The 53,484-nt window shown below is 72.1% G+C and carries 59 protein-coding genes and 2 pseudogenes (1 of these 61 only partly in view); 21 read left to right on the top strand and 40 right to left on the bottom strand.

Annotated features, from left to right (window positions below; all coding sequences use genetic code 11):
• Positions 1-1,396, top strand: the 3' portion of a protein-coding gene (locus tag ACYQ0U_RS14090; protein ID WP_459973918.1) for an MXAN_6640 family putative metalloprotease. Its footprint begins 107 nt before the window's first position; only the last 1,396 of its 1,503 coding nucleotides appear in the window; the start codon falls outside the window, past its left edge; its stop codon occupies positions 1,394-1,396.
• Between the two features lie 25 nt (positions 1,397-1,421).
• On the opposite strand, the gene ACYQ0U_RS14085 is transcribed toward ACYQ0U_RS14090, so the two are convergent.
• The 4 genes from ACYQ0U_RS14085 to hflX form a co-directional block, all read right to left on the bottom strand.
• A complete protein-coding gene (locus tag ACYQ0U_RS14085) occupies positions 1,422-3,368 on the bottom strand; it encodes an ATP-dependent DNA helicase (protein ID WP_459973916.1) in 1,947 nt (648 codons plus the stop codon).
• 90 nt (positions 3,369-3,458) lie between these two features.
• Complete coding sequence (locus tag ACYQ0U_RS14080) at positions 3,459-4,310, bottom strand: sugar phosphate isomerase/epimerase family protein (protein ID WP_459973914.1); 852 nt, start codon at positions 4,308-4,310, stop codon at positions 3,459-3,461.
• Between the two features lie 52 nt (positions 4,311-4,362).
• The gene (locus tag ACYQ0U_RS14075; RefSeq protein WP_459973913.1) at positions 4,363-5,079 is read right to left on the bottom strand and encodes an SGNH/GDSL hydrolase family protein; all 717 of its coding nucleotides are present in this window, start codon (positions 5,077-5,079) and stop codon (positions 4,363-4,365) included.
• A 203-nt stretch (positions 5,080-5,282) separates the two neighbouring features.
• On the bottom strand, positions 5,283-6,782 hold the full coding sequence (gene hflX, locus ACYQ0U_RS14070) for a GTPase HflX (RefSeq protein ID WP_459973911.1): 1,500 nt from the start codon (positions 6,780-6,782) through the stop codon (positions 5,283-5,285).
• A gap of 57 nt (positions 6,783-6,839) precedes the next feature.
• Here hflX and ACYQ0U_RS14065 point away from each other — a divergent pair, with 57 nt between their 5' ends.
• The gene (locus ACYQ0U_RS14065) at positions 6,840-7,466 is read left to right on the top strand and encodes a nucleoside/nucleotide kinase family protein (protein ID WP_459973910.1); all 627 of its coding nucleotides are present in this window, start codon (positions 6,840-6,842) and stop codon (positions 7,464-7,466) included.
• A gap of 9 nt (positions 7,467-7,475) precedes the next feature.
• On the opposite strand, the gene ACYQ0U_RS14060 is transcribed toward ACYQ0U_RS14065, so the two are convergent.
• From ACYQ0U_RS14060 to miaA, 6 genes are read right to left on the bottom strand one after another with little or no spacing between them, the layout of a single operon-like run.
• Positions 7,476-8,252 (bottom strand): SDR family NAD(P)-dependent oxidoreductase, encoded by a 777-nt coding sequence (locus ACYQ0U_RS14060; protein ID WP_459973908.1) that lies wholly within the window; start codon positions 8,250-8,252, stop codon positions 7,476-7,478.
• Positions 8,253-8,286: 34 nt separating this feature from the next.
• Positions 8,287-9,081, bottom strand: a complete 795-nt coding sequence (gene dapF / locus ACYQ0U_RS14055) for a diaminopimelate epimerase (protein WP_459973906.1) — start codon at positions 9,079-9,081, stop codon at positions 8,287-8,289.
• Complete coding sequence (locus ACYQ0U_RS14050; RefSeq protein ID WP_459973905.1) at positions 9,074-9,730, bottom strand: pyridoxamine 5'-phosphate oxidase family protein; 657 nt, start codon at positions 9,728-9,730, stop codon at positions 9,074-9,076. Before ACYQ0U_RS14050 ends, dapF begins: the two co-directional genes overlap by 8 nt.
• 4 nt (positions 9,731-9,734) lie before the next feature.
• Complete coding sequence (ggt, locus tag ACYQ0U_RS14045; RefSeq protein ID WP_459974026.1) at positions 9,735-11,489, bottom strand: gamma-glutamyltransferase; 1,755 nt, start codon at positions 11,487-11,489, stop codon at positions 9,735-9,737.
• 16 nt (positions 11,490-11,505) lie between these two features.
• A complete protein-coding gene (locus ACYQ0U_RS14040) occupies positions 11,506-12,042 on the bottom strand; it encodes a dihydrofolate reductase family protein (protein ID WP_459973902.1) in 537 nt (178 codons plus the stop codon).
• Positions 12,039-12,965, bottom strand: a complete 927-nt coding sequence (miaA, locus tag ACYQ0U_RS14035) for a tRNA (adenosine(37)-N6)-dimethylallyltransferase MiaA (RefSeq protein ID WP_459973900.1) — start codon at positions 12,963-12,965, stop codon at positions 12,039-12,041. The genes ACYQ0U_RS14040 and miaA overlap by 4 nt, the downstream gene beginning before the upstream one ends.
• 18 nt (positions 12,966-12,983) lie before the next feature.
• On the opposite strand from miaA, the gene ACYQ0U_RS14030 reads away from it, so the two are divergent.
• The 5 genes from ACYQ0U_RS14030 to ACYQ0U_RS14010 are packed head-to-tail and all read left to right on the top strand — an operon-like array spanning position 12,984 to position 14,369.
• On the top strand, positions 12,984-13,157 hold the full coding sequence (locus ACYQ0U_RS14030) for a hypothetical protein (RefSeq protein WP_459973897.1): 174 nt from the start codon (positions 12,984-12,986) through the stop codon (positions 13,155-13,157).
• The gene (locus tag ACYQ0U_RS14025; protein WP_459973895.1) at positions 13,157-13,342 is read left to right on the top strand and encodes a hypothetical protein; all 186 of its coding nucleotides are present in this window, start codon (positions 13,157-13,159) and stop codon (positions 13,340-13,342) included. The genes ACYQ0U_RS14030 and ACYQ0U_RS14025 overlap by 1 nt, the downstream gene beginning before the upstream one ends.
• Entirely contained in the window at positions 13,339-13,821 is a 483-nt protein-coding gene (locus ACYQ0U_RS14020) for an NUDIX domain-containing protein (RefSeq protein WP_459973893.1), read from the top strand. Before ACYQ0U_RS14025 ends, ACYQ0U_RS14020 begins: the two co-directional genes overlap by 4 nt.
• A complete protein-coding gene (locus ACYQ0U_RS14015) occupies positions 13,822-14,085 on the top strand; it encodes a hypothetical protein (protein ID WP_459973892.1) in 264 nt (87 codons plus the stop codon).
• Positions 14,082-14,369, top strand: a complete 288-nt coding sequence (locus ACYQ0U_RS14010) for a hypothetical protein (RefSeq protein WP_459973890.1) — start codon at positions 14,082-14,084, stop codon at positions 14,367-14,369. Before ACYQ0U_RS14015 ends, ACYQ0U_RS14010 begins: the two co-directional genes overlap by 4 nt.
• A gap of 2 nt (positions 14,370-14,371) precedes the next feature.
• On the opposite strand, the gene ACYQ0U_RS14005 is transcribed toward ACYQ0U_RS14010, so the two are convergent.
• On the bottom strand, positions 14,372-15,103 hold the full coding sequence (locus ACYQ0U_RS14005) for a Type 1 glutamine amidotransferase-like domain-containing protein (RefSeq protein ID WP_459973888.1): 732 nt from the start codon (positions 15,101-15,103) through the stop codon (positions 14,372-14,374).
• A 17-nt stretch (positions 15,104-15,120) separates the two neighbouring features.
• Positions 15,121-16,590 carry a tRNA (N6-isopentenyl adenosine(37)-C2)-methylthiotransferase MiaB gene (miaB, locus tag ACYQ0U_RS14000; protein ID WP_459973887.1) on the bottom strand — a complete coding sequence of 490 codons (1,470 nt, stop codon included), beginning with the start codon at positions 16,588-16,590 and terminating at the stop codon, positions 15,121-15,123.
• 298 nt (positions 16,591-16,888) lie between these two features.
• Here miaB and ACYQ0U_RS13995 point away from each other — a divergent pair, with 298 nt between their 5' ends.
• From ACYQ0U_RS13995 to ACYQ0U_RS13985, 3 genes are all read left to right on the top strand, one after another.
• Positions 16,889-17,596 carry a hypothetical protein gene (locus ACYQ0U_RS13995; RefSeq protein WP_459973886.1) on the top strand — a complete coding sequence of 236 codons (708 nt, stop codon included), beginning with the start codon at positions 16,889-16,891 and terminating at the stop codon, positions 17,594-17,596.
• A 165-nt stretch (positions 17,597-17,761) separates the two neighbouring features.
• Positions 17,762-18,481, top strand: coding sequence for a hypothetical protein (locus ACYQ0U_RS13990; protein WP_459973884.1), 720 nt, complete (start codon positions 17,762-17,764; stop codon positions 18,479-18,481).
• The gene (locus ACYQ0U_RS13985; protein ID WP_459973882.1) at positions 18,478-19,407 is read left to right on the top strand and encodes a signal peptidase I; all 930 of its coding nucleotides are present in this window, start codon (positions 18,478-18,480) and stop codon (positions 19,405-19,407) included. Before ACYQ0U_RS13990 ends, ACYQ0U_RS13985 begins: the two co-directional genes overlap by 4 nt.
• Positions 19,408-19,422: 15 nt before the next feature.
• On the opposite strand, the gene ACYQ0U_RS13980 is transcribed toward ACYQ0U_RS13985, so the two are convergent.
• Positions 19,423-19,881 carry a hotdog fold domain-containing protein gene (locus ACYQ0U_RS13980; RefSeq protein WP_459973880.1) on the bottom strand — a complete coding sequence of 153 codons (459 nt, stop codon included), beginning with the start codon at positions 19,879-19,881 and terminating at the stop codon, positions 19,423-19,425.
• Between the two features lie 88 nt (positions 19,882-19,969).
• Between ACYQ0U_RS13980 and ACYQ0U_RS13975 the strand changes: the two genes are divergently transcribed.
• Complete coding sequence (locus ACYQ0U_RS13975; protein ID WP_459973878.1) at positions 19,970-20,149, top strand: hypothetical protein; 180 nt, start codon at positions 19,970-19,972, stop codon at positions 20,147-20,149.
• Here ACYQ0U_RS13975 and ACYQ0U_RS13970 read toward each other — a convergent pair.
• Both ACYQ0U_RS13970 and ACYQ0U_RS13965 read right to left on the bottom strand, forming a co-directional pair.
• On the bottom strand, positions 20,136-20,528 hold the full coding sequence (locus ACYQ0U_RS13970) for a VOC family protein (RefSeq protein ID WP_459973876.1): 393 nt from the start codon (positions 20,526-20,528) through the stop codon (positions 20,136-20,138). The two genes, ACYQ0U_RS13975 and ACYQ0U_RS13970, sit on opposite strands and share 14 nt — an antisense overlap.
• The gene (locus tag ACYQ0U_RS13965) at positions 20,525-21,292 is read right to left on the bottom strand and encodes a trans-aconitate 2-methyltransferase (RefSeq protein WP_459973874.1); all 768 of its coding nucleotides are present in this window, start codon (positions 21,290-21,292) and stop codon (positions 20,525-20,527) included. Before ACYQ0U_RS13965 ends, ACYQ0U_RS13970 begins: the two co-directional genes overlap by 4 nt.
• A gap of 65 nt (positions 21,293-21,357) precedes the next feature.
• Here ACYQ0U_RS13965 and ACYQ0U_RS13960 point away from each other — a divergent pair, with 65 nt between their 5' ends.
• The gene (locus ACYQ0U_RS13960; RefSeq protein ID WP_459973872.1) at positions 21,358-21,846 is read left to right on the top strand and encodes a MarR family winged helix-turn-helix transcriptional regulator; all 489 of its coding nucleotides are present in this window, start codon (positions 21,358-21,360) and stop codon (positions 21,844-21,846) included.
• A 4-nt stretch (positions 21,847-21,850) separates the two neighbouring features.
• Here ACYQ0U_RS13960 and ACYQ0U_RS13955 read toward each other — a convergent pair whose 3' ends face one another.
• The 7 genes from ACYQ0U_RS13955 to rsmI form a co-directional block, all read right to left on the bottom strand.
• Positions 21,851-23,620 carry an ABC-F family ATP-binding cassette domain-containing protein gene (locus ACYQ0U_RS13955; RefSeq protein ID WP_459973870.1) on the bottom strand — a complete coding sequence of 590 codons (1,770 nt, stop codon included), beginning with the start codon at positions 23,618-23,620 and terminating at the stop codon, positions 21,851-21,853.
• Between the two features lie 14 nt (positions 23,621-23,634).
• On the bottom strand, positions 23,635-24,540 hold the full coding sequence (locus ACYQ0U_RS13950) for a 4-(cytidine 5'-diphospho)-2-C-methyl-D-erythritol kinase (RefSeq protein ID WP_459973867.1): 906 nt from the start codon (positions 24,538-24,540) through the stop codon (positions 23,635-23,637).
• On the bottom strand, positions 24,531-25,403 hold the full coding sequence (gene rsmA / locus ACYQ0U_RS13945; RefSeq protein WP_459973865.1) for a 16S rRNA (adenine(1518)-N(6)/adenine(1519)-N(6))-dimethyltransferase RsmA: 873 nt from the start codon (positions 25,401-25,403) through the stop codon (positions 24,531-24,533). The genes ACYQ0U_RS13950 and rsmA overlap by 10 nt, the downstream gene beginning before the upstream one ends.
• A 17-nt stretch (positions 25,404-25,420) precedes the next feature.
• Positions 25,421-26,524 carry a resuscitation-promoting factor gene (locus ACYQ0U_RS13940; protein ID WP_459973863.1) on the bottom strand — a complete coding sequence of 368 codons (1,104 nt, stop codon included), beginning with the start codon at positions 26,522-26,524 and terminating at the stop codon, positions 25,421-25,423.
• Positions 26,525-26,906: 382 nt separating this feature from the next.
• Positions 26,907-27,734: a TatD family hydrolase gene (locus tag ACYQ0U_RS13935; RefSeq protein ID WP_459973861.1), complete on the bottom strand. Its 828-nt coding sequence runs from the start codon at positions 27,732-27,734 to the stop codon at positions 26,907-26,909.
• Complete coding sequence (locus ACYQ0U_RS13930) at positions 27,731-28,567, bottom strand: alpha/beta fold hydrolase (RefSeq protein WP_459973859.1); 837 nt, start codon at positions 28,565-28,567, stop codon at positions 27,731-27,733. The genes ACYQ0U_RS13935 and ACYQ0U_RS13930 overlap by 4 nt, the downstream gene beginning before the upstream one ends.
• Positions 28,564-29,430 (bottom strand): 16S rRNA (cytidine(1402)-2'-O)-methyltransferase, encoded by an 867-nt coding sequence (rsmI, locus tag ACYQ0U_RS13925; protein WP_459973857.1) that lies wholly within the window; start codon positions 29,428-29,430, stop codon positions 28,564-28,566. The genes ACYQ0U_RS13930 and rsmI overlap by 4 nt, the downstream gene beginning before the upstream one ends.
• 1 nt (position 29,431) lies before the next feature.
• Between rsmI and ACYQ0U_RS13920 the strand changes: the two genes are divergently transcribed.
• Positions 29,432-31,111 carry a dolichyl-phosphate-mannose--protein mannosyltransferase gene (locus tag ACYQ0U_RS13920; protein WP_459973854.1) on the top strand — a complete coding sequence of 560 codons (1,680 nt, stop codon included), beginning with the start codon at positions 29,432-29,434 and terminating at the stop codon, positions 31,109-31,111.
• A 240-nt stretch (positions 31,112-31,351) separates the two neighbouring features.
• Here ACYQ0U_RS13920 and ACYQ0U_RS13915 read toward each other — a convergent pair.
• Positions 31,352-31,930 (bottom strand): annotated as a pseudogene (locus ACYQ0U_RS13915) (SDR family NAD(P)-dependent oxidoreductase); the annotation flags it as partial.
• Positions 31,931-32,096: 166 nt separating this feature from the next.
• Here ACYQ0U_RS13915 and ACYQ0U_RS13910 point away from each other — a divergent pair.
• The 6 genes and pseudogenes from ACYQ0U_RS13910 to ACYQ0U_RS13885 all read left to right on the top strand — a co-directional run bounded on the left by ACYQ0U_RS13910 (position 32,097) and on the right by ACYQ0U_RS13885 (position 36,023).
• A complete protein-coding gene (locus tag ACYQ0U_RS13910) occupies positions 32,097-32,504 on the top strand; it encodes a pyridoxamine 5'-phosphate oxidase family protein (protein WP_459973852.1) in 408 nt (135 codons plus the stop codon).
• Between the two features lie 11 nt (positions 32,505-32,515).
• Positions 32,516-32,767 (top strand): DUF3263 domain-containing protein, encoded by a 252-nt coding sequence (locus tag ACYQ0U_RS13905; protein ID WP_459973850.1) that lies wholly within the window; start codon positions 32,516-32,518, stop codon positions 32,765-32,767.
• Between the two features lie 66 nt (positions 32,768-32,833).
• Positions 32,834-33,534, top strand: a pseudogene (locus ACYQ0U_RS13900) (transporter substrate-binding domain-containing protein); the annotation flags it as partial.
• A gap of 156 nt (positions 33,535-33,690) precedes the next feature.
• Positions 33,691-34,311 (top strand): amino acid ABC transporter permease, encoded by a 621-nt coding sequence (locus ACYQ0U_RS13895; RefSeq protein WP_459974024.1) that lies wholly within the window; start codon positions 33,691-33,693, stop codon positions 34,309-34,311.
• The gene (locus tag ACYQ0U_RS13890) at positions 34,308-35,084 is read left to right on the top strand and encodes an amino acid ABC transporter ATP-binding protein (RefSeq protein ID WP_459973848.1); all 777 of its coding nucleotides are present in this window, start codon (positions 34,308-34,310) and stop codon (positions 35,082-35,084) included. The genes ACYQ0U_RS13895 and ACYQ0U_RS13890 overlap by 4 nt, the downstream gene beginning before the upstream one ends.
• A 156-nt stretch (positions 35,085-35,240) precedes the next feature.
• On the top strand, positions 35,241-36,023 hold the full coding sequence (locus ACYQ0U_RS13885) for a hypothetical protein (RefSeq protein ID WP_459973846.1): 783 nt from the start codon (positions 35,241-35,243) through the stop codon (positions 36,021-36,023).
• Positions 36,024-36,032: 9 nt separating this feature from the next.
• On the opposite strand, the gene ACYQ0U_RS13880 is transcribed toward ACYQ0U_RS13885, so the two are convergent.
• From ACYQ0U_RS13880 to ACYQ0U_RS13860, 5 genes are all read right to left on the bottom strand, one after another.
• Entirely contained in the window at positions 36,033-36,602 is a 570-nt protein-coding gene (locus tag ACYQ0U_RS13880) for a hypothetical protein (protein WP_459973844.1), read from the bottom strand.
• Between the two features lie 21 nt (positions 36,603-36,623).
• Positions 36,624-37,175 (bottom strand): zinc-binding dehydrogenase, encoded by a 552-nt coding sequence (locus ACYQ0U_RS13875; RefSeq protein ID WP_459974022.1) that lies wholly within the window; start codon positions 37,173-37,175, stop codon positions 36,624-36,626.
• Positions 37,175-37,627 (bottom strand): alcohol dehydrogenase catalytic domain-containing protein, encoded by a 453-nt coding sequence (locus tag ACYQ0U_RS13870; RefSeq protein ID WP_459973842.1) that lies wholly within the window; start codon positions 37,625-37,627, stop codon positions 37,175-37,177. The genes ACYQ0U_RS13875 and ACYQ0U_RS13870 overlap by 1 nt, the downstream gene beginning before the upstream one ends.
• Positions 37,627-37,761 carry a hypothetical protein gene (locus tag ACYQ0U_RS13865; RefSeq protein ID WP_459973840.1) on the bottom strand — a complete coding sequence of 45 codons (135 nt, stop codon included), beginning with the start codon at positions 37,759-37,761 and terminating at the stop codon, positions 37,627-37,629. Before ACYQ0U_RS13865 ends, ACYQ0U_RS13870 begins: the two co-directional genes overlap by 1 nt.
• Before the next feature lie 164 nt (positions 37,762-37,925).
• Positions 37,926-38,975 carry an AraC family transcriptional regulator gene (locus ACYQ0U_RS13860; protein WP_459973838.1) on the bottom strand — a complete coding sequence of 350 codons (1,050 nt, stop codon included), beginning with the start codon at positions 38,973-38,975 and terminating at the stop codon, positions 37,926-37,928.
• 365 nt (positions 38,976-39,340) lie between these two features.
• Here ACYQ0U_RS13860 and ACYQ0U_RS13855 point away from each other — a divergent pair, with 365 nt between their 5' ends.
• Positions 39,341-39,595 (top strand): histidine kinase dimerization/phospho-acceptor domain-containing protein, encoded by a 255-nt coding sequence (locus ACYQ0U_RS13855; protein WP_459973835.1) that lies wholly within the window; start codon positions 39,341-39,343, stop codon positions 39,593-39,595.
• 26 nt (positions 39,596-39,621) lie between these two features.
• Here the strand turns inward: ACYQ0U_RS13855 and ACYQ0U_RS13850 are convergent, their stop codons facing one another.
• The 11 genes from ACYQ0U_RS13850 to ACYQ0U_RS13800 form a co-directional block, all read right to left on the bottom strand.
• Entirely contained in the window at positions 39,622-40,530 is a 909-nt protein-coding gene (locus tag ACYQ0U_RS13850) for a DUF2267 domain-containing protein (protein ID WP_459973833.1), read from the bottom strand.
• Positions 40,469-42,139 carry an FAD-dependent oxidoreductase gene (locus ACYQ0U_RS13845; protein WP_459973831.1) on the bottom strand — a complete coding sequence of 557 codons (1,671 nt, stop codon included), beginning with the start codon at positions 42,137-42,139 and terminating at the stop codon, positions 40,469-40,471. The genes ACYQ0U_RS13850 and ACYQ0U_RS13845 overlap by 62 nt, the downstream gene beginning before the upstream one ends.
• Positions 42,139-42,318: a hypothetical protein gene (locus ACYQ0U_RS13840; protein WP_459973829.1), complete on the bottom strand. Its 180-nt coding sequence runs from the start codon at positions 42,316-42,318 to the stop codon at positions 42,139-42,141. The genes ACYQ0U_RS13845 and ACYQ0U_RS13840 overlap by 1 nt, the downstream gene beginning before the upstream one ends.
• On the bottom strand, positions 42,315-42,812 hold the full coding sequence (gene trxA, locus ACYQ0U_RS13835) for a thioredoxin (protein ID WP_459973827.1): 498 nt from the start codon (positions 42,810-42,812) through the stop codon (positions 42,315-42,317). The genes ACYQ0U_RS13840 and trxA overlap by 4 nt, the downstream gene beginning before the upstream one ends.
• Positions 42,809-45,445 carry an ATP-dependent chaperone ClpB gene (clpB, locus tag ACYQ0U_RS13830; protein WP_459973825.1) on the bottom strand — a complete coding sequence of 879 codons (2,637 nt, stop codon included), beginning with the start codon at positions 45,443-45,445 and terminating at the stop codon, positions 42,809-42,811. Before clpB ends, trxA begins: the two co-directional genes overlap by 4 nt.
• Complete coding sequence (locus ACYQ0U_RS13825) at positions 45,436-45,789, bottom strand: chaperone modulator CbpM (protein WP_459973823.1); 354 nt, start codon at positions 45,787-45,789, stop codon at positions 45,436-45,438. The genes clpB and ACYQ0U_RS13825 overlap by 10 nt, the downstream gene beginning before the upstream one ends.
• Positions 45,786-46,751, bottom strand: coding sequence for a DnaJ C-terminal domain-containing protein (locus ACYQ0U_RS13820; RefSeq protein WP_459973821.1), 966 nt, complete (start codon positions 46,749-46,751; stop codon positions 45,786-45,788). The genes ACYQ0U_RS13825 and ACYQ0U_RS13820 overlap by 4 nt, the downstream gene beginning before the upstream one ends.
• Positions 46,751-47,254, bottom strand: a complete 504-nt coding sequence (locus ACYQ0U_RS13815) for a nucleotide exchange factor GrpE (protein WP_459973819.1) — start codon at positions 47,252-47,254, stop codon at positions 46,751-46,753. Before ACYQ0U_RS13815 ends, ACYQ0U_RS13820 begins: the two co-directional genes overlap by 1 nt.
• An 11-nt stretch (positions 47,255-47,265) precedes the next feature.
• Positions 47,266-49,161: a molecular chaperone DnaK gene (gene dnaK, locus ACYQ0U_RS13810; protein WP_459973817.1), complete on the bottom strand. Its 1,896-nt coding sequence runs from the start codon at positions 49,159-49,161 to the stop codon at positions 47,266-47,268.
• Positions 49,162-49,498: 337 nt separating this feature from the next.
• A complete protein-coding gene (locus tag ACYQ0U_RS13805; protein ID WP_459973815.1) occupies positions 49,499-49,657 on the bottom strand; it encodes a hypothetical protein in 159 nt (52 codons plus the stop codon).
• A gap of 1 nt (position 49,658) precedes the next feature.
• Entirely contained in the window at positions 49,659-50,807 is a 1,149-nt protein-coding gene (locus ACYQ0U_RS13800; protein ID WP_459973813.1) for a glutathione-independent formaldehyde dehydrogenase, read from the bottom strand.
• A gap of 220 nt (positions 50,808-51,027) precedes the next feature.
• Here ACYQ0U_RS13800 and ACYQ0U_RS13795 point away from each other — a divergent pair, with 220 nt between their 5' ends.
• A complete protein-coding gene (locus tag ACYQ0U_RS13795) occupies positions 51,028-52,059 on the top strand; it encodes a helix-turn-helix transcriptional regulator (protein ID WP_459973811.1) in 1,032 nt (343 codons plus the stop codon).
• Positions 52,060-52,713: 654 nt separating this feature from the next.
• Here the strand turns inward: ACYQ0U_RS13795 and ACYQ0U_RS13790 are convergent.
• Positions 52,714-53,484, bottom strand: a 771-nt coding sequence (locus tag ACYQ0U_RS13790) for a lipoyl protein ligase domain-containing protein (RefSeq protein ID WP_459973808.1), incomplete at its 5' end; no start/stop codon positions are given.

Below are 53,484 nucleotides of genomic sequence, written 5' to 3'. Positions count from 1 at the left end.
CCGCCCCTCCTCCACCGCCGCCCGTGCCGCCCTGGCCGACGCGCAGGCGCTGTTCTCCGGGGAGGGCGGGTCGCGGGACGCGTCGATGACGCTGCTGGAGCTCTGGCGGCAGCAGGACGGGCTGTCCGCGGCCGACCAGAAGGTCGCCGCGGAGCTGCTCGCGCGACCCGCCGCGGACGCCAGCGTGTGCACGGCCAGCAACTGCTACCACTGGGCGACCACCGGTGAGCACGCCGTGGTCGACACCGACCGCGACGGCAACGACATCCCCGACTACGTCGACACGGTCATCGAGACCGTCGACGGGGTCCGGCAGGTCTATCTCACCGCGGGCTACCGCATGCCGAAGCCCGACGGCGTCGCCGGCGGCAACGCGAAGACCGACATCTACCTCGAGGACACCGGGGCGGAGAACCTCTACGGCTACTGCACGAGCGATCAGCCGACCACGTCGACGTCGTACGACCTCTGGGCGTACTGCGTGCTCGACAACGACTACACGAGGTCCCAGTTCCCGACCAACACCCCGGTCGAGAACCTCCAGGTGACGGCGGCGCACGAGTACTTCCACGCTATCCAGTACGCCTACGACGCCTTCGAGGACAGCTGGTTCCTGGAGGCGACCGCGACCTGGGCCGAGGACGAGCTGTACGACGACGTCGACGACAACGTCCAGTACCTCCACAACAGCCCGCTGACCCGGCCGGGCCGGCCGCTCGACAGCTACAGCGCCGAGGGCGAGCAGTACGGCGAGTGGATCTTCTTCCGCTTCCTCACCGAGGAGCTCGACGAGGCCGAGGGCGGCATGCCCGTGCTGGTGCGGGAGATGTGGGAGCGCGCCGACGCTGCCGGGGAGGCGGACGACGACTACTCGATGCAGGCCATCGAGCGGGTACTCGCCGATCGTGGTGTCTCGTTCCCGACGGCGTTCGGCTACTTCGCGTCGGCGAACCGGGTGCCCCGCCTGTCCTACGACGAGGGTGCCGGCAACGGCTACCCGAGCGTCGGCCCGGCCGGCACCTACAAGCTGACCTCGTCGAAGAGGGACAGCGGCTGGAAGTCCTGGACGCTCGAGCACCTCTCCGCCGCCACCGTCCGCTTCGTCCCCGGCAGCGGGCTGACCTCGGGGAAGCTCAAGCTCACGGTCGGCCTGCCGTCGGCCGCGTCGGTCGCGGTGGCGCTCGTGGTGCTCAAGTCCGGCCGGGTCCAGGTCGCGCAGGTTCCGACCCGTGGGACGACGGTGGCGTTCGGGTCGTCGAAGGTGAGGTACGTCGAGGTGACGCTCGCCAACGCCGGTACCAGCTACGACTGCTGGACCAGCGGGCCGTACTCCTGCCAGGGGTCCTCGCTCGACGACGGCCGCCAGCTCCGGGTGCGGGCGAGCGCGCTGCGGTGACGGTCAGGTGACGTTCAGGTGACGTTCAGGGCGTAGCGGTCGCGGCCAGGCGCTTGAGCGCCTGGCGCACCACCGCGGGGTCGGTGGTGGACCACATCGGCGGCAGGCTGGCGCGCAGGAACCCGCCGTACCTCGCCGTCGCGAGGCGCGGGTCGAGGACCGCGACCACACCGCGGTCGGTGTGGGTGCGGACCAGGCGACCCGCGCCCTGCGCGAGCAGCAGCGCGGCGTGGGTCGCGGCGACCTGCATGAAGCCGTTGCCGCCCGCCTCGTCGGCGGCCTTCTGGCGCGCGCTCAGCAGCGGGTCGTCGGGGCGCGGGAACGGGATCCGGTCGATGAGCACCAGCTGGCAGGTGTCGCCGGGCACGTCGAGGCCCTGCCAGAGGCTGAGCGTGCCGAAGAGGATCGTGTGCGGGTCGCCGACGAACTGCGCGGCGAGCTCGGGGAGCTGGGCGTCGCCCTGCGCGAGCGTGGTGAGGTGCGGCAGCCGCTCGCGCACGACCTCGGCCGCGGCCTCGGCGGCGCGACGGCTGGAGAAGAGCCCGAGCGTGCGGCCCTCGGCGGCGTCGACCAGCTCGACGATCTCGTCGAGCTGCGCCTTCACCAGGCCGTCGCGGCCCGGCGCCGGCAGGTGCTTGGCGACGTAGAGGATCGCCTGCTTGCCGTAGTCGAACGGGCTGCCGACGTCGAGGCCCTCCCACGGCATCTCGGTGTCCTCGGGCTTGAGGCCGACGCTGGTCGCGACCGTGCGGAAGTCGCCGCCGAGCTTGAGCGTCGCGGACGTGAACACCACGGTCTTGTCGGTGAGCAGCTTGTCGCGCATCGGGCCCCACACCTGGAGCGGCGCGACGCACAGTCGCGGCGGCATCCGCTCGGTGCCCTCGCTCATCCACAGCACGTCGGAGGTCAGGTCGGCCGCCATCCGGTCGGCGGTCGCGAACACCTCCTGCACGGCGCCCTTGGACTGCTGCATCGCGGCGTCCGAGTCTTCGGTGGACTTGGGGTACGCCGAGAGGCACGCCCGCGCCGCGTCCCGGACCAGCACCAGGGCGTCGGCGAGGTCCGCGGGGATCCGGTCGAACCGACCCGGCCGCGCGTCGGCGATCGCGGCGCGCAGCGCGTCGGCGGCGTCGGCGAGGTCGTCGGCCTCGGACCCGTCGACGTGGCGCTGGCTGCGCCTGGCCGCGCGCTCGACCTCGGCCGCCCACAGCTCGTCGGTGGCCGCCTGGGTCACCCGCGTGGTGAGCTCGTGGGCCTCGTCGATCACCACGACGTCGTACTCGGGGATCATCGGGACGCCCTCGATGGCGTCGATCGCGAGCAGCGAGTGGTTGGTGACGATCAGGTGGGAGCGGTGCGCCTTCTCCTTGGCGCGCTCGGCGAAGCACTCCTGGCCGAACGGGCACTTGGCCGCGCCGAGGCACTCGCGGTGGTTGACGCTGACCTGGTGCCATTCCTTGTCGGTGTGCCGGGGCGCGTTGTCGCGCTCGCCGGTGCCGCCGTCCTCGGCCTCCTCCTCGGCCCACGCGCGCAACTCGAGCACCTTCTTGCCGAGGGAGCCCTCGGGCAGCTCGACGAGCGCCCCCTGGTCGTCCGGCACGCCCTCGCGGATGCGGTGCAGGCAGGCGTAGTTGGAGCGGCCCTTGAGCACGGCGTAGCTGGCGTCGACGCCGCTGTCCTTCACGGCCTCGACCAGCCGCGGCAGGTCGCGCTCGACCAGCTGGTGCTGGAGCGCGAGCGTCGCCGTGGCCACCACGACCCGCTCCCGGTGCCGCAGCGCAGGCACCAGGTAGGCCAGCGACTTGCCCGTGCCGGTGCCGGCCTGGACGAGCAGGTGGTGCCCGTCCTCCATGGCCGCGGTGACCGCCTCGGCCATCGCCACCTGCCCCGCGCGCTCCTGCCCGCCCAGCGCCGCCACCGCGGTGCTGAGCAGCTCTGTCACGCTCGGTGAATCCTGGGGGGGCTCGGGCACTGGAGAACCCTAACGGCGCCCACCCCCACCCGCCGTGGCTGGTGCACAGGCCCTTGTCGGGGTCACTCCGCCGGGGTCACTCCGCCGCGGTCACTCCTTCGTGCTGAACGCGGCGTCGAACGCCGCCGCCGGAGCGTCGAAGGCCAGCTCGCGGACGAACTCCAGGGCCTCGGGCGCGCCGACCAGGCGGTCCATGCCGGCGTCCTCCCACTCGATCGAGATCGGGCCGTCGTAGCCGATGGTGTTGAGCATCCGGGAGCACTGCTCCCACGGCACGTCGCCGTGGCCGGTGGACACGAAGTCCCAGCCGCGGCGCGGGTCGGCCCACGGCAGGTGCGAGCCCATCCGGCCGTTGCGGCCGTTGCCGACCTGCAGCTTCACGTCCTTGCAGTCGACGTGGTAGATCCGGTCCTTGAAGTCCCAGAGGAAGCCGACCGGGTCGAGGTCCTGCCACACGAAGTGCGACGGGTCCCAGTTGAGGCCGAACGCCTCGCGGTGCCCGATCGCCTCCATGGTCGCGACCGTCGTCCAGTAGTCGTAGGCGATCTCGGACGGGTGCACCTCGTGCGCGAACCGCACGCCGCACTCGTCGAAGACGTCGAGGATCGGGTTCCAGCGGTCCGCGAAGTCGCGATAGCCCGCGGCCACCATCTCCTCCGTCGCCGGCGGGAACATCGCGACGTACTTCCAGATCGCGGAGCCGGTGAAGCCGACGACGGTCTTGACCCCCAGCCGCTGCGCGAGACGCGCCGTCATCTTCATCTCCTCGGCCGCCCGCTGCCGGACGCCCTCGGGGTCGCCGTCGCCCCAGATCCTGGAGGAGAGGATCGCCTCGTGCCGGGCGTCGATGGGGTCGTCGCAGACGGCCTGGCCCTTGAGGTGGTTGGAGATCGCGAAGACCTTCAGCCCGTACTTCTCCAGCAGGTCGAGCTTGCCCTGCACGTAGGCGTCGTCATCGGCCTGCCACGGGTCGCACGAGGATCCTAGGACCTGGTCAGGAGCCGAGCCCGCGGATCGCGTCCGAGACGAAGTCGCCGAACGCCGCATGGCCCTCGGCGGTGAGGTGCAGCCGGTCGTCGAGGTAGGACAGCTTCAGGCCCGACGTACGCACGTAGGGGACGCCCTGCTGGGCGGCCAACTCGGCGAGGAGGGCGTCGACGCGGGGCACCTGCGCGGCGCGCGACGGAGCGGTGGCGGGACCGACGACGACCACCCGCTGGCCGTCGAGCTGGTGCATCAGCCGGGCGAAGCCGGCGCGGATGTCGGCGTCGGGCTGGTCGTAGTCGTTGAGCCCGCCTTCCACCACGACCAGGTCGGCGCCGGCCCGCAGCGCGGCGGGCGCCCGCTCGGCGAAGGAGACCCGGCGGCAGCCGCTCGCGCGAGCGCTGAAGCCGGAGCCGGAGAAGCCGGCCACGTGCACCGCGCCGTCCAGGCGCGAGGGCCAGGAGCCGGACAGCCGCTCCAGGCCGAGCCCGGCGGACCAGGAGTCGCCGATGACGACGACGCGCTGCCCCGACCCGGTGACCTCGGCCGCGCGCTGGCGGGACTCGGCGCTGTAGGTCTCGCAGCGGTCCGCGCTCGCCCGGGCGCGGTCGGCCACCTGCAGCACGAGGGTGCCGGCGAGCAGCAGGACCAGCAGGGTGCCGAGCGCGACGGTACGCCGACGTACAGACCAGCGCGAGCCCGTGCCCGCGACCCCCGGGAGGACCACGCGACCATGATGCGGTCGGGTCGCCGCCGCCACCGGCGTTGTTGCGGAGTCGTGACCTGCCCGCAAGAAATCCGCGCGGGACGGCTCCTCGGCACGCGGTGCCGATTCATCACGGTAGGCAGCGGAGTTGGCACTCCCCGCAGTGGGTACGCCGCGGGGAGCGCCGATTCACCTGCCTACCGTGATGAATCGGCCACGGCGGCTCAGACGGCGTACGCCGCCAGCTCGCCGGCCAGGTCCTCGTTGGCCCGGCCGACGACGATCGTGCCCTCGCCGGTGTGCTCCATCGACTCGATCTCGCCGTGCTGGTGCAGGCGGTTGATCAGGTCGCCGCGCTCGTAGGGCAGCAGCGCCTTGAACTCGACGCCCGGCCGGGGCAGCTCGCTCTCGACGACCCGCAGCGCCTCGGCGATGCCCTCGCCGGTCTTCGCCGAGACGACGACCGAGTGCGGCTCGTTGCGCTGGAGCCGGGCGATCACCATCGGGTCGGCGGCGTCCGCCTTGTTGATGACGACCAGCTCGGGCACGTCGCCCGCCCCGATCTCCGCGAACACCTCGCGGACCGCGGAGAGCTGGCCCTCGGGGTCGGCGTGCGAGCCGTCGACGACGTGCAGGATCAGGTCGGAGTCGGCGACCTCCTCCAGCGTGGAGCGGAACGCCTCCACGAGCTGGTGCGGCAGGTGCCGGACGAAGCCGACCGTGTCGCTCATCGTGTAGACGCGGCCGTCGGCGGTGGTGGTACGCCGGGTGGTCGGGTCGAGCGTCGCGAACAGCGCGTCCTCCACCAGCACGCCGGCGTCGGTGAGCCGGTTGAGCAGCGAGGACTTGCCGGCGTTGGTGTAGCCCGCGATCGAGACGCTGGGGATGTGGTGGCGACGGCGCTCCTGGCGCTTGGTGTCGCGGGTCCCCTTCATCTCGCGCAGCTCGCGGCGCAGCTTGGCGATCCGGGTGTTGATCCGTCGCCGGTCGGTCTCGATCTTGGTCTCACCGGGGCCACGGCCACCGATGCCGGCGCCGCCGGCGACCCGGCCACCTACCTGGCGGGAGAGGTTGCCACCCCAGCCGCGCAGGCGCTGCTTCATGTAGTTCAGCTGGGCCAGCTCGACCTGCGCCTGACCCTCCTTGGACTTCGCGTGCTGGGCGAAGATGTCGAGGATCAGCGCGGTCCGGTCGACGACCTTGACCTTGGTGCGGTCCTCGAGGTTCCTCAGCTGGCTGGGTGCGAGCTCGCCGTCGCAGATCACGGTGTCGGCGCCACTCGCCTTCACGATCTCCGCGAGGCCCTCGACCTTGCCGCGACCGATGTAGGTCGCGGGGTCGGGCGACTGCCGGCGCTGGTAGATCGCGTCGAGCACCTCGGAGCCGGCAGTCTCGGCGAGCAGCGCGAGCTCGGCCATCGAGTTCTCGGCGTCCTCGACCGTGCCCTCGGTCCACACCCCGACGAGCACCACGCGCTCCAGGCGGAGCTGGCGGTACTCGACCTCGGTGATGTCCTCGAGCTCGGTGCGCAGGCTCGCGACCCGGCGGAGCTGGTGGCGCTCGGCCAGGTCCATCGCGCCGGTGGTGAGGTCCTCGGGGTCGGGCTCGTCGGCATAGCCGGACTCGAACTCGTCCGACTCGTCGTTGGAGTCGTCGTCGGAGTCCCAGTCCTCGGTCGCCTCGAGCTCGTCCTCGAGGTCGAAGTCAGGTTCGGCGTTCGTCATATGAGGCACAGCGTACGTTTCAGTCATCTGCCTGTACCAACGCATAACCTTCCCTCCGTGATTCCCTCCGTGATTCCAGAGGCGATTCCCGAGGCGACTCCCGACGTCCCGGCCGGCGTCCGGCTGCTCGGCATCACGGGCGCTCCGGGCGCCGGGAAGAGCACGCTGGCGGCGTACCTCGGCCTCCCCGTGGTCCCGATGGACGGCTTCCACTACGCCGACGTCGAGCTCCTCCGCCGGGGGCTCCGCGACCGCAAGGGCGCACCCGACACCTTCGACGCCGAGGGGTACGCCGCGCTGCTCGGCCGGGTGCGGCGCGGCGAGCCCGAGGTGGTGGCGCCGATGTTCGAGCGCGACCTCGAGCAGCCGCTCGCCGGCGCCCTCTGGATCCCGCCGTCGGGGACCGTCGTGACCGAGGGGAACTACCTGCTGCTCGACCAGCCGCGCTGGCGCGCGGTGCGCGAGCAGCTCGACCTCGTCTGGCACGTGGTGACCGACGAGGCGGTGCGCGTGGAGCGGCTGGTGGCCCGGCACGTGCGGTTCGGCAAGTCACCGGACGCGGCGCGGGCGTGGGTCGAGCGGGTGGACCAGGCCAACGCCCGGCTGGTCGAGGAGGCCGCCGCGCGGGCCGACCGGGTGGTCGACCTCAGCGCCTGGGCTCCCCCGCCCATTCACCCGGCGTGAGCCGTCCGACTACTTCGGAGGCATCCGGATGCCGCCGTCGACGCGGACGACCTCGCCGTTCATGTAGCTGTTGGTGATGCACTCGACCACCATGCTGGCGAGCTCGTCCGGGACGCCGAGGCGCTTGGGGAACAGCACGCTCTCCCCCAGCTTGGCCTTGAACGCCTCGGCGGCCTCGCCCTCGCCGTAGATCGGGGTGTCGATCAGGCCGGGGGCGACGGTGTTGAGGCGGATGCCCGACGCGGCGAGGTCGCGGGCGACCGGGAGGGTCATGCCGACGACGCCGCCCTTGGAGGCGGAGTACGACGCCTGACCGATCTGGCCGTCGAAGGCCGCCACCGACGCGAGGTTGCAGATGGCGCCGCGGCAGCCGTCCGCGTCGGGCTCGTTGCGACTCATCGCGGTCGCGGCGAGGCGGGTCACGTCGAAGGTGCCGATCAGGTTGATCGCGATCACCTTCGAGAACGCCGCGAGGTCGTGCGCGGAGTCGAACTCGCCGTCGCGGCCGATCGTGCGCTGCGCCCAGCCGATCCCGGCCGAGTTCACGACCGCGCGCAGCGGAGCGATGTCGGCGGCGGCGTCCACCGCGGCCTTGATCTGGTCGGTGTCCGTGACGTCGACCTGGGCGAAGACACCCCCGATCTCCTGGGCGAGTGCCTCACCCTTGTCGGCCTGGAGGTCGGCGACGACCACGACCGCACCCCGGGCAGCGAGCTGGCGGGCGGCAGCGGCACCGATGCCCGACGCAGCCCCCGTGACGATGGCACTGGCTCCGTTGATGTCCATGGCTCGCAGCATAGCCATGCTCACAGTGGGACTGTCAGAGTGAGGTGGTCCCGCGCGCGACGATCACGGCCGGCCCGGTCAGCAGCACGCGGTCGTCCTCCGTCCACGTCACGGCGAGGGTGCCGCCGGGGACATCGACGCGGTACGCCGAGCCGGGGCCGAGGCCGTCGGCGACCGCCGCGGCGACCATGACCGCGCAGGCGCCGGTGCCGCACGAGCGGGTCTCCCCCGACCCGCGCTCGTGCACCCGCATCGCGACGTGGCGCTCGCCGCGCCGGACCACGAACTCGACGTTCACGCCCTGGGGGTAGGTCGCGGGGTCGTGCTCCGGAGCGTCCAGCAGCGGACCGGCGTCCTCGAGGGAGTCGACGAAGGCGACCGCGTGCGGGTTGCCCATGTCGACGTGCCGCGCGACCCACGTGTGGCCGGGCACCCCGACGTTCGTCTCGCCCAAAACCACCGGCGACCCCATGTCGGCGGTGATCAGGTCGCCGTCGACCGTCAGCGTCTTCACGCCGTCGCGGGTGCCGACCGGGATCGGCTCGGACGGGTCGGCGAGGCCCTCCTCGACCAGGTACCGGGCGAACACGCGGATGCCGTTGCCGCACATCTCCGAGGTCGACCCGTCGGAGTTGCGGTAGTCCATGAACCACAGGTCGCCGTCGCGCACCGCGCGCAGCACGCCGTCGCCGCCGATGCCGGCGCGCCGGTCGCACAGCGCGCGCACCCGCGCCGGGTCGAGGTCGCCGTGGACGGTGCCGTCGTGGTCGGGCAGCAGCACGAAGTCGTTCTCGGTGCCGTGCCCCTTCAGGAACGGATAGTCAGGCATACATGCCCTTCTCGTAGTTCTCGGGCCGGTAGTACTCGTCGAGCTGCTCGAGGGTCAGGCCGCTCGGCTCGACGTCATGCGCGACCACCGCGCGCCGCGGCACGACGCCGTTCGGGTCCCAGGTCTCGGGCCTCCAGAGGCCCGAGCGCAGGAACGCCTTGGCACAGTGGAAGAAGACCTCCTCGACCTCGACCACGATCGCGAGGATCGGGCGGTGGCCCTTGACCACCATCTCGTCGAAGAAGGGAGCATCGCCGACCAGCCGCGCCCGGCCGTTGACCCGGAGCGTGTCGCCGCGGCCGGGGATGAGGAAGTTCAGCCCGACGTGCGGGTTGGCGAGGATGTTCCGGTAGCCGTCGGCCCGCCTGTTGCCCGGGCGCTCGGCGATCGCGATCGTCGTGTCGTCGATGACGTGCACGAGCTGTCCCGCGGGGTCGCCCTTCGGGGAGGCGTCACAGCGGCCGTCGGACGACGCGGTGGCCAGCACGCAGAACGGCGACGCGGACAGCCAGGCTCGGTCGACGTCGAGCAGCGCCGCGCGACTCTTGTCCCGGGCGCGGGCGCTGGGCTCGCCGAGCAGGCCGACGAGCTCGTCGACGGTCGAGATCTCGGTCCACGCGGCCGTTTCTCGGCGAGGGGCGGTCGGCACCCCTCTACGGTACCGGCGTGACCACCTGCGCCGCGCCGCCGCCGCGGCGCCGTGGCTCCGCGACGGCCGTCAGCAGCCCGCCGGGCCCGAACTCGATGCCGGTCGCGGCGCCGATCTCGTCGGTGCCGGTGAAGATGTCCTCATAGGTCGCCAGCTCGTGGCCCAGCCTCTCCAACGGGCCGCTGTAGCGCCGCATGAAGCGGCTCTCGCCGAGCACGACCTCCGTGTTGCGCTGGGTCGCGCGCGGCGCGGCGATCGCCCGGGGCAGCGTCATGCCGAGGTCGAGCCGGTTCACGAGGATCTGGAGCACCGTGGTGATGATCGTCGAGCCGCCCGGCGACCCGACGGCCAGGAACGGCTCGCCACCGGCGAGCACGATCGTCGGGGCCATCGAGGACCGCGGCCGCTTGAGCGGCTCGATCCGGTTCGGGTCCTCCGGGTCGTACTCCAGACTGAAGTCGGTGAGCTCGTTGTTGAGCAGGAAGCCCCGGCCCGGCACGACGATGCCGGAGCCGCCGGTCTGCTCGATGGTGAGCGTGTACTCGACGACGTTGCCCCACCGGTCCGCGACGGTGAGGTTCGTGGTCTCGACGTTCTCCGTGTCCGAGGTGACGACGCCCGGGTCCACCGGCTTGGGCATCGCGTGTTCGGGGTCGATGTGGGCGTCCCGGTCGGCGGCGTAGTCGTCGCTCAGCAGCTCCTCGAGCGGGACGTCGACGAACGCGGGGTCGCCGACGTACGCGCTGCGGTCGGCGAAGGAGAGGGCACTCGCCTCCAGGTAGAGGTGGAGCGCCTCGACCGGCGTGGCCGCGGCCAGGTCGTGGCGCTCGAGGATGTTGAGCGCCTCGCCGACCGTCGAGCCACCGGAGGAGGACGGCGCCATCCCGTAGACGTCGAGGCCGCGGTACTGCACGTGCGTCGGCTCGCGGTCGACGACGCGGTAGCGCCTCAGGTCGCGGGCGACCATGAACCCGCGGGGCACCGGCAGCTTCGTGTGCCTCGTCGTGGGCGGCTTGCGCACGGCGCGGACGATCTGGTCGGCGAGCCGGCCGTCGTAGAACGGGCGCGTGCCGCGGACCGCGAGCAGGTCGTAGGTGTCGGCGAGGTCGCGGTTGCGGAAGGTCGACCCGGCCTTCGGCAGCGTGCCGTAGAGCTGGCGGGTGGAGGTGAAGGCACGGAACCGCTGGAGGTTCTGCCTCACCTGGCTCCGGAAGGTCGCGTCCACGCGGAAGCCGCGCCGGGCCAGCGCCTCGGCGGGCTCCAGCGTCCGGGCGAGCGAGCGCGTGCCCCAGCGGTCCAGGGCACGCTGCCAGGTGGCGGGGGTGCCGGGCACGCCGACCGAGACGCCGCTGGTGACGAGCTCCGGCGTGAAGTCGTAGGGCTTGCCGGTCTTCGGGTCGATGAAGGCGTCGCGGGGCATCGCGGCGGGCGCGGTCTCGCGGCCGTCGAGCGTGTGCACCTCCCCGGTCGCCGCGTCGTAGTAGACGAAGTAGCCGCCCCCGCCGATGCCGGCACTGAACGGCTCGGTCACGCCGAGGGCCGCCGCGGTGGCGACCGCCGCGTCGACCGCGTTGCCGCCCTGACGGAGGACCCGGAGGCCGATCCGGGTGGCGTTCGGGTCGACCGAGGTGACGGCCCCGCCGGTCCCGGTCGCGACGGGTTCCTTGTCGGGTTGCCTGTCGGGTTGCCTGTCTGCGTGGGCCGGAGGCGCGACGAGGACGAGCGCGAGCAGTACGACGAGGGTCCCGAGACGGCGCATCACCTTCCGTGCCCCGTCACAGGGGGCCGGAAACGGCGTACCTCGCGCAGATGAAGGCGCCGTTGCGCAGGTGCTCGACCAGCTCGAGGTCGTAGCGGCGCGGGAACAGCGGGCGGCCCGCCCCGAGGGTCACCGGTGCGATCGAGGCGATGATCTCGTCGAGCAGGCCGTGATCGGCGAACTGGCCGGCAAGGTCGCCGCCGCCGACGACCCAGAGGTCCTTGCCGCCGGCCGCCTCGGCCATGGCCGCGTGCACGGCGGGCACCGGGTCGGCGGTGAACGTGATGCCCTCGCCGATCGGCTCGAGGTCGCGGTGGGTGAACACCCACGCCGGGATGTCGTACATCCACGTCTCGCCGGTCTCGGCGAGGTGGTCGACGAGCCACTGGTACGTCGTCGCGCCCATCGCCATCGCCCCGACGTCGGCGATGAACGTGGCGTAGGACAGCGGCCCCTCGTCGCGGATGTCCTGCTTGAACAGCCACGCGAGCGAGTCCTGGTCGTCGGCGATGAAGCCGTCGAGCGTGGTGGCGGTGAAGTACGTGGTCCTCATGCGTCTCCTCCGTGGATCTCGCGGACTGCCTTCTCCACGAGGTCGGGGTCGTCGAAGCGGATCCAGACGACGCGGGGATCCTTGCGGAACCACGAGTCCTGCCGGCGCGAGAACCGTCGGGTGGCGTTGACCGTGCGCTCGCGCGCCTCGTCGAGGGTGATCTCCCCGGCGACGTACGACGCCACCTCGCGGTAGCCGATCGCGCGGCCCGCGGTGCGGCCCTCGGCCAGGCCCTCGCCGAGCAGCCGCTCGACCTCGGCGACGAAGCCGGCCTCGAACATCGCGTCCACGCGCTCGGCGATCCGGGCGTCGAGGGTGGGCCGGTCGATGTCGACGCCGATCTGGACCGTGTGCGGGTCGGCGTACTCCAGCGTGGGCAGCGACGCGGTGAACGGCCGGCCGGTGATCTCGACGACCTCCAGGGCGCGGACGATACGACGGCCGTTCTCGACGAGGATCCGGTCGGCCGCCTCGGGGTCGGCCTCGCGCAGGCGCGCGTGGAGCGCGGCCGGCCCGACCTCCGCGAGCTCGTCCTCGAGCCGCCGCCGGACCGCATCGTCGGTGCCGGGGAACTCGAAGCGGTCGAGGATCGCGCGCGTGTAGAGCGCGCTGCCGCCGACGAGCACCGGCGCCCGGCCGCGGCCGCGGATGTCCGCGATCGCGGCGCGGGCCCAGCCCTGGAACTCGGCGACCGTGGCGGGGTCGCGGACCGTCAGGGTGTCGAGCAGGTGGTGGGGGATGCCGCGCCGCTCGGTGACCGGCAGCTTCGCCGTACCGATGTCCATGCCGGCGTAGACCTGCATCGCGTCGGTGTTCACGACCTCGCCGCCGAGGCGCTCCGCGAGGTCGAGCGACAACCCGGTCTTGCCGGAGGCGGTGGCGCCCACCACGGCCACGGTCGGCACGTGTGGGTTGGGCGGCATGTGGTTATTTTGACAGGCATGACCGCGCCCATCCCCGAGGAGCAGGACCAGCCGCCCACGACCGACACCACGCCGCCGGGCGAGCACGGCAGCGAGCTGCCCGGCGAGCGCACCGGTGAGGGCGTGGCCGGCCAGGACGAGAATGCGGAGACGTCTCTCGACGAGCCGTCCGACGACAGCGGAGGTCAGTGATGAGCGAGTTCGACCAGACCGACGGCGTGCCGCCCGAGGAGGAGCCCGACCCGGAGGAGTTCGAAGGCACCGAGCCCGGCGAGGAGTCCGAGGACACCGGCACCCACTACGACGAGTTCGGCGAGGCCGAGGCCACGCCGCACGACCAGGAGATCGTCGGCGACGACGACGGAACCGCGGAGTGAGCCAGGACCCGCACCACGGTCGCTTCGTCGTCGTGCCGGCGTCGTACGTCTTCCTGCTGCGCGGGGAGGGTGACGCCACCGAGGTGCTGCTCCAGCTGCGCACGAACACCGGCTACATGGACGACCACTGGGCCGCGGCCGCGGCCGGGCACGTGGAGCAGGGTGAGACCGCCGTCGACGCCGCCCGGCGCGAGGCGCGCGAGGAGATCGGCGTCACCGACCTCGACCTGACGTTCGTCACGTCGATGCAGCGCACCCGCCACGACCTGCCGATCGACGAGCGGATCGACTTCTTCTTCACAGCCCGGTCCTGGACGGGCGAGCCGCGGATCCTCGAGGCCGCCAAGGCCGCCGAGCTGCGGTGGTGCCGGCTCGCCGACCTGCCCGACCCGGTGGTCCCGCACGAGTTGGCGGTGTTGGAGGGCCTGCGAGCGGGTACGACGACGGCGTACTCCACTTTCGGCTTCGAAGGAGCGTAGATGTCCGATCTCGGCCCCATGCCCGACCCGGAGATCGAGCCCGGCGAGCCCAATCCCGGCGGCGTCGACGCCATCGACGCCGACACCGGGCCGGTCGCGATCCCGGACCTGACGCCCGACGAGAACCCGGCCGTGGACGACCAGGTGCCGGACTCGCTCGTCGAGCAGATGTCCGGCGGCGAGGACACCTCGACCAAGGCGACCGAGAGCGCCGACGGCGAGACCGGGGAGCCCGACGAGCCCGAGGAGGAGTCGCCGGTATGAGCCCGCGCGACGACTCGGACGAGGAGCTCCAGCGCTCGACCCCCGGCTCGAGCGGCCCGGAGCGTGCCGCCGGCGGCATGGGCGTCAGCAGCGAGCGGGTCGGCCACGCCGGCCCCGGCCAGGAGGCCACCGACGGCCTGCGCGACGTCGCGCCCCACGAGCACTCCCCCCACGCGGACCAGCCGCCCGAGCAGTCCGTCGGCAACCCCGAGGACAACCCCCGGGGCCTCCCGCCCAAGGCGGGCTACTCCAGCACGGACCCGCGCTCCGACGACGAGGTCTGACGTCAGCGGAGGCGGGTGACCTCGAGCTCGGTCTCGACGGCCCGCCCGTCCGGGCCGGGCTCGACGAAGTAGGCGCCGGCGCCGGCGCGCTCGGCGTACGCCCCGACCATCTCGGTGCCGCGGTAGAGCAGGCCGGCGCCGTCGTCGGTGGCGTAGCCGGCCGGCAGAGTCCCGTCGGCGACGAGCGAGTGGAAGAGCGGGCGCCGCTGGTCCTCGGAGTCGTAGTGCACGCCGTTGGACCACGGCAGCAGGCCGAGGCCGGTGTCGATCGGCCGGAGGTCGGGGCCGAAGGAGTCGGTGGTGCCGCCGACGTGCCAGCAGATCGAGCCGGCGGAGACGCCGGTGAGCACGACGCCGGCCTCCCACGCGGTCCGCATCGCCTCGTCCAGGCCGTGCAGGCGCCACATCGCGAGCAGGCCCGCCACGCTGCCGCCCCACACCCACACCACGTCCTGGGCCAGCAGGTGTGCGGTGATGTCGTCGACGTTCGGCATCGTGAAGAGCTGGAGGTGCGATCCCTGGAAGCCGCGGCGCTGCGCGGCGGCGTAGAACTCGTGGTAGAGCACGGGGTTGTCGCCGCACGCGGTGCCGAGGAAGGTCACCCGCGGGGCGCGGCCGTTGACACCCGACAGCTCGACGGCGAGGTCGGTCAGCGGGCCGACCTTCCACCGCAGCCGGTCGTCGGAGGACCAGCCCCCCGAGGTCGCCAGGATCGTGGGGGCGTCAGCGGGCACAGCGTCCTCCGAGGGGGTCAGCGGCAGGCGGGCGCGTCCGGCAGCGGGGCGGGTACGCCGACCGTCGGCATGCCCAGCGTGACACCTGCCGGTGCCGGGGCCGACGTCCGGGCCTCCCACGCGTCACCCGAACGGGTCCGGCGCACGTCCAGCGTCGTGTCCGCGACGAGGTGGTGCGGGGCGGCGTACGTGATCTCGACGGTCACCATGTCTCCCGGGCGGACCTCGAGGTCGGCGGGCGGGGTGAAGTGCACGAGCCGGTTGTCCGGGCCCCGGCCCGAGAGCCGGTGGGTCTCGGTGTCCTTGCGGCCCTCGCCCTCGGCGACGAGGAGCTCGACGGTGCGACCGACGAGGCGCTGGTTCTCCTGCCATGCGATCTCGCTGACCAGCGCGGCGAGCCGCCCGTAGCGGTCCTTCACGACGGCGGGGTCGACCTGGTCGGGCAGCGTGGCGGCCGGGGTGCCCGGCCGCTGGGAGTACTGGAAGGTGAAGGCGCTCGCGAACCGGGACCGCGCAACGACGTCCAGCGTCTGCTGGAAGTCCTCCTCGGTCTCGCCCGGGAAGCCGACGATGATGTCGGTGGTGATCGCGGCGTCCGGCATGGCCGCGCGGACCCGCTCGATGATGCCGAGGAACTTCGTCGACCGGTAGGACCGTCGCATGTCCTTGAGCACCTTGTCCGAGCCGGACTGGAGCGGCATGTGCAGCGACGGCATCACGTTGGGCGTCTCGGCCATCGCCTCGATGACGTCGTCGGTGAACTCCGCGGGGTGCGGGCTGGTGAACCGCACCCGCTCGAGCCCCGCGACGTCGCCGCACGCCCGCAGCAGCTTGGAGAACGCCTGCCGGTCGCCGAACTCCACGCCGTACGCGTTGACGTTCTGACCCAGCAGCGTGATCTCGGAGACCCCCTCGGCGACCAGCGCCTCGATCTCGGCCAGGATCTCGCCGGGCCGGCGGTCCTTCTCCTTGCCGCGCAGGCTCGGCACGATGCAGAACGTGCAGGTGTTGTTGCAGCCCACCGACACCGACACCCAGGCGGCGTACGCCGACTCGCGGCGGGTCGGCAGCGTCGACGGGAAGACGTCGAGCGACTCGAGGATCTCGACCTGCGCCTCCGCCTGGACGCGCGCCCGCTCCAGGAGCACCGGCAGCGAGCCGATGTTGTGGGTGCCGAAGACGACGTCGACCCACGGCGCCCGCTGGGTGATCGTCGAGCGGTCCTTCTGCGCCAGGCAGCCGCCGACGGCGATCTGCATGCCGGGTCGCGCGGCCTTGACGGGCGCCAGGTGGCCGAGGTTGCCGTAGAGCTTGTTGTCGGCGTTCTCGCGCACCGCGCACGTGTTGAAGACGACGACGTCGGCCTGCTCGCCGTCCGGTGCGGCCAGGTAGCCCGCGTCCTCCAGCAGCCCGGCGAGCCGCTCGGAGTCGTGGACGTTCATCTGGCACCCGTAGGTGCGGACCTGGTAGGTGCGTGCGCTGCTCATGACCGGACAAGGGTAAGAGCGCGGCGGTCCATCCGAGAACTCGGACGACCTGCGGGCCCTGGCGCGGAGCCTGCATGTCCGCGACCGGCGCCCGAGCGACGCCATGGCCCAAACGGATCAGTCCGAAAATAGCCCCGATTCGCCACTTGAAATTTTGCCTGGTTTACGTAGCCGTCCTTGCGGGCAGCCCCTATCTTCGAGGGGCGGCTCAGAGTGTTGGGGGGCCGCGGACGCCATGTGGGGGCCCGGAAGTTCTCGGGAATGGCCACCGCGCACACCTGGGAACGGGAGCCACACCATGAACCGCGTACTCGAACGCCCTGAGCAGGGCATCGGCGACGACCTCGCCGCCGCGCCGCCCGCTCGACGATCGTCGCTGCGCCGCCGCTTCACCTTCGTGTCGGTGGGCCTGCTGTCGATCCTGCTGGCCGTGCTCGGCGTGAACTTCGCCGCCGACACGGACACGAGCAACCTCACGATCACCAGCAAGGGCGGTCTCAACGTCCACGCCGGGACCCCGCAGGGCTGGACCGTGTCGGTCGGCTCCGCCGGCACCGTCCCGACCGCAACGACCGGACAGTACATCGCGGCCATCGACACCAAGCCGATCGCGTCGTCGACGAAGTCGGTCAGCATCAGCCTCTACGTCACGAACATGGCCGAGCTGGCGGCGAACTACTCGTCGTGGAACTTCAACATCAAGCTCTACACCTCGCCGGACACCTTCGTGCCCGCGGTCACCCGTGACCCCGACACCCTCGCGCTCCCCGCGAATACCGACTGGACCAAGTTCACACCGTCGTGGACCGCTGTGGACGGCACCCTGCAGGTCGTGACCTCGGACCAGGGCACGCTCACCTGGGTGGTCGACCTCCCGGCTGACGCACCCGCGATCTACGCGGTGCGGCTCGACGCCGGTGGCAGCTTTTACACGATCGACACAAAGGTGACCGAAGGGGTCGCCAGCCTGTCGCCGAAGTTCTACGTGCGCGCGACGGAGCTCTGACCTAGGACCCGTCGCCGGGGGCGGGCAACGTGCACCGGGGGGGTGGACATGGCGACCTTGAGCGCGCCACGGAACAGGAAGCGAGCACGGCGGTCGGCCCGACGCCGGCGCAGATTGCTGGGGGCGGCCCTGGCCGCCGTGCTCGTGTGGTCAGGCGTGTCGTTCATGGCGGACAGCGGACAGAGCGCCGCACAGGTGGGCGTCGTCCCAGGGGCGTCGGCGACGGGCCAGATCGCCGACGTGACGGCGCTGAGCGACTCGATCGACGGCTCGCACCGCGGCTGGTTCTGGTCCGAGGGCGTCAAGTTCGCCCGGATCGACGTCGCGTTGACCTTCCAGAACAAGATGCGTCTCACCATGGCCTGGCAGAACCCCAACGACTTCGCCAGGTACTGGGGCCACCCCTGGTTCCAGGTCCGGATGGGGCTCTACTACCCGGTGCGGACGGGCAGCTGCTCCTACCCCTACTTCGGCGGTGGGGACCCGCTCACGGCGCTGACCGTCCGGCTCGAGGTCACCGAGGACTGGACCACCGCCAACGACGCCTCGACCGGCCCCGGGCCGAGGTTCTGCATGTACCGGGAGGTCACCGCCACCGGGCCGGGCGTCATCACCAAGGTCGGCGACCTCGACCGGGGCACCCAGCTGCTCACCTTCAGCAAGCTGGTCGGGACGCTCTCCCCGCAGGCAGTGGCCGCGACCGTACCTCCGGCGTGCACCAACACGGGCACCACCGCGTGTACGCCCGAGGGCTTGGACGTGAACCGGAGGACCTACCTCCTCATCGGTAGCGTGCGCGGACCGGGTGGCTACTACACGTACAGCCACCGGTCCAACGAGGTCGGGCTCGACATCTTCTTGCGCGTGAGCAGGGTCGGCGGGTGACCGGGGAACGTCTCGGGATCCGGGCTCGCCGGGAGCGGAACCCCTCACCGCCCTCCCGGCGAGCTTCGGGGTCGCGCCGGCGCGCGCGGCGCCGCGGCCTCATCGGCGACCTCCTCTGGCTGGTCGCTCCCGTCCTCGCGGTGGGCGGGGTGATCGCCTACTTCGGGGCGTCGGTGGCCCTCGGCGTCAACCCGCCGTTCTCGGTGGTCGACGGTCAGTCGATGCGCCCCACGTTCAGCCCCGGTGACCTGGTGATCGTCAAGGGCGTGCCGGCTCAGGACCTCGAGGTCGGCGACATCGTCTCGATCAGCACCCCCGAGGAGGCGAAGAAGGAGAAGCACCTGCCCGACGAGATCGTGCACCGCATCGTCAAGCAGAGGGGCGCGGCGTCGGACGTCAGCTACATCACCAAGGGCGACAACAACCCCGGCGAGGACGCGTTCGTGACCCGGCCCTCCGACGTCCGCGGCGTCGTGGTCAAGTCCATCCCCGGCCTGGGCTACCCGGTGCTGTTCTTCCGGTCCCAGCAGGGCCGGATCTTCGGTGCCGCCCTGGGCATCGTGATCGTCGGCTACTTCGTGATCGCGGCCGTCGAGCGCCGCCAGGAGGCCGCCGAGCTGGAGAGCCCCACGCGGGCGGTGGAGCAGCTCGGCGCCGAGTTCCAGCAGCTCCGCGAGGCCGTCACCTCCAGCGTACCCCCCGGCCTCGACCCCGAGGAGGTCACCCAGCTGCTGCGCGAGCATCAGGAGGACCGGGAGACCCTCTACGTGCTCGTCGGGGCCGTGCAGGAGTACGGCGAGCACCTGCGCTCCCACACCCGGGCCGTGCAGAGCATGGCCGCGGCGGCCGAGGATCTCGCACGGGTCACCGAGCAGATCCGCTCCGTCCTCGCCACGGCGGAGGAACCTCCACCCCGGTCGAGCTGACCTCCCGGTGCGCCGTCACGGCCGCGGCGTGACCCACAGCCGGATCACGCCTTCGACGACCCGCGTCCCGTCCGCGAGCTCACCGCGGACGCGGACCGGGAGCTCGCCTTCACCGGCCCACTGCTCCGGCTCGGTCTCGGCGATGCAGGTGACGTCTCCCGCCGCCTTCGCGGTGTAGGCGACCTCCATGCCCCTGGGGATCCAGCGCTTGTCCGCGGGGATCGTCGCCTCGGCAAGCGCTCCCATCGCGGCCTCGAGCCCGTTGCACAGCGCGATCGCGTGCACCGTGCCGAGGTGGTTGCGCACCCGGCGCCGGTCCCGGATCACCAGCTCGGCGCGGTTCGGCTCGACCACCGTGAACCGCGGCCGGATCGAGGCGAAGTACGGCGCCTTCTGGGCGAACACCAGCGAGAACACCCGCCTGCCCAGCGGCAGCGGGCCGACCTTGTTCCACATCGTCAGGACCTGGCTCATGCGCGACATATTACCTCTCGGTAACTTCGGCTGCCTGGCGATGACCCTCGGTCGCTGACCGCGCGACCGTCCCGCTAGCGTCGCGCGCATGAACGATGGACGCGTGAACTGGCCACTGCTCGTCGTCGCCCTGCTCTGCCTGGTCCCGGTCGCCGGTGGCGTCCTGCTGCTCTTCCGAGACGGTGGCGCCGCGCTGGGGTGGGGCCTGATCGGCTTCTTCGGCGCGGGCGTCGTCGTGCTGACCAGGAAGGCCCTCACGGGCAGCTGAGCGGTCCCCCGGCGAGCGGCACACCCCGGGCGAGCAGCTCGACGCGGTTGCCGTGCGCGTCGAAGGTGTGGCAGCGCTCGAAGCCGGGGAACGTGTGCCGCTCCTTCCAGTCGACCTCGAACCCCAGCGCCTCGAGGCGGCCGGCGGTCGCGTCGAGGTCGTCGACGACGAGCGCCGGGTGCGCCTTGCGGGCGGGCGCGAACGGCTCCTCGACGCCGACGTGGACCTCGGCCGTCCCCGCGCGGAACCAGCAGCCGCCGCGGGCGGCGAGGTCGGCCGGCTTCGCGACCTCGACCATGCCGAGACCCTCGGCCCAGAACCGGCGAGCGCCGTCCTCGCCGCCGTGGGGACACGCCACCTGGACGTGGTGGAGCATCATGCCGCGACCTGCGCGACCACGAAGATCCGCCGGAACGGCAGCACGACGCCGTACCCCTGCTCGGGGTACGCCGCCGCCAGCCGTCGCCGGAACTCCGCCTCGAACGCCGGGCGAAGGTCGTCCGGCAACGCCTGGAGAGTGGGTCGGGCACCCGTGCCGGACACCCAGGTGAAGACCGGGTCGGGCTCCGTGAGGACGTGGAGGTAGGTCGTCTCCCACGCGTCGACGGTGCAGCCGAGCCGGACCAGCGCGTCGAGGTAGACGGCCGGGTCGTGGCTGGCGGGGACGGCGGCGTCGCGGGTGTGCGCGGCGTACGGCTCCTCCGCCGCGAGCTCGGTGCGGATCGTGTGGCTGGGCTCGTCGAAGTTGCCCGGGACCTGGAAGGCCAGCCAGCCGCCGGGCGTCACCTGCTCGACCAGACGTGACAGCAGGTCGAGGTGGCCGGGCACCCACTGGAGGGTGGCGTTGGAGACGAGGACGTCGACCGGCCCGGTCCACGAGCGCACGTCGCCGACCTCGAAGCGGATCCGCTCGTCGCGCGCCGCCGCGACCATCTCCGGGCTGGAGTCCACACCGGTGACCGACGCACCGGGCCAGCGGTCGGCCAGCAGCGACGTGAGGTTGCCCGGTCCGCACCCGAGGTCGGCGACGGCGGCCGGCGCGGTCGCGCCGACCCGCGCCAGCAGGTCCACGAACGGACGACCGCGCTCGTCGGCGTAGGTCAGGTAGCGATCGGGATCCCACCGGAACTCTGCATGCGCCATGGCGTCATCGTGCGCCCGACTTATCTTGGTGTCAAGATTCTCGACGCATCCGTTACGCTCCCTCCATGCGGGACGAGGTCGACGAGCTGGTCGAGGCGTGGGCGCGCGAGCGCCCGGACCTCGACCTCGCACCGGTCGAGGTCTTCAGCCGGCTGGGCCGGCTCGCCCGCCATCTCGACCTCGCGCGGCGCGACGCGTTCACGGCGGCCCAGGTGGAGTCCTGGGAGTTCGACGTGCTGGCCGCGCTGCGACGGGCGGGATCGCCGTACGAGCTCTCCCCCGGGCGCCTCCTGCGGGAGACCCTCGTGACCAGCGGGACCATGACCAACCGGGTCGACCGGCTCACCGCGCGCGGACTGGTCGAGCGACTGCCCGACCCCCACGACCGCCGGGGCGTGCTGGTCCGCCTCACGCCCGAGGGCAAGGCGACCGTCGACCACGCCTTCGAGGAGCTGCTGGAGGCCGAGCGCACGTTCCTCGCCGGCCTGCCCGAGCGCGACCGCGACCGCCTCGCCGGGCTGCTGCGCACGCTGCTGGCGCCGTTCGCCGAGTAGCCCGCTAGTCCAGGACCTCGGCCGCCTCGAGCCACTCCAGCTCGAGCTCCTCCTTCTCGGCGGCCAGCTCGTCGAGCTGGGCCGAGAGCTCCGCGAGCCGCACGTAGTCCTGCGCGTGCTCGGCGATCTCCGCGTTGAGCGCCGCCTCGCGCTCGGCGATCCGCTCCAGCTGCTTGTCGATCCGCGCCACGACCTTGCGCGCCGCGCGCTCCTCGGCGCTGCCCGCCTTCGCCTTCGGGAGTACGGCGGGCGCCGGCTCGGCGGCCGGTGCCTCCTGCAGGTGCATGGCTGCGGCGCGACGCTCGAGGTACTCGTCGACGCCGCGGGGCAGCATCGAGATCTGCCCGTCGCCGAGCAGGGCCCAGACCGAGTCGGTGACGCGCTCGAGGAAGTAGCGGTCGTGGGAGACCACGATCAAGGTTCCGGGCCACCCGTCGAGGAAGTCCTCGAGCACGGTGAGCGTCTCGATGTCCAGGTCGTTCGTCGGCTCGTCCAGCAGCAGCACGTTGGGCTCGGTGAGCAGCAGGCGGAGCAGCTGGAACCGGCGCCGCTCACCACCGGAGAGGTCGCCGATCCGGGCGGTCAGCCGGTCGCCGGTGAACCCGAACCGCTCCAGCATCGACGTCGCGGTGATCTCGCCGTCCATGGTGCGGGTCACCCGCCGGATCGACTCGACCGTCGGCAGCACGCGCCCCTCGGGGTCGAGGTCGTCGAGCTGCTGGGTCAGATGCTGGAGCGCGACCGTGCGCCCGTGCTTGACCTTGCCGACCGCCGGCGCGAGGTCGCCGGAGAGCATCGAGAGCACCGAGGTCTTGCCGGCACCGTTGACGCCGACGATGCCGACCCGGTCGCCCGGGCCGAGGCGCCAGGTGGCGTGCGCGAGCAGCTGCCGCTCGCCGCGGAACAGGTCGACGTCCTCGACGTCGATCACGTCCTTGCCGAGCCGCTGGGTCGCGAACTTCTGCAGCTCCATCCGGTCGCGCGGGGGCGGCACGTCCTCGATCAGCTGGTTCGCGGCGTCGATGCGGAACTTCGGCTTCGACGTCCGCGCCGGCGCGCCGCGGCGCAGCCAGGCGAGCTCCTTGCGGACCAGGTTCTGGCGGCGTACCTCCGAGGCGGCGGCCTGGCGCTGCCGCTCGGCCTTGGCGAGCACGAACGCGGCGTACCCGCCCTCGTAGGCGTCGACGACGCCGTCGTGCACCTCCCACGTCCACTGGCAGACCTCGTCGAGGAACCAGCGGTCGTGGGTCACCACGACGAGGGCCGAGGCGCGGTTCGCGAGGTGCTGGGCCAGCCAGGCGACCGCCTCGACGTCGAGGTGGTTGGTGGGTTCGTCGAGGACGATGAGGTCGTGGTCGCCGAGCAGCAGCGCGGCCAGCGAGCAGCGGCGGCGCTCACCGCCGGAGAGGCCCATCACCGCGCGGTCCAGCGAGATGCCCGCCAGCAGCACGTCGACGATCTCGCGCATCCGCGGGTCGGCGGCCCACTCGTGGTCCGAGCGTCCGCCGAGCACGGCCTCGCGGACCGTGTGGGTATCGACGAGCTCGTCACCCTGGTGGAGGTAGCCGACGAGCAGGCCCCGCTGCTGGGAGACCCGGCCGGTGTCGGGCTCCTCGAGGCCGGTCATCACCTCGAGCAGCGTGGTCTTGCCGTCGCCGTTGCGCCCGACGATGCCGACGCGCTGGCCGACGGCGATGCCGAGGGAGACGTCCGTGAGGAGCGGGCGGATGCCGTAGGACTTCGAGACCCGCTCGAGGTTGATCAGATTGGCCATGTGCGTTGAAGACTCTAGGCGTACGACACAAGGTGGGCGCCGGCGACCGGGCCGTTCGCGGCCAGGACGACGGGGTGGCCGGTGCCGGAGAGCTCGGCGGCGAGTGCGCGGGCCTGGTCGGCGGAGCCACAGAGGAAGACGCAGGTCGGGCCCGACCCGGACACGATACCGCGCAGCGCGCCCGCGGCCTCGCCGAGCTCGATCAGCTCGCCCAACTCGGGGCGCAGGTCGATCGCCGCGGCCTCCAGGTCGTTGTGCAGCGAGTCCGCGAGCGCCCAGGCGTCGCCGTCCGCGATCGCCTGGAGCAGCGCGTCGGCCGGCACCGGCTCCGAGGGCGCGTCCGGGAACATCCGGTCGAAGTGCCGGTAGACCTCGGGCGTCGACAGGCCGTGCTCCGACGGCACGGCCACCCACCACCAGGTGCCGCGATCGTCCACCGGCTCGACCAGCTCGCCGCGGCCGGTGCCCAGCGCGGTGCCGCCGAGCAGCGCGAACGGGACGTCGCTGCCCAGCTGTGCCGCCAGCGCGAGCAGGTCCTCGTCGGAGGTGCGGACCTGCCAGAGCCGGTCGAGCGCGACCAGCGCCGCGGCGGCGTCGGCCGATCCGCCGGCCATGCCGCCGGCGACCGGGATCGACTTGGCGATGTGCACCTCTCCGGTACGGGCCAGGCCGTGGTGGGCGGCGAGCAGGTCGGCCGCCCGGTCGACGATGTTCTCCCCGGTCAGGGGTACGGCGTCCGCCGGCATCCACTCCGGCAGGGTGGCGCCGAGCGACCACCCGGACGCGGCCCGGGCGGTGACGTCGTCGTACAGGCCGACGGCCTGATAGACGGTGAGCAGCGGGTGGAACCCGTCCTCGCGCGGGGCGCCGACGCCGAGGTGGAGGTTGATCTTGGCGGGCGCGCGGACCGTCAGCTCCACGTCGTCTCCCGGGGCAGCCCCTCGGCGATGCGCACGAAGTCCTCGATCGTGAGCATCTCGCCGCGGGCGAGCGGGTCGATGCCCGCGGACGCGAGCGCGGCGTCGACGTGCTCCCTCGGCGCGAGCACCCGCAAGGCACCCCGGAGCGCCTTGCGGCGCTGGGCGAACGCGGCGTCGACCACGGCGAAGACCTCTTCGCGGGACACGGTGGTCGCCGGCGGATCCCGCCGGACCCAGGCGACCAGGCCGGAGTCGACGTTCGGCGCGGGCCAGAAGACGTTGCGGCCGATGGCCCCGGCCCGGCGCACGTCCGCGAACCACGCGGCCTTGACCGACGGGACGCCGTACACCTTGGAGCCGGGCTTCGCGGCCAGCCGGTCGGCGACCTCGGCCTGCACCATCACCAGGCCGCGCTCGAGCGAGGGCAGCAGCGTGAGCAGGTGCAGGAGCACCGGCACGGAGACGTTGTAGGGCAGGTTGGCGACCAGCGCGGTCGGCGGCGGCCCGGGGACCTCCTCGACGCGGAGCGCGTCGGCGAGCACGACCTCGAACCGGTCGACCTGCCCGGGCGCGTACTCGGAGATGGTCTCCGGCAGCAGCCCGGCGAGCTTCTCGTCCACCTCGATCGCCACGACGCGGCCGGCCACCTCGAGCAGCGCGAGCGTCAGCGAGCCGAGGCCGGGACCGACCTCGACGACGACGTCGTCGCCACCGACCCCGGACTCGCGCACGATCCGGCGCACGGTGTTGGCGTCGATGACGAAGTTCTGGCCGCGCTGCTTGGTCGGCCGCAGGTCGAGCCGGGCCGCCAACGCACGGACGTCCGCGGGCCCCAGCATGCGGGGACCCGCGGACGTCGCCATGTGCCGAAGGCTATCGGTCAGGTCGGCAGGCCGAGCTTCGCGGCACAGCCCGGCCACGCGCCGTACCCGCCCGAGGCGTCGCGGACCTTGGTCGCGATCGCGATCTGGGTCTCGCGGCTGGCGTTGCTCGGGAGGCCGGAGCCGCCGTACGCCTGCCAGGTGCCGAGGCTGAACTGGAGGCCGCCGTAGTAGCCGTTGCCGGTGTTGATGGCCCAGTTGCCGCCGGACTCGCACTGGGCGAGCTGGTCCCAGACGGTGCTGCCGCCGGCGAAGTTCACCGCCGCCGCCTTGGTGCCGACCTTGACGATCTCGTCGACCGGCGCGCGGAGCACCTTCTGCTTGAGCACCGTGCGGACCGAGATCTCGCCGTTGCGGTAGACGATCCGGTAGGTGACGTTGCGCAGGCCGATCTCACCGGAGCGGACCACGGAGGTCTCGCCCTCGTACATCGAGGAGTCCTCCTGCTCGACCGTGCCGAAGTCGATCGTCTCGCCGGCGACGTACTTCTTCTCGATGCGGACGTCGGTGAAGACGAGCGTGTCGCCGTCCTCGATCTCTCGGGTGGGAGCCGGCTTGGTCCGGTCGTGCTTGCCCAGCTCGACGCCGAGATCCTCGAGCGCCTCCTCGACGGTGAGCGCGGTGACGGTGCGCTTCTTCATCTCTCGCCCGCCGAGCTTGACCTTGATCGTCTTCGGCGTGACGACCTCGAGAGCCATGCCCTCCCGGTCGATGCTGCCGCCGCGGCTCACGGAGAGCTCGGCGCCGCGGTAGGCACGGCCGAGCTCGTCCAGGGCGCGGGAGACGGTGGTGGCGGTGACCCAGTAGGTCTGGGTCTCACCGTCGACGGTCAGCTCGAGGGGACGCGAGAACTGGACGGTGATCTCGCTGCCGTCGCTGATCGACTCGTCGACGCTGGGCGCCACGATGTCCTTGGCACCGACCTCGATGCCCTCGGACTCGAGGACGTCACCGACGGTCCCGCCGTAGGCGGTGACCTCCTGGGACTTCCCGTCGAGGTTGAGGGTCACGGTCTTGCTGAGGGCGCTGTAGCCCCAGGTGGAGCCGGCGACGGCCAGGACCACGACGCCCGCGAGGGCGATCATCAGGGGTCGGCTGCGCATGAGTCGGCCCAGGCGGCTCTGGGGCGGGGTGGGCGTGCTGTTCTGCACGATTCTCCGAACGTCGTACGTCCCGGTTCTCGGGTGCCAGCGCGCCGGACGCGTGCGTCCGCGGCTGCGGAGTCGTGCGTACGGGGGTTCGTTCTGCGGGGCCCGAGGGGCCACCAGCACTGGTCAGATCGTTCCCGATCCCGGCCATCAAGTAGTTCCAGACCACCAGCCTTTCCGCCTGATTGCAAACCGAACCTGTCACATCTCGGGCCCGCGTGAGGAGGATCTCGACGGTAAAGTCCCGGGCCGACCGCCGCCCCGCGCACCGCTCGCGCGCCGCTGACCAGCGGAAACGGGTGTCGGAGCGCTGCGGATCCCGGTCCAGACCGATCGCCTACCAGCGCCCGCCGAACGCCACGTCGGTGTTGGCGTCGATCGCGGCGCAGAGCTCGCCGAGGTCGTCGCGCCGAACCTCGGCCATCACGCGCATCGTCAGCGGGACCAGGTAGGACGCATTGGTGCGGCCGCGGTGCGGCATCGGGGTGAGGTACGGCGCGTCGGTCTCGACGAGCACCCGGTCCTGCGGCGTGACGGCGAGCGCCTCGCGGAGGTCGGAGGCGTTCTTGAAGGTCACCGTGCCGGCGAAGGACAGGAACGCACCGCGGTCGAGGCACTCCCGGGCGAAGTCCGCGTCGCCGGAGAAGCAGTGCATGACCCAGCGGTCCGGGACGCCCTCGGAGTCGAGGACGCGCAGCACGTCGGCGTGGGCGTCGCGGTCGTGGATGACCAGCGTCTTGTCGAGCCGCTTGGCGAGGTCGACGTGGCGACGGAACGACTCCTCCTGCACGGCCAGGCCCTCGGGCCCGGTGCGGAAGTGGTCGAGCCCGGTCTCCCCCACCGCGCGCACCTTGTCGTGCGCGGCCGCGAGCGACTCGATCTCGGACATGGCGTCGTCGAGCGACGGCAGGCGTGGCGCCTCGTTGGGGTGCAGCGCCACCCCGGCGACCAGCGCCGAGTGGCGCAGTGCCGCCTCCACCGCCCAGCGGGCGCCGGGCAGGTCGCAGCCGATCTGCACGATCCGGGTGACGCCGACCTCGGCGGCCGCCGCGAGCGCCTCCTCCACCGGCTGCGCCGGTTCGTCGTCGCGGGCGACGTCGAGGTGGCAGTGGTTGTCGACGACCGGGTGCGGCAGCGGCTCCGGAGCCGGAGGCCGAGCGCTCATCCGCGCACCCGGGCGAGGATCGCGTCGGCGGCGGCCTGCGGCGCCTGCGTCGGGATCCAGTGCGTGACGCCCTCGAGCACGACCAGGTCGTACGGCGCGTCGACCCAGCGCGCGGTGCCGTCGACGCCCTCGCGGCCGATCGCGACGTCGCGGTCGCTCCACACCAGCGTGGTCGGCACGGTGACCCGGAAGTCGGTGCTGCCCGGGCTGGTGATCGGCAGGGCGCGGTACCAGCCGAGAGCGTGCCGCAGCGCGCCGTACTCGACGATCTCGCGGCGGAAGCGGGCGACCTCGTCGGGCGTCATGCCGCCCTTGGCCATCGCGCGGTCGAAGTAGCCGCCGGGCTGGCGGGCCGCGAGCTCCGGGAGGACGGGGATGTTGAAGACGGCCATGTAGCGCGACCGGCGCCGCTGGCTGTGGCTCTTCATCGCGCGGGCGAACGCGGCCGGGTGGGGGACGGAGAGGGCGGTGTAGGTCAGCACCCGCTCGGGTTCGCGGCCGGCCACGGCCCAGCCGACGGCCGCGCCCCAGTCGTGGCCGACGAGGTGCACCGGCCGCCCGATCGCGGTGATCAGCGCGGCCACGTCGCCGACGAGGTGGTGCATCCGGTAGCTGTGCCGACCGCTCGGCCGCGCGCCCGGGGAGTAGCCGCGCTGGTCCATCGCGAACGTCCGCAGGCCCGCCGCGTGCAGCAGCGGCGCCACCTCGCGCCAGCTGCTGCTGCGCTCCGGGAACCCGTGCAGCAGCACGACCGGCGTGCCCTCGACCGGCCCGTCGTCGAGCACGTCGAAGGTCAGGCCCTCGTGGGTGATGGTCGTGATCCGCTCGGTCATGCATCTCCTCCGTGGATGAGGTTGTAGACCTCCCGCTTGGGTACGCCGGCCAGCCTGGCCACCTCCGCGATCGCGTCCTTGCGGGTGGCACCGCCGGACTCGAGGTCGGCGACCGCGGCCCGCAGGCTTGCCGGGTCGCTGTCGACCGCCGCGGTCGCCTCGGCACCCTGGACCACGATCGTGACCTCGCCACGTACCCCGTCGCCGGCCCACGAAACGAGGGCGGCCAGCGGTCCGCGGCGCACCTCCTCGTGGGTCTTGGTGAGCTCGCGGCACACCGCGGCCGGGCGGTCGCCGCCGAGCGCCTCGGCCATCGCGGCGAGCGCGGCCTCGGTGCGGTGCGGGGCCTCGAAGAAGACCATCGTGCGCTCCTCGGTGGCCAGCGACGCGAGCCGCCGGGACCGCTCCCCCGCCTTGCGGGGCAGGAAGCCCTCGAAGCAGAACCGGTCGACGGGCAGCCCGCTGACCGCGAGCGCGGTCAGCACCGCGGACGGCCCGGGCACGGCGGTGACCGGTACGTCGTGCTCGACCGCGGCGGCCACCAGGCGGTAGCCCGGGTCGGACACGCTCGGCATGCCGGCGTCGGTCACCAGCAGCACGCGCTCGCCGGCCAGCAGCGCCTCCAGGAGCACGGGCGTGCGGGCCGACTCGTTGCCCTCGAAGTACGACACGACCCGGCCGGCGACGGTCACCCCGAGGTCGCTCGTGAGCCGCTTGAGCCTGCGGGTGTCCTCGGCCGCGACGACATCCGCGGTCGCGAGCTCCTCGGCCAGCCGCGGCGGTGCGTCGGCCACGCGCCCGATGGGGGTCGCCGCGAGCACGAGAACGCCTGGTTCGGACTCCACGACCGTAGAGTCTCCCATCGTGACCGTCGACGCGCCCGCCGAGCCCCGCGCGCGCGTCGGCCTCTCCCGGAACGCCGCCGGCCGCGCCGTACCGTCCGCCTGGGAGCGCGCCCGGGGACGGATCGCGCGGGAGGATCCGTTCGTCGGCTGGACCGCGAGCATCGCGGTGGCGCTGCTCGCGCTGTTCCTGCGACTGTGGCACCTCGGCCAGCCGCACCAGTTCGAGTTCGACGAGACGTACTACGCCAAGGACGCCTGGTCGCTGCTGAACTTCGGCTACGAGCGCGACACCACCGAGGGCGCCAACAAGATCCTCCTCGAGGGCGCCACGACCGACGGCGTCTTCAAGGACGGCCCCGAGATGATCGTCCACCCCGAGGTCGGCAAGTGGCTGATCGCGCTCGGGGTGAAGGCCTTCGGGATGGAGCCATTCGGCTGGCGGGTCGCCTCCGCCGTCGTCGGGGCGCTGATGGTGCTGGTGATGGTCCGCTTCGTCCGGCGGCTGACCGGCTCGACGATGCTCGGCGTGGTCGGCGGCCTGCTGCTGATGCTCGACGGCCTGCACTTCGTGCTCTCGCGACTGGCCCTGCTCGACATCTTCGTCGCGTTCTTCGTGCTGCTCGGCGTGCACTGCGTGGTCGCCGACCGCGACTGGCACCGCGCCCGGATGGCGCGGCTCGTGCCCGAGAGGATCACCGACGTCCGCTCCTGGGGACCCGTGCGCGGTCTGCTGTTCCGGCCCTGGCTGCTCGCCGCCGGCGTCGCGTTCGGCCTCGCCGTGGGCTCGAAGTGGACGGCGCTCTACCCGCTCGCGGCCTTCGGCCTGCTCTGCTGGCTGTGGTCGGCGGGCGCGCGGCGCTCGTTCGGCGTGCAGTGGGCGGTCCTCCGCTCGGCGTTCGTCGACGGCATCCCGGCGTTCGCGCACCTGGTGCTGGTCGCGTTCGTCGTCTATGTCGCCACGTGGACCGGCTGGATGATCAACGCCCACCAGTACGAGGAGCACCTCTCCGCGACCCAGTACACGCACTACGGCGACGACCCGGACTGGCCGACCCGCACCGAGGCGGACGCCTCCGGGCTCGGCGAGGTGACGCAGTCGCTGCGGTCGCTCTGGTACTACCACCAGGACGTCTACGTCTTCCACACGCACTTCCTCGACGAGAGCTCGCACACCTACGCGTCCAAGCCGTCGGGCTGGCTGCTGCTCAACCGCCCGGTCGGCGTCGCCGCCGACACCGGCATCAAGCCCGGTGCGCAGGGCTGCCAGGCGCCGGAGGGCAGCGACTGCCTGCGCCAGGTGCTGCTGCTCGGCAACCCCACCATCTGGTGGGGCGGCTGCATCGCGCTGCTGTTCGCGCTGGTGATGTGGGTGGGTGCCCGGGACTGGCGGTTCGGCGTCGCGGTGGTCGGCGTCGCCTCGACCTGGCTGCCCTGGCTGATGTACGACGACCGGCCCATCTTCTTGTTCTACGCGGTCGTCACGCTGCCCTTCCTCGTGCTCGCGATCGCCCTCGCCATGGGCCGGCTGATCGGCGCTGCCCGGGTGCCCTCACCGCGGCGGACCGCCGGCGTCGTCGTCTCCGGCGCGTTCTTCGTGCTCGCGCTGGTGAACTTCGCGTGGTTCTGGCCGATCTGGACCCACCAGCTCCTCACGCACGCGGAGTGGACGGACCGGATCTGGTTCTCGCGCTGGATCTAGATCCAGCGCGTCCGTCACCCACGCCCACATCCGCTCACGCTCCCCCACACCCGTGCGCGTCCGGCGCAGCAGCTGGGTCGGGCGGGGCGCACGGTCGTGCCAGAGCCGGCCACCGGGCGGCGGGGGCTGCGCGGCGGCGACCCAGACGGTGGTCTCGGCACCGCCTTCGGCGTCGCGCAGGAGCGGCCCGGTGAGCCGGTGGAACAGGGGCAGCGAGTCGACCACCCCCGGGGTGTCCGCCCACCCGGGGTGGGTCGCGTGGACCGTGAGGTCGGGCCACCGCCGCGACAGCACCGGCAGCAGCTCGACCTGGGCCCGCTTGCTGCGGGCGTAGGCGGTCGCGGGCTCGTACTCGCCGCTGAGGTACTCGGGGTCGTCGTCGCGCAGTCGCTGGGTGTACATCCCGCCCGACGTCACGAGCACCACCCGCCCGTCGCGGAGCCTCTCTCCGAGCAGCTCGGTCATCAGGACCGGCCCGAGGACGTGCACGGCCATCGAGAGCTCGTGGCCCTGCGGCGACTCGGTGCGCTCGGGCGGCATCACGCCCGCGTTGTGCACGAGGACGTCGACGGGTCCCTCGACCGACGCGCCGAACGACTGCGCGAAGCGGCGTACGTCGTCGAGGTCGCCGACGTCGCACCGCTGCACGTCGAGCGCCGCCCCCGGCACCCGGCCGGCGATCCCGGCGGCCACGCCGGCGCCCTTGCCGGTGTCGCGCACGACCAGGACCACCTCGGCGCCGAGCCGGGCCAGCCCCTCGGCCGTGGCGATGCCCAGGCCGCTGCTCGCGCCGGTGACCAGCGCGCGCTTGCCGGACATCGAGCCCGGTGGCGGGTCGGCCGGCCAGGTCGGCAGCCGGCGGCGTACCGCTGGGCCGATGCGGGTGTAGCCGGGCACGACCGTGCGGTCCAGCACGGTGTCGACGGCCTGGGCGAGTGACGGCATGTCCCCGACCGTAGCCAGTGGCCCGTGCCAGCATGGGTCGGTGACTTCCTGGGCGCCCGGATGGGACGCGTTTCCCCAACCGTTGCTGGACTTCTGGACCGAGCGGCACCTCTGCTCCCTGACGACGGTGCGTACGGACGGCAGCCCGCACGTCGTCCCCGTGGGGTGCGCGATCGACCTCGAGGAGCAGTGCGCCTGGGTCATCACCAACGGCTCCTCCCAGAAGGTCGCGAACGCCGCCCGGGACGGCCGGGTCGCCGTCTGTGCGGTCGACGGCGGCCGCTGGTCGACGCTCGAGGGGAGGGCGACGGTGCTCGACGACGCCGCGTCGGTACAGCGGGCGGTCGACCGGTACGCCTCGCGGTACCGCCAGCCGCAGCCCAACCCGCTGCGCGTCGCCCTGCGGATCGAGGTGGACCGGTTCCTGGTCTCGCGAGCCCTCGTGTGAGGATCTCTCCCATGCACGCCGACCCCACCGACCTCAGCGACCTCGACCGCGAGATCCTCGCGTTCGAGGAGGACTGGGTCACGCACGCCGGGGCCAAGGACACCGCGGTGCGCGAGAGGTTCGACCTCACGCCCGCGGGCTACCACCAGCTCCTCAACCGGATCATCGACAACCCCGCCGCCGAGGCCCACGCGCCACGCCTCGTCCGCCGGCTCCGGCGGCTGCGCGACGCGCGGCGCCTCCGGCGGCGTACTGCCGACTGAGCGGCGCCGCCGCGGCACCCCCTTCCGGCACCGCTTGACGGACGGCCCGGTGGGGTACGAAGGTCGGTGCCCCCGGTCCGCCTGCTCGTGCTGCTCGCGCTGCTCGCGCTGCTCGGGCTCACCCTCGGACTGGCTGGCCCCGCCTCCGCGAGCGACGAGTCGCCGCGCGTGGTCAAGGTCGGCACCGAGGGCGTGTACCCGCCGTTCACCTACCGCGACGCCGAGACCAACGAGCTCACCGGCTTCGACGTCGAGGTGATGGAGGCGATCGGCGAGGAGGCGGGCTGGGACGTCCGGTTCGTCGAGGCACCGTTCGACGCGCTCTTCCCGGCCTCGACTCGAAGCGGATCGACGTGATCGCCAACCAGGTGACGATCACCGGCGAGCGTGAGGCGCGCTACCTGTTCAGCACGCCGTACACCTACTCCCGTGGGGTGATCGTCACCCGGACGGACACCGACGACATCACGACACTCGAGGACCTCGAGGGCCGCACGACCGCCCAGACCTCCAGCAGCAACTGGGCGCAGGTCGCCAAGGACGCCGGCGCGAAGGTCGAGTACGTCCAGGACTTCGGGCCCGGTGTCGAGCTGCTCATCCAGGGCCGCGTCGACGCGATCGTCAACGACAACATCGCCGTGCTCGACTACCTCGCCACCTCGGGGACCGACGAGGTGAAGATCGCCGGGTACGCCGGCGACGAGGTGCTCGAGCAGGCGCTGACCTTCCGCCAGTCCGACCCCGAGCTCCAGCAGGAGGCCGACGAGGCGATCGCGGCGCTGACCGAGGACGGCACGCTGGCGGAGATCTCCGAGAGGTACTTCGGCGCCGACGTCACGGTCGAGGGCGGCACCCAGGACGTCGCTGTGAAGGAGCGCGACTCCCGGACGAGGTGGGAGGTCGTGAAGGACACGGCCTGGCCGATGTTCGTCGGGCTGGTGAAGGCCAACATCCCGCTCACGATCGCCAGCTTCATCCTGGGCATGGTGCTCGCCGTCGCGGCCGCGCTGGCCCGGCTCTCGTCGATCCGGGTGCTCGACGCGATCGCCCGCGCCTACATCTCGGTCATCCGCGGCACGCCGCTGATCGTGCAGCTGTTCATCATCTTCTACGGCCTGCCCCAGGTCGGCGTCGACCTCGACCCCTACCCGGCGGCGATCATCGGGCTCAGCCTCAACGTCGGCGGGTACGCCGCCGAGGTGGTCCGCGCCGCGATCATGTCGGTGCCGCGCGGGCAGTACGAGGCGGCCACGGTCATCGGCATGGACTACGGGCAGACGATGCGCCGCGTGGTGCTGCCGCAGGCGGCCCGGATCGCGGTGCCGCCCTTGGGCAACACCCTGCTCTCGCTGGTCAAGGACACCGCGCTGGCGTCGCTGATCCTCGTGCCCGAGCTGTTCCGGGAGGCCCAGATCACCGCGGCCGCGACGTCCGAGTACCTCCCGCTCTACGCGATGGCCGCGCTGTACTTCTGGGTCGTCTGCTACCTGGTCTCGGTCGCCCAGGGCCCGCTCGAACGACGGCTGGGGAGGCACGTGGCATGAGCGAGGGCAGGACCGACCTGATCGAGGTGCGCGGGCTCCGCAAGGCCTTCGGCGACCACGAGGTGCTGCGCGGCGTCGACTTCACCGTGCCGGCCGGCAGCGTCACGGCCCTGCTGGGCCCGTCGGGGTCGGGCAAGACGACCGTGCTGCGCTCGATGAACGTGCTCGAGACGCCGGACGCCGGCGTCGTGCGGATCGGCGACACGTCGCTGGACTTCGCGTCCCCGCCGGCCGGCAAGGCGGCGTACCGCCGCGCGGTGAAGGAGCTGCGGGCCCGCAGCGGCATGGTGTTCCAGGCGCACAACCTGTTCCCGCACCGGACCGTGCTCGGCAACCTCGTCGAGGGTCCCGTGCAGGTGCAGGGCCGCGACCCGGACGAGGCGGCGGTGGCCGCGCGTGAGCTGCTCGCCCAGGTCGGTCTCGCGGGACGCGAGGACGCCTATCCCTCCCAGCTCTCCGGCGGCCAGCAGCAGCGCGTGGGCATCGCCCGCGCGCTCGCGCTGCGACCGGAGGTGCTCCTGCTCGACGAGCCCACCTCCGCGCTCGACCCCGAGCTGGTCGGCGAGGTGCTCGCCGTGATCCGCGACCTCGCGGCGCAGGACTGGACGCTGGTGATCGTCACCCACGAGGTCCGCTTCGCCCGGGACGTCGCCGACCAGGTGCTGTTCCTGGACGACGGCGTCATCGCCGAGCGAGGCGGCCCCGAGGTGCTCAGCGACCCGCGGGAGAGCCGGACGCGACAGTTCCTCGCACGGATGCTGGACGCGGGCTGACCGGCGCCTCCACCCACGGCTCGTCGAGGTCGCGGCCGCGCGTCTCCGGCAGGAGCCGCGCGCAGACCAGGCTGACGATCGCGATCGCGACGTTGTAGCCCGCCACCAGCCAGAGCGTCCCGTCGCCCTTGGTCACCAGCCAGGCCGGATCTGGACGTGGTCAGCGAGCCGTTCACCGTCGCGTCCGAGGACGTGGGGACCGCGATGTCCCGCTTGACGGACCACGCCCGCGAGCAGCAGTGGGACCTCGTCGTCGGGCTCACCGAGCTCCCCCTCCGAGACGATGACGGCCGCTACCTCCTCGTCGAGGCCGACCCCCAGCAACGGGCGGCGGTGCTGTCGCTGCCGGCCCTGGGCGGTGTCCGCATGCACCGACGCGCCGGGCGCGCCCTGCGCGAGCTCATCGACGGAATGGCCGACCCCGAGGCCGGCGACCACCATCGAGTGCCGCTCCCCCGTCGCGGCGGTCGCTGGCGGTTGCTGCTGGGCATGGTGCTCGCCAACCGCCCGTGGCTGCACGTGCCCGGGCTGAAGTCCGCGTTGGTCGCCGCACTGACCACCGGCGCCATCGCGACCATCAACTCCACCATGTGGCTGCTGGCCGGGTCGTTGTCGTGGCGGCGTCTCCTGATCGCGATGGTCGCGTCCCTCGCGCTGGTCGTCGGATGGCTCGTGATCGACGGCGAGCTCTGGGACCGCCCGGAGGACGACTCCCCTGAAGCACGGGAGCGGTCGCGCCTCTACAACACCTCGACCCCGGTGACGCTGATCGCGGGCTCGCTCATTCGGCGACGGCGACCTGTTCCTGCTCGCGTGGTTCGTCGCGTCGGCGGCCACCGTCGGCGGTGCGCTGGGCAGCGGCTTGTAATCGGACGAGGCGATCGGCGCGGCGGCGTACTCCAAGCGCGAGGGGGAGCGCCGGAACCGGATCGCGGGTGAGCGCAGAGCCTAGGTGCGACTCCGCGCTCGGCTGACCAGCCGGTAGCCGATCCCCAGGCCGATCAGCCAGGGCGCCCCGACGATGAACGGGTCCATCCAGTGGTGCTTGACGTCGGCGCGGTTGTGTCCGAACCGGGAGCTGAAGCCGTGGTGCTTCAGCTCGGCCAGCACGCCCGTGTCGGTGATCGGGTTGTCGGGACGCAGCGTGAACAGCGAGCGCAGTCCGTTCTCGAGGGTGTCGATCCGATCGCCCGCCATCAGCAGCAGCCAGTGAGCGGCCTGGCCCTCGCTGTACGTGGCGTAGGCGTACTTGCGGACGGCGCCGGACGGGCCGGTCGGCGGACACGTGGTGCCGAAGACCGGCGGGAGCTGGGTGTGCTCGACCGACCGCTCCCGCGGCCACTTCTCGGACTGCTCCTCCGGGTCCTCCCAGTGCGCGCCGGACAGTGACGGGTCGGAACGCTCACGCGGCACCCAGGGCCGGTCGCCAGGGTCGCGATCGGCACCCCAGCCGGGGATCCGCGCCTGCAGGTCCGCGACGTCCGGGGCGAGCCGCGGCTTGTGGGGCGTGTAGGTCATGACGAGCTCCTCTCCGCGCGCTCACGCCGCGCTGGGAACGACGATCGGCTTGATGCAGCCGTCGAGCTTGGCCGAGAACATGTGGTAGCCCTCGGAGATGTGCTCCAGCGGGACGTGGTGGGTGACGATGTCGCTGGGCTTGAAGTAGCCGTTGCGGAGGTGCTCGAACAGCCGCGGCCACTGCCGCTTCACCGGGCACTGGTTCATCCGCAGGGTCAGGCCCTTGTTCATCGCGTCTCCGAACTTGACCGCGCTGAACAGCGGTCCGTACGTCCCGACCACCGAGACCGTTCCTCCCTTGCGGACGGTGTCGATCGCCCAGTTCAGCGCGACCGGCGACCCGCCCTGGAGCTTCAGCTTGGCGGCGGTGACGTGCTGGAGGAGGGCGCCGTCCGCCTCCGCCCCGACCGCGTCGATGACGACGTCCGCGCCGAGGCCCTCCGTCAGGTACTTGAGGTGGCGCACGATGTCACCGTGCTCGGTGAAGCTGATCGTCTCGGCGTGCGCGAAGTCCCGCGCCTTCTCCAGTCGGTAGTCCAGGTGGTCGATGACGATCACCCGGCCCGCGCCCATCAGCCAGCTCGACCGGGCCGCGAACAGTCCGACGGGACCGCCGCCGAACACCATGACGACGTCGCCCTCGACGATGTCGCCGAGCTGGGCTCCGAAGTAGCCGTGGGCAGCGCATCGGTGCACAGGACCGCGTCGTCGTCGTCCATCCAGTCCGGGATCAGGCCCGGGCCGAGGTCGGCGAACGGCACCCGGACGTACTCGGCCTGCCCGCCGTCGTACCCGCCGCAGGTGTGCGAGTAGCCGTAGATGCCGCCGACCGCGGTGGCGTTCGGGTTGACGTTGTGGCAGTTGGAGTACAGCCCTCGGGCGCAGAAGAAGCAGGTCCCGCAGAAGATGTTGAACGGCACCATCACCCGATCACCCACGGACAGGTTCTCCACCGAGGAGCCGACCTCGTGGACGACACCGATGAACTCGTGACCGAACGTGTGGCCGACGCGGGTGTCCGGCATCATCCGTGGTAGAGGTGCAGGTCCGAGCCGCAGATCGCCGCCCGGGTGACGCGCACGATCGCGTCGTTGGGATGCTCGATCGCCGGAATGTCCTTCTCCTCCACCCGGACCCGGTACGGTCCCCGATACACCATCGCGCGCATGCTCGACTCTCCTGACCTCTCGGTGACGTGTCTCGTCTGACCCGGGCCGGGGGTCGTGTGGCTCCAGGGCCGGGGCCCTCCATTACACGGGCGCCACCCACGAGGCGGTATCGGCAGACCTGCCCATATCGCCGGCCCGGGCGCCCGCGGCACGGTCACCCCTGGGCGCGGCGCAGCGTCTCCGACGGCAGCTCGCCGTAGGCCGCCCGATAGGCGGACGCGAACCGGCCCAGGTGGATGAACCCCCACTCACGCGCCACCGCCTGGACGGTGGTGGACTCACGCGGCGCCCGCCTGAGCGCCTCGTGGGCCCGGCGAAGCCGCACCTCGCGCACGTAGGTCATCGGCGGAATGCCGACGTCTCGGCTGAAGCCGTCCTGCAGCGCCCGGACACTGAGGTGCACCTCGCCGGCCAGCCGCACCGTCGACCACGGCTCGGTGGGTCGTTCCTCGACCAGCTCGATCGCCGCCGCGATCGCAGCGCGAGGCGCCTGGCGGGTGTGGTCGAGAGCCGCCTCGCTGTAGTTGTGCGAGCACCTGAGCAGGAGCGTGTCCATGACCAGCCCCTCGATGTGCCCGGCGGCGACCGCAGGCATGCGCCGGTCGTCCGACTGGTCGATCTCCTCGGCGAGGAGCCTCGCGATGTGGGGCCACTGCCGGCCGACCGAGGGTTGGGAGTCTCGGGTGAACTCGAAGGTGAGAGGACTGCGGATGGAGCGACCGAGCAGTCGCTCGAGCGCTGCCTCCATGCCGGCCCGCGGGATCATCAGGCACAGCTGGACGCAGTCGGCGGACCAGGAGATCTCCGCAGGCTCGCCGGGAGAGAAGATCAGGCCGCGGCCCGGACCTCGGACGACCGGGGCGCTCGAGCCCCGCCGACTGGCGGCTCGTCCACGCAGGGGCGTGTTGACGTGGAAGTTCTGGGCGTCGGCGGTGCGGAGGCGGACCCGGCGGCCAGGGGCCAGCCGCCCCATGGTGAGCGCGCCGAACTGGAGGGCGGCGACGTCCAGCTCCAGCGGCGCGCTGCCCCGGGACAGGTCTAGGCGGCTCGGCAGATACAGCTCCGAGATGACCTGTTCCGCCTCGTCGCGGTCGCTGGTCCGCCGCCGCAGGTATCCGCCGGGACGGGGCGTCTCGTCAGTCCCGAGCTGGTGTTCTCCGTGCGGCCGTTCGGTGTCGCGGCCCGAGCCGCCGACGTCGTTCATTGTCCTTCTCCTGCGGCCCCCCCGCCGCGTGGCCGGGAGCGTGTCGACGCTCCCACGTCCGGCCATCAGCGACGAACGCGGGGCCACGACCGCCCGGCGTGCTCGATCTTCCGACCGCAAGGTTACGGCACCGGTGTGCGCGGGGAAGAGCACAGCACCGGGGTACGTCGCCACGTGGAGCCGGCGCCGACGCCGTCGCGTCAGCGCGATGGCCGTTCTGCGCAGGCCGGTGGCCGCCGGGCGCTGCCACTGCGGTTCTGGGGTGCGCCCGCGGGTCATCGGTGGTTCCGTTCGGCCACAGTGGTTGCGGGATCCGCCGGCACCTCGGGTGCGTCCGCAGCCTCCATCACACTCGGGAGAACACGATGCCCAAGCCCGACGACGTCGAGCGACTCATTCAGCAGATCAGCCACGACCTGCGCACCCCGTTGACCACCATCCTGCTCGAGGTCGACGTGCTCGAGGGCTTGGACCCGTCCCCCGCGGCCCAACGGTCGCTGGCCGCCCTGCGGCGCGCGGCACTGCGACTCGACGAGGTGGCCGACCGGGTCTGCCAGCTGATCGACCGCCCGCACCCGGACCCGATCGGAGGGGACACTCCGTCGGGCCAGGACAGCTGATCTGCACCGTCTCCGCGTTCGAGCCATCACGAGCCGTCGACGATGTCGGTGATCCACCGGGCCAGCTCGACGTCGAGGTCGGTGACGACACCCCGCGCGTGCGTCCAGACGCGGAACGCCGTCCCGTCCGGCCGCTCCTCGACGACGGCGTGGTGGTTCATCGCCTGCTCGACCCGCGCGATCCGGTCCCGGACCTCCTGGCCGATCCCCGGCGGCAGGTCGACGGTGCGCTCCAGCGCACGTACGTCACCGGCCCAGCCGGGCAGGGAGGCGAGGGCCGCGGCGACCTCGTCGGCCGTCAGGTCGGTCGGCTCGGGCAGCGCGGCCGTCGCCGCTCGGTCCGGGGGAGGTCCGTCGCCGGGAGCGACGAAGAGATCCGCGAAGCCGTCGGGCAGCTGACGGCGCGCGGTCTCAGCCGCTGGGGCAGCCTGGTCGGCCAGCGCTGACAGCACGGCCTGGGCGAGCAGGCGGGCTCGCTCCGGGGTCGTGTCGAGCTCCGAGGCCACCGTCTGCAGGAACGGCGCCGTGCCCTGGTCGCTGTCCAGCGGCACCGAGTCGCGCACCAGCGTCGCCAACCGGGTCGGCAGCGTCGCACCGAGCGTCGTCCGACCCGTGTCGTCCAGGCGCCGGGCGACCCCGACCAGCACACTCTCCGCCGGTCGCCTCGCGGCGTCCGGACGGTCGAGGCCCCGCTCGTACCGCGATGGCCTCCAGAAGGTCGCGATGTGCCACCACAGGTGCTCAGTCCTCTCCTCGCTGGTGAGGCGGCGCTGCGGTCGCGCCGACGCCGTCCACGTCGATCCATGCTCGGCGCGGGCTCCCGCGCTCGCAATCGGTCGATCTGCCGATGGCTGACGCGCCGGGGCGATCTCGTCACCGACGGCCGGCCCTGTGGAGGTGCTCGTAGGCCTGGCGGACGGCGATCGCGCCCTCACCCACCGCGGACGCGACCCGCTTGGCCGAGCCGCTGCGCACGTCGCCCACCGCCAGGACGCCCGGCTCGGCCGTCTCGAAGCTCGTCGTGGAGCCGTTCGCGGAGGTGCCCGTGAGGATGTAGCCCTTCTCGTCCAGCGGGACCTGACCCTCCAACCACGAGGTCTGGGGCTCGGCGCCGATCAGCACGAACAGCGCGGTGGCCGGGACGCGGTGTCGATCGTCGGTGCTCAGGTCGCGGATCGTCACCGCGTCGAGCTCCTCGCTCCCGACGAGCTCCACCACCTCGCTGGTGCGCCAGATCCTGATCGTGGGGTCCCGCTGGACCCGGTCGACGAGGTACCGGGACATGTCCCGGCTCAGGTCGTCGTGGCGGATCACCAGGTGGACGTCCGAGCCGTTCCGGGCCAGGAACAGGGCCGCCTGGCCGGCGGAGTTCCCGCCGCCGACGACGGCGACCGGATCGCCCCGACACAGTCGTGCCTCGAAGTCGGTGGCGGCGTAGTACACGCTGGGACCCTCGAGCCGCTCCATGCCGGGGACGTCGAGGCGGCGGTAGCGCACGCCGGTGGCGAGGATCACCGTGTGCGCCTCCACCTGTGCCCCGTCGGCCAGTCCGACGACGAAGTGACCGTCGATGCGGTCGAGCGACCGGGCCTCGCCGGGGATCGTGAAGGTCGCCCCGAACTTGCGGGCCTGGACCACGGCGCGGTCGGCCAGCTCGGCGCCCGAGATGCCGGCCGGGAAGCCGAGGTAGTTCTCGATCTGGGACGACGTTCCCGCCTGCCCTCCCGTCGCGATCGCATCGAGCACCACCGTGGAGAGTCCTTCACAGGCCGCGGTCACCGCGGCGGCCAGGCCGGCCGGACCGGCGCCGACCACGAGCACGTCGTGCGCCTCGCGGGGCGGCGCGACCTCCCGCAGGCCGAGGAGCTCAGCCAGCTCGGTGTTGCTGGGGTTGCGCAGGACGGTCTGCCCCTTCCAGATCACCACGGGGGTCTGGTCGGGAGGGACGTCGAAGGCCCGCAGCGTGACCTCGGCGTCGGGATCGTCCTCCAGGTCCTCCCAGCCGTACGGCACCCGGTTGCGGCTCGCGAAGTCCCTCAGCCGCCGGGTGTCGGCCGAGTACCGGGAACCGATGATCCGCAGGCCCGCCCCGAGGTAGCCGTGGAGGTGGCGGCGCAGGATGAAGGCCCGCAGGATCAGGTCCCCGAGCGCCTGATCCCGGCTGACCGCCTCCTTGAGCCGCTCGTAGGGGATCTCCAGCGCCTCGACGTCGGTCTGGGCGACGGCCGTGACGTAGACCGCCTGGCCGGTCAGCATCGACAGGTCACCCACGAACCGGCCACGGGCGTGGACGGCGATCACCCGCGGGTCCGCCTCGGGGCCGCCCTCCTGGAGGACCGCGACCCGACCGTCCAGCACGACGAACACGCTGCAGTCGCGGTCCCCCTCGCAGAACAGCGTCGCGCCCTTGGGCAGGCGCCTGCGCTCGCCGTACCGGGCGAGCAGCATGATCTGCTCGTCGGTGAGCCGGGGGTAGGCGCCGGCGGTGTCCGGGGTCTCGGGCAGGTCCGGCCGCTCGAGGTCAGACGAACTGCTCGTCGGCATCACCACCTCCAGTTCTCCCCCGGCTCGATCGAGCGCACGATGACGTGGCGGGTCGCGGCGGCGTGGGCGCGCGCGTGGCGCATCGGCGAGGAGTCGCAGCCCGGCGTCGTGGGCTGACCGACCGGCCGGATGATCGGCAGGTTCGGGTCCGGGACCGCCCGGCCGGGGACGGTGGTCATCCCTGGCCGTCCCGCATCGACTCGTGCTCCCCGGTCGGCGCTGTCTCGGCCGTGGGCAGATGCCCGGTGAGCCACGCCCGCAGAGCGGGTGCGGGCGCGGCGCCGATCTGCTTGTCCACGACCGTCCCGTGGTCCAGGAGGACCAGCGTCGGGATCGCCTGGACCTCGAAGCGGCGGCTCACGTCCGGCGCCTCGTCCGCGTTGACCTTGACCAGCTTCAGCGCGCCGGCGAACTCCGTCGCCAACTGCTCGAGTACCGGGCTGACCATGCGGCAGGGGCCGCACCACGGCGCCCACACGTCGACGAGCACCGGGATGGCCGCCTCGTCCACCACGGCGGCGAAGTCGGCGTCGGACGTGTCGACCACCCACGGCAGCGGGCTCCGGCAGTTGCCGCACCGGGGCGCCCCGTCCGCGGCGGCCGGCACCCGGTTCTTCGTGCTGCAGCTGGGGCACACCACGACCGTGGCCGGCCCCTTGGCCGCCGACATCATGCCACCGCCTCCTCAGGGTGGTCCGGTCTCCTCGGGACGACGGTGAGCACCCCGTCGTCGGCGTCGATCACGATGGTCGACTCCTCGGGCAGGTCACCGCGGAGGAGCGCGCGCGCCACGCGGGTCTCCACCTCACGGGCGATGAACCGCCGCAGGGGACGAGCGCCGTACGCCGGGTCGAAGCCCTGCTCCGCCATCACCCGCCGGGCCTCCGCGGTGGCCTCGAGCGTGATCCGCTGCGCCGCCAGCCGCTCGCGCAGCTCGCCCAGCTGGAGGTCGGCGATGCGCTCGATCTCGGTGAACGTCAGCGGCTTGAACACCACGGTCTCGTCGATCCGGTTCAGGAACTCCGGGCGGAAGTGGGATCGCAGGGAGGTCATCACCAGCGCGCGGGCCTCCGACGTCACCTCGCCGTCCGGCGTGACTCCCTCGAGCAGGTACTCCGAGCCGATGTTGGAGGTCATGATGATGACGGTGTTGCGGAAGTCCACCGTGCGTCCGTGCGAGTCGGTGAGCCGCCCGTCGTCGAGCACCTGGAGCAGGATGTTGAAGACGTCGACGTGGGCCTTCTCGATCTCGTCGAGGAGGATCACCGAATAGTGCTTGCGCCGCACGGCCTCGGTCAGCTGGCCGCCTTCCTCGAAGCCGACGTATCCCGGCGGGGCGCCGACGAGCCGGCTGACGGTGTGCCGCTCCTGGTACTCGCTCATGTCGATGCGGATGATGTTCTCCTCGCTGTCGAAGAGCGCCTCCGCGAGCGCCTTGGCGAGCTCGGTCTTGCCCACGCCGGTCGGGCCCAGGAAGACGAAGGAGCCGATCGGACGGGTCGGGTTCTTGATGCCCGCGCGGGCCCGCACGATCGCGTCGGTCACCAGCTGCACCGCCTCGTCCTGGCCGATCACCCGCTCGTGGAGCACCTCGTCGAGGCGGAGGATCTTCTCCCGCTCGCCCTCCTGGAGGCGGCTCACCGGGATGCCCGTCCAGCGGGCGACGACGTCGGCGATCTCCTCGCCGGTGACGACCTCGCGGAGCAGGCGCCTCCCGGCCTGCTTGGCCCCGAGTCTCTCCTCGGCCGCCTCGAGTCGTCGCTCGAGCTCCGGCAGCCTGCCGTGACGCAGGCTGGCCGCCCGGTTCAGGTCGTACTCGCGCTCGGCCCGTTCGCCCTCCAGGCGAACCTGCTCGATCTCCTGCCGCAGGCTCTGGACCTCCCGGAGCGCCTGCCGCTCCGCCTCCCACTGGGCCCGCATGGCGTCGGCCTCGGCCCGCAGGTCGGCCAGCTCCTTGCGGAGCTCCTCGAGACGACGCAGGCTCGCCTGATCCGACTCCTGGGCCACGGCGGCTTCCTCGATCTCGAGACGGGTGACCCGGCGGGTGAGCTCGTCGAGCTCCGCGGGCATCGAGTCGATCTCGGTGCGCAGCATCGCGCAGGCCTCGTCGACCAGGTCGATGGCCTTGTCGGGCAGGAACCGGTCGGAGATGTAGCGGTCGCTCAGGGTGACCGCGGCGACCAGGGCGCCGTCGTGGATCTTGACGCCGTGGAACACCTCGAAGCGCTCGCGCAGTCCCCGGAGGATCGACAGGGCGTCCTCGACGCTCGGCTCGTCGACCAGGACGGGCTGGAACCGCCGTTCGAGCGCCGCGTCCTTCTCGATGTGGCTGCGGTACTCGTCGAGCGTCGTGGCCCCGATCATGTGCAGCTCGCCGCGGGCGAGCATGGGCTTCAGCATCTGACCTGCGTCCATCGCGCCCTCCGACGCGCCGGCCCCGACGACGGTGTGCAGCTCGTCGACGAACAGCAGGATCTTCCCCTCCGCGGCCAGCACCTCGTTCAGGACCGCCTTGAGTCGTTCCTCGAACTCGCCGCGGTACTTCGCCCCCGCGACGAGGGAGCCCATGTCCAGGGCGAAGACGGTCTTGTCGCGCAGGCCCTCAGGTACGTCGCCGTGGTGGATCCGCTGCGCCAGGCCCTCCACGATGGCGGTCTTCCCGACCCCCGGCTCACCGATCAGCACGGGGTTGTTCTTGCTCTTGCGGGACAGGATCTGGACCGTGCGCCGGATCTCGGAGTCCCGGCCGATCACCGGCTCCAGCCGGCCGGCGGCCGCGTCCGCGACCAGGTCGCGACCGTACTTCGCGAGCGCCTCGTAGGTGCCCTCCGGGGTGGCGGACGTGACCCGTTGGGAGCCCCGCACCTCGGTCAGGGTCGTCAGGAACGAGTCGCGGGTCACCCCGTGTCGCCCGAGGATCCGACCGGCTGCCGAGTCGGACCCCTCGTCGAGGAGCGCGACCACCAGGTGCTCGACGGAGACGTACTCGTCCTTGAGCCTGCGTGCCTCCTGCTCGGCGGCCTCGAGGACGCGGTTCAGCCGCTGGGTGACGTACACCCTCCCCGGTTCGGCGCCGGAGCCGGTGACCCGGGGGCGCTTGGCGAGCTCCGCCTCCAGGTCCTCCCGCAGCCGGTCCACGTCCGCACCCGTCCGGGCCAGCAACGGTGGGACCAACCCCTCGCCCTGCTCGAGGAGCGCCAGCAGCAGGTGCTCGCCGTCCACCTCCTGGTGCCCGAATCGGAGCGCCTTGGTCTGGGCGTCGTGCAGCGCTTCCTGCGACTTCTGCGTGAGTCGGTTCAGGTCCATGGGATCCTCCGATCTGGGGACGGGCGCCGCTGGGACCTCTCGAGGACCGCGATCCGGTCCAGCAGGTCCATCACGAGCCCGAGCGAGGAGTAGTTGAGGTTCAGCCGTAGGTGCAGCCGCTGGACCGTGGCCATCGCCTGGACCTGGGACGGGTCGAACCAGAGGCTGCCCCCGGCGTCGCGGGTGACGTCCAGCAACCCGAGCGCGACCAGCCGACGGACCAGCTCGGGGTGCACTCCCGTGATCCGGGCGTAGCTGTCCAGGCTCAGCCGGTGGGGCCGGGCGAGCGGCCATCGCGTCCCGGTGGTCGGGTCTGGGGTCGGAGCCGGGGGCGTGTCGGTCATCGCGGACTCCCCAGGTCGAAGGGCGAGACCCCGCTGAGCCGCTCCCACTGCTCGCGTTCCTCCGCCGACGGCGAGGTCGGCACCTTGATCTGGGTCTCGGCGTACAGGTCACCCGGCGCGCCCCGGTTGTTCGGCAGTCCGCGGCCCTTCAACCGGAGCCGGCGATGGCTGGACGTCCCTGGCGGGACGGTCACGGTGGCAGGACCACCGGGCGTGTCGATGTCCACCGCCGAGCCGAGGGCGGCCTCCCAGGGCGCGAGGGGCATCAGCAGGTGCACGTCCCGACCCTCGAGCCGGTAGCGCGGATGGGGTGCGATGCGGACGACGAGGTAGAGGTCGCCGGCCTCGCCCCCACCGGATCCTCGACCCCCTTGGCCGCGCAGCCTGATCCGCTGGCCGTCCACGACCCCCGCCGGGATGTTCACGTCGATCGTGCGCGGCTCGTCGATCCCCGAGATCGACAGGGTCCGGTGGGTCCCGTGGTACGCCTCCTCGACCGTCACCTCGACCTCGGTCTCGTGGTCCGAGCCGGAGACCGGACCCCAACCACCCCGGCCGCGACCGCGAGCACCGAAGATGCCGCCGAGCAGGTCCTCGAGGTCCACGTCGTCGCCGGAGCCGGCGTACTGGAACCCGCCCGTGGGACCGGCACCGCCCCAGCCGCTCGACCGCCCGCCGCGGGCACCGGCTCCCGCATGCTCCCGCGCCCGGCGGAAGGCGTCCGGGTCGACGTCGGGAGCGACGCGCCGGAAGTCCGCCCCGAACGCGTCGTACCGCTTGCGCTGGTCGGGGTCGGAGAGCACGTCGTACGCCTCGGAGAGCTCCTTGAAGCGCTCCTCCGCACCGGGATCCTTGTTGATGTCGGGATGGAGCGTGCGGGCGCGCTTGCGGTAGGCGCGCTGGATCTCCGACTGGTCGGCATCGCGGGAGACCCCGAGGATCTCGTAGGCGTCCCGAGCCATCACACGCTCCTGGTGGCCACGACCACGGACGCCGGCCGCAGGATCCCCCCGTCGGTCCCGTAGCCGGGACGGACGACGTGCGCCACCGTGCCGGGGACGAGGTCGTCACCCGTGACGGTGCTGACGGCCTCGTGACGGGCCGGGTCGAAGGCCTTGCCGATCTCGTCGTCGCGCCGGGGATAGCCCAGGTCGGCCAGGACCGCGAGTGCCTGCTGGTGCACGGCCCGCACGCCCTCCACGATCTGGTCGGGGTTCGAGGAGGCGTGCTCGAGGGCACGCTCGAGGTTGTCGAGAACCGGCAACCAGCGGACCGCCACCGCCGCCCGCTCCTGCTCGCGGGCGCGGGTCACGTCCTGGGCGCACCGCTTGCGGAAGTTGTCCAGCTCAGCGGCGGTCCGGCGCCAGGAGTCCTCGAGCTCGGCGATCCTCTTCTCGGTCTCGGCGGTACTCTCCACGGCGTCCTCGGCGGTGGGCGTGGATTCGGGGTCCCGTGGTTCTGACATGACCGTGCCGCTCAGTGCGTCGTGAAGTCGGCGTCGATCACGTCATCGGAGTCGTCGGCCGGGGCACCCTGACCCGAGTCGGCCGACTGGCCCGTCGTGCCGGCGGACCCGGTCCGGGCGGACGTGCTGAGCACCTGGGCCATCTGGTGCAGCTCGCCCGTGAGAGACCGCAGGCGGTCGATGGGTGCCTGCTCGTCGAGAGCCGCGCGCGCGTCGTTCACCAGCATCTCCGCGCGGGCGCGGTCGTGCTCGGCGACGGCGTGCCCGGCCTGCTCGAGCTGGCGCTGGAGCTGGTACATCACGGAGTCGAGCTCGTTGCGGGCGTCGACGAGCTGACGGAGCTGGGCGTCCTCGCTCCGGTGCGTCTCCGCGTCCGAGACCATGCGCTCGACCTCCTCCTGGGACAGGGTGGAGGTCTCGCTGATGGTGACCCGTTGCTCGGCACCGGTGTCCTTGTCCTTGGCGGAGACGTGCAGGATGCCGTTGGCGTCGATGTCGAAGGTCACCTCGATCTGGGGCTCCCCTCGAGGCGCGGGCCGGATGTTCTCCAGGCGGAACCGGGCGAGCACCCGGTTGTCGCTGGCACGCTCCCGCTCGCCCTGGAGGACCACCACGTCCACGGCCTGCTGGTTGTCCTCCGCGGTGCTGAAGACCTCCGTACGTCGGGCCGGGATCGTGGTGTTGCGCTCGATGACCTTGGTCATCACCCCGCCCTGCGTCTCCAGCCCGAGTGAGAGCGGGGTGACGTCGAGCAGCAGGACGTCCTTCACGTCGCCCTTGATGATGGCCGCCTGGACGGCCGCGCCGAGGGCGACGACCTCGTCCGGGTTGACGGTCATGTTGGGTTCCTTGCCACCGGTCAAGCGGCGCACCAGGCTCTGCACCGCAGGGATGCGCGTCGAACCGCCGACGAGGATGACCTCGTCGATGTCGTCCTCGGTGACCCTCGCGTCCCCCATGGCCTGTTGCACCGGTCCCAGACAACGTTCGACGAGGTCCGCGGTGAGCTGCTCGAAGGTGGAGCGCATCAGGTTGACGTTGAGGTGCTTGGGGCCGGAGGCGTCGGCGGTCACGAACGGGAGGTTCACCGATGTCTGCGTGACGGAGGACAGCTCGACCTTCGCCTTCTCGGCGGCCTCGAACAGGCGCTGCAGGGCCTGCGGGTCCTGCCGGAGGTCGATGCCGTTCTCCTTCTTGAACTCGTCCGCGAGATGGTCGACGATGCGCCGGTCGAAGTCGTCACCCCCGAGGTGGGTGTCGCCCGCCGTGGACCGCACCTCGACGACCCCCTCCCCGACGGTCAGGATGCTGACGTCGAAGGTGCCGCCGCCGAGGTCGAAGACCAGGATGGTCTCGTTCTCGAGCCGGTCCATCCCGTAGGCGAGGGCGGCCGCGGTGGGCTCGTTGATGATCCGGAGCACCTCGAGGCCGGCGATCTTGCCCGCGTCCTTGGTCGCCTGCCGTTGGGCGTCGTTGAAGTGCGCGGGCACGGTGATGACCGCCTGGGTCACCCGCTCTCCGAGCGCCCGTCCGGCGTCGTCGGCGAGCTTGCGCAGGATCTGTGCGGAGATCTCCTCCGAGGCGTAGAGCTTGCCGTGGACCGAGAAGCGGACTGCCCCGTCCGGACCCGCCACGACCTCGTACGAGACCGTCTGGAGCTCGCTCTGCACCTCGTCGTACTTCCGCCCGATGAAGCGCTTGGCCGAGTAGATCGTGCCCTGGGGGTTGAGGATCGCCTGTCGTCGGGCCATCTGACCCACCAGCCGTTCACCGCCCTCGAGGAACGCGACGACGGAGGGGGTGGTTCGGTTCCCCTCGGCATTGGGGACGACCTGGGGCTGGTCACCCTCCATCGCCGCGATCACCGAGTTGGTCGTTCCGAGGTCGATGCCGACAGCCCTGCCCATGACGCACTCCGTTCGCTCGACCCGGCCCGGTGCCCGGTGGTTGATACCTCCATTACACTGGGACGGCCCGGCCCGTTCCATCGGCAGATCTGCCCATACGGATCCGATCGCCGGCCGTACTGCCGGGGATCCCGGTTCCTCCTCCCGCGTACGGCGGCACCGAGTCCGTCATCGACCGGCTGGACCGCGGGCTGACGCGCGCCGGCCACGGGGTGCTGCTCGCCGCAGCGGCGAACAGCACCTGTCCGGTGCCCCGCGTGCCCGGCACCGATCGGGCCCTCGAGACGGCACCCGTGACCGCCGAGACGATCAGCGACCTGCGCCACGTCATCACGAGCTACGCCGTCGCGGGCCTGGATCTCGCCGCTCTTGATGGAGACCAGGACGGTGCGGCACCGGCGCCGTCCAGCGCCTGCCGCGGCTGCTCCAGCTCGACCCGCTCCACGCCGTCGGCCGCCAGGATCGCCACTCGTCGTCCCTCCAGGGTCGTGCTCACGTCACACCCCCGCCGGGTGGAGGACGACCTTCGTCCAGCCGTCGTCGCGGTTGTCGAAGTGCTCGTAGGCGTCCGCCGCCTCGTCCAGGGAGAGCTCGTGGCTCACGATGAACGACGGCTCCGCCTTGCCGGCGGCGATCAGGTCGCGCAGCTGCCGGTTGTACTTCTTGACCGGCGCCTGGCCGGTGCCGAGGTGCTGGCCCTTGAACCAGAACATCCCGAAGTCGAAGGCCAGCTTGCCCTGCTTGGCCAGCTCGTCGCTGGCCCCGGGGTCCTGCGGCACGAAGACGCCGACGGTGCCGATGGTCCCCGTGAACCGGACCGAGGCGACCAGCCGGTTCATGGTCAGGTTCGGCTCTTCCTGGCCGTCCGGCTCGTGGGCCTGGTAGCCGACGCACTCGCAGCCGTTGTCCGCCCCCAAGCCCATCGTCTCCTCCAGGACGGCTTCCACCGGGTCGACCTTCGAGTCGTCGATCGCGATCGCTCCGATGGACTCCGCCAGCCGCAACCGGTCCGGCTGCCGATCCACGACCATCACCTTGCTCGCACCCCGGATCGTCGCCGAGAGCGCGGCCATCAGCCCCACCGGGCCGGCGCCGTAGATGACCGTCTGGTCGCCGGGGTTGACGCCGGCCATCTCGGTCGCGTGGTAGCCCGTGGGGAAGATGTCGGCGAGCATCACGTAGTCGCTCTGGCGCTCCGCTGCGTCCTCGCCCAGACGCAGGCAGTTGAAGTCACCCCAGGGCACGCGCAGCAGCTCCGCCTGGCCTCCGGCCCACGGCCCCATGTCGGCGAAGCCGTACGCCGCGCCGGCCATCTTCGGGTCCGGCTGCGCGGTGAGGCAGTAGTTCGTGAGCTGACGCTCGCAGTTCTTGCAGTGTCCGCACGCGATGTTGAACGGAAGGACGACGTACTCTCCGACCTGCACCTTGTCGACGCCGTCGCCCACCTCGACCACGCGCCCGAGGTTCTCGTGGCCGAACCAGCGGCCGGGCTCGAAGTCGGTTCGACCTTCGTACATGTGGAGGTCCGAGCCGCAGATGTTCGTCGACGTGATCTGCACCAGCACGTCCGTCGGCCGCTCGATCCGCGCGTCCGGCACGTCCTTGACGCTGACCTGCCGCGGCCCGTCGTACACCACTGCCTTCATGCTGCCTCCTCGGTTGCGAATGCGGACCGCCGCCCGGGCGAGCGGCGTTCTGCCATTACACGAGCGACGTGCCGACGATCGGTATCGGCAGACATGCCGATTCGGGACCGCTTGACCGTCGCCGGCATGGGTACCGGGACGGCAGTGGAGACGGCCTCGAGGACCCGGGGCCGATAACCATCTTCCGACACCGCTGCGGCGGGTCCTGAACGGAGCCTCCATGCGGGACGATCCAGCTCCCGTCGCTCAGATCCTCGAGATCGCCGCCTCGCCCGTGCCTCTGCTGGAGCGGGCCAGGGCACTCGTGGACAGCCTGGACCGTTGGCTGCTTCCCGACGCCGTCTGGCTCACGCTGTCCGGTCCCGGGCCGAGCGCCTACGCCACCGTGGGAACCACGGGGCTCGAACAACCCGTCCTCGACTACCTCGACTGTCCCTCGGACGTGCGGAGGTCCCAGCTCGCCGAGCTCAGCCGGAGGGCGCGTCAGATCGGCGTGACGGAGCTCCCGGTTGCCGACGACCGGCAGCTCACGTGGGCGGACTGCTGCGTCCCAGCCGGCTTCCGGGACGGCCTGGGGGTGCCCGTGCACGAACCTGGAGGCCCCTACCTGGGGATGCTCAGCGTCCTGTTCGTCAGCGGCGAGCCGCCCTCGTCCTCGATGCGCGCCTGCCTGACCGAGCTCGCACCGCTGATCGCGCGTGGCATCGCACCGATGCGCTCGCTGCTCGCGTCCGCGCGCCTCGTCCAGGGTGCCGTCTCCGGGCTCGTCCTGCTCCGGAACGACGCCAGCTGTCCGCTGCCGGGCCTGGCCGAGCACCCGTTGCTGAGGACCGGGTCCCCGGTGGTGGAGCTCGCCCGGCAGGCGCTCACGGACGGCCAGGTCTTCCGGTCCTTCGTGTGGCCCGAGGACGGGGACCATGGCGCCACCGGGCACGCGCGCATGACCTTGCTGGCCGCGACGGACGCGCCGACCAGCGTGCTGGGCACGCTCCTCGTCACCCCGCAGGTCGACTGCCGGGGCCTGACGCCACGCGAGCTCGAAGTGCTCGGCCTGCTCGTGGACGGCCACTCGAACCAGCAGATCGCTCGACGGCTCTGCATCGCGCTCCGCACCGTGGCTGCCCATGTGGAGCACATCCTGCACAAGCTGGAGGTCCCGACGCGGACGCTGGCGGCGGTCCGGGCCGAGCGCGAGGGCTACCACGTGCCTCCCGTGCCATGGCCCCGGCAAGAGAACCGTGCGGTCGGCTGAGCTCCTGACCGTCCCGTCCCTCGGCCTCACGCCGGCGCGCTCCGTCTCGACGACCGCGCCGGCCCGTCCCGCCTGACGTCCGGCCTGTCGACGCGCCGTTCGTCCTGGCCGAACGTGGACCTTCCACGGCGACCCGTCCACTCCTACGGTCGCCGAGCGGGACGCGGAGCGACCAGAGATGAGCGAGCAGCGAGAGCCCGGGACGCTTCCGGAACTGATCGACACCACCCCGAACCTCGTGGATCACCTCTGCCACCGCCTGCGAGGAGGCCAGCTGGTCGATCGGCGGCAGCTTCTGCTTCCCGCGGATCGACGAGAGCACTGCTTCGCGCCGTACGAGCTCGGCTACGGCCACCTACCCAGCTCAACCACGACGTCGTCGGGCGTGCAGCGCAGGACCTGCGCCAGATCGGGCAGTCCGTCGGGATCCGCTGCACGGCACGCGTGAGCAGGTGCTCGACGACCTCGCCGGCCTGCGCACGCGTGGGGCCACCGAGGTGTTCGTCGACCTGAACTCCTCCGGCGGATCGGTTCCTCCGACGTCGCCGCGGATGTCGCGACGGCCCAGGCCGAGCGGGTGCCGGACGCGCTGTGCGGGACGTGCCGGACTGACAATCGTGACCGTGCCGTCGACCCGACTGGCGCGGGATCGGCTCAGCCGTCCAGCCAGCAGCCCTCGGGGGCGGCAGCCTCCGCACAGGCGGCGACGAGTCGCGCAGCGACATGGTCGGCCACCTCACTGACACCGACCCCGGTGACCCAGTCCTCCGCGCAGCTTACCGTCGCGGGATCCAAGGGCAGGCCGAGGGCGTCGTAGGCCGAGGTGAGCACGTCGCGCACGGGCTCGGAAGAGGTGGCCATGACGACGGCGGAGAACAGGAACCCCCCGCGGAACAGACGCTGCCCCGTCCCGGCCAACTTGGCACGGGCGGCCACGTTGATGCTCCATTTCCCGTCGCAGTACTCTCCCGGCACCGGTCCCACGCCGACCGCCGGCACGCCAAGGTCTCCGAGGGCCGCGGCGAGCGCCGCACCGGCGACGACGAACCGCTGCCTGTGGTCTCGGGGCGGGTCCGGGTGCTGGTTCCACAGGTGCACGACCACCGATCCGGGGTCGTACGCCGCCAGGTGGCCACCCACGGGTCGGACCACCGGCTCGAACCCCGCCCGTCGGCACGCGGCCACCGCGTCGGCATAGCCGGGGAGCAGGGCATCGCGCCGGGTGAAGGCCGCCGTCGGCGCGCAGCGCGAGACCAGGAGGACCGGGCCCGGACTGTGGGCAGCCCGGGCGGCGGCAAGCACACCGTCGAGATCGACGGATCCGGCCACGACGCCGGGACGACGCAGGACGCTCACCGGGCCGGTACCGAAGGCCGCGGTCACCGCACGACCCTCTGCTGCATGATCCGGGCGTCCATCGCCTGC

The organism is Nocardioides pyridinolyticus, assembly GCF_054653575.1.
The sequence above is the reverse complement of the archived record's forward strand: the minus strand, read 5'-3'. Positions and strand labels throughout refer to the sequence as shown.

Bases quoted from the DNA above. Each gene is read 5' to 3' on its own strand.
- hflX (WP_459973911.1), bottom strand. From the start codon at position 6,782: ATGACGAACGCCGAACCTGACTTCGACCTCGAGGACGAGCTCGAGGCG.
- ACYQ0U_RS14060 (WP_459973908.1), bottom strand. From the start codon at position 8,252: ATGGACATCAACGGAGCCAGTGCCATCGTCACGGGGGCTGCGTCGGGC.
- dapF (WP_459973906.1), bottom strand. From the start codon at position 9,081: ATGCCTGACTATCCGTTCCTGAAGGGGCACGGCACCGAGAACGACTTC.
- ggt (WP_459974026.1), bottom strand. From the start codon at position 11,489: ATGCGCCGTCTCGGGACCCTCGTCGTACTGCTCGCGCTCGTCCTCGTC.
- ACYQ0U_RS14040 (WP_459973902.1), bottom strand. From the start codon at position 12,042: ATGAGGACCACGTACTTCACCGCCACCACGCTCGACGGCTTCATCGCC.
- miaA (WP_459973900.1), bottom strand. From the start codon at position 12,965: ATGCCGCCCAACCCACACGTGCCGACCGTGGCCGTGGTGGGCGCCACC.
- ACYQ0U_RS14030 (WP_459973897.1), top strand. From the start codon at position 12,984: ATGACCGCGCCCATCCCCGAGGAGCAGGACCAGCCGCCCACGACCGAC.
- ACYQ0U_RS14025 (WP_459973895.1), top strand. From the start codon at position 13,157: ATGAGCGAGTTCGACCAGACCGACGGCGTGCCGCCCGAGGAGGAGCCC.
- ACYQ0U_RS14015 (WP_459973892.1), top strand. From the start codon at position 13,822: ATGTCCGATCTCGGCCCCATGCCCGACCCGGAGATCGAGCCCGGCGAG.
- ACYQ0U_RS14010 (WP_459973890.1), top strand. From the start codon at position 14,082: ATGAGCCCGCGCGACGACTCGGACGAGGAGCTCCAGCGCTCGACCCCC.
- miaB (WP_459973887.1), bottom strand. From the start codon at position 16,590: ATGAGCAGCGCACGCACCTACCAGGTCCGCACCTACGGGTGCCAGATG.
- ACYQ0U_RS13995 (WP_459973886.1), top strand. From the start codon at position 16,889: ATGAACCGCGTACTCGAACGCCCTGAGCAGGGCATCGGCGACGACCTC.
- ACYQ0U_RS13990 (WP_459973884.1), top strand. From the start codon at position 17,762: ATGGCGGACAGCGGACAGAGCGCCGCACAGGTGGGCGTCGTCCCAGGG.
- ACYQ0U_RS13980 (WP_459973880.1), bottom strand. From the start codon at position 19,881: ATGAGCCAGGTCCTGACGATGTGGAACAAGGTCGGCCCGCTGCCGCTG.
- ACYQ0U_RS13975 (WP_459973878.1), top strand. From the start codon at position 19,970: ATGAACGATGGACGCGTGAACTGGCCACTGCTCGTCGTCGCCCTGCTC.
- ACYQ0U_RS13970 (WP_459973876.1), bottom strand. From the start codon at position 20,528: ATGATGCTCCACCACGTCCAGGTGGCGTGTCCCCACGGCGGCGAGGAC.
- ACYQ0U_RS13965 (WP_459973874.1), bottom strand. From the start codon at position 21,292: ATGGCGCATGCAGAGTTCCGGTGGGATCCCGATCGCTACCTGACCTAC.
- ACYQ0U_RS13960 (WP_459973872.1), top strand. From the start codon at position 21,358: ATGCGGGACGAGGTCGACGAGCTGGTCGAGGCGTGGGCGCGCGAGCGC.
- ACYQ0U_RS13955 (WP_459973870.1), bottom strand. From the start codon at position 23,620: ATGGCCAATCTGATCAACCTCGAGCGGGTCTCGAAGTCCTACGGCATC.
- rsmA (WP_459973865.1), bottom strand. From the start codon at position 25,403: ATGGCGACGTCCGCGGGTCCCCGCATGCTGGGGCCCGCGGACGTCCGT.
- ACYQ0U_RS13940 (WP_459973863.1), bottom strand. From the start codon at position 26,524: ATGCGCAGCCGACCCCTGATGATCGCCCTCGCGGGCGTCGTGGTCCTG.
- ACYQ0U_RS13935 (WP_459973861.1), bottom strand. From the start codon at position 27,734: ATGAGCGCTCGGCCTCCGGCTCCGGAGCCGCTGCCGCACCCGGTCGTC.
- ACYQ0U_RS13930 (WP_459973859.1), bottom strand. From the start codon at position 28,567: ATGACCGAGCGGATCACGACCATCACCCACGAGGGCCTGACCTTCGAC.
- rsmI (WP_459973857.1), bottom strand. From the start codon at position 29,430: ATGGGAGACTCTACGGTCGTGGAGTCCGAACCAGGCGTTCTCGTGCTC.
- ACYQ0U_RS13905 (WP_459973850.1), top strand. From the start codon at position 32,516: ATGCACGCCGACCCCACCGACCTCAGCGACCTCGACCGCGAGATCCTC.
- ACYQ0U_RS13895 (WP_459974024.1), top strand. From the start codon at position 33,691: ATGTTCGTCGGGCTGGTGAAGGCCAACATCCCGCTCACGATCGCCAGC.
- ACYQ0U_RS13890 (WP_459973848.1), top strand. From the start codon at position 34,308: ATGAGCGAGGGCAGGACCGACCTGATCGAGGTGCGCGGGCTCCGCAAG.
- ACYQ0U_RS13880 (WP_459973844.1), bottom strand. From the start codon at position 36,602: ATGACCTACACGCCCCACAAGCCGCGGCTCGCCCCGGACGTCGCGGAC.
- ACYQ0U_RS13875 (WP_459974022.1), bottom strand. From the start codon at position 37,175: ATGGGCGCGGGCCGGGTGATCGTCATCGACCACCTGGACTACCGACTG.
- ACYQ0U_RS13870 (WP_459973842.1), bottom strand. From the start codon at position 37,627: ATGCCGGACACCCGCGTCGGCCACACGTTCGGTCACGAGTTCATCGGT.
- ACYQ0U_RS13865 (WP_459973840.1), bottom strand. From the start codon at position 37,761: ATGGTGTATCGGGGACCGTACCGGGTCCGGGTGGAGGAGAAGGACATT.
- ACYQ0U_RS13860 (WP_459973838.1), bottom strand. From the start codon at position 38,975: ATGAACGACGTCGGCGGCTCGGGCCGCGACACCGAACGGCCGCACGGA.
- ACYQ0U_RS13855 (WP_459973835.1), top strand. From the start codon at position 39,341: ATGCCCAAGCCCGACGACGTCGAGCGACTCATTCAGCAGATCAGCCAC.
- ACYQ0U_RS13845 (WP_459973831.1), bottom strand. From the start codon at position 42,139: ATGCCGACGAGCAGTTCGTCTGACCTCGAGCGGCCGGACCTGCCCGAG.
- ACYQ0U_RS13840 (WP_459973829.1), bottom strand. From the start codon at position 42,318: ATGACCACCGTCCCCGGCCGGGCGGTCCCGGACCCGAACCTGCCGATC.
- trxA (WP_459973827.1), bottom strand. From the start codon at position 42,812: ATGATGTCGGCGGCCAAGGGGCCGGCCACGGTCGTGGTGTGCCCCAGC.
- clpB (WP_459973825.1), bottom strand. From the start codon at position 45,445: ATGGACCTGAACCGACTCACGCAGAAGTCGCAGGAAGCGCTGCACGAC.
- ACYQ0U_RS13825 (WP_459973823.1), bottom strand. From the start codon at position 45,789: ATGACCGACACGCCCCCGGCTCCGACCCCAGACCCGACCACCGGGACG.
- ACYQ0U_RS13820 (WP_459973821.1), bottom strand. From the start codon at position 46,751: ATGGCTCGGGACGCCTACGAGATCCTCGGGGTCTCCCGCGATGCCGAC.
- ACYQ0U_RS13815 (WP_459973819.1), bottom strand. From the start codon at position 47,254: ATGTCAGAACCACGGGACCCCGAATCCACGCCCACCGCCGAGGACGCC.
- dnaK (WP_459973817.1), bottom strand. From the start codon at position 49,161: ATGGGCAGGGCTGTCGGCATCGACCTCGGAACGACCAACTCGGTGATC.
- ACYQ0U_RS13800 (WP_459973813.1), bottom strand. From the start codon at position 50,807: ATGAAGGCAGTGGTGTACGACGGGCCGCGGCAGGTCAGCGTCAAGGAC.
- ACYQ0U_RS13795 (WP_459973811.1), top strand. From the start codon at position 51,028: ATGCGGGACGATCCAGCTCCCGTCGCTCAGATCCTCGAGATCGCCGCC.